Genomic DNA, 40,477 nt, shown 5'->3' with positions numbered 1-40,477 from the left:
CGGCGAGGTCGACGTCCCCGACGTCCTCGAACGCCTGCGCCGAACGTACCCCGAGTGCTACCGGTTCCTCGTCCGGCCGACCGACGCGGCCGGCTTCTTCGGCGCGCCGCCAGAACGCCTCGTCCACCTCGACGGACGGGAGGTCCGGACCGAGGCGCTCGCGGGGTCGGCCGCCCGCGGGGACACCCCCGAGGAGGACGCCGACCTCGCGGCCGACCTCGTCGACAGCGAGAAGATCCAGCACGAACAGGGGCTCGTCGTCGACGCCATCCGAGAACAGCTCGCGCCGCTCGGCGAGGTTCGAGTGGGTGACCAACACGTCCACCGGTTGGCGACCATCCAGCACCTCCGGACGCCCATCGAGGCGACGCTGGACGCCGAGGGCCACGTCCTCGACATCGTCGAGGCGCTCCACCCGACGCCGGCCGTCGGCGGCCTCCCGCCGCGCGTCGCCCAGCGCGTCATCCGCGAGACGGAGTCGTTCGACCGGGGGTGGTACGCCTCGCCCGTCGGCTGGTTCGACGCCGCCGGCGACGGCGAGTTCGCGGTCGCCATCCGCTCGGGCGTCGCCGGCGGTCGGCAGGCGACCCTGTTCGCGGGCAACGGCATCGTCGGCGACTCCGACCCCGCCGCCGAGTGGGACGAGGTCCGCCTGAAGTACCGGCCCATCCTCGACGAACTGCGCCGGGACGGGGCAGCGGGTGCGACGGACGACGACACCGACCACACCGCCCCCACTGGCGACACCGGGACCCCCTCCGGCGAATGAGCGTCCCCAACCGTAACACGCTGTGGGGGCGCGTCGTCGCCGACGAACTCGCGAAGGCGGGCGTCGACACGGCCGTCCTCGCACCGGGCAGTCGAAGCACGCCGCTGACCGTCGCGGTCGCCGAACACGACGGTATCGAGGCCGTCTCGCTGCTCGACGAGCGCTCGGCGGCGTTCTTCGCGCTCGGGCGGGCGAGACGGACGGGACGACCCGTCCCGCTCGTCTCCACCTCGGGGACCGCGCTGGCGAACTTCCACCCCGCCGTCGTCGAGGCCAACCAGGCCAGAGTCCCGATGTTGCTCCTGACGGCCGACCGACCGCGCGTCCTCCAGGACAGCGGCGCGAACCAGACCATCGACCAGGAGAAGCTGTTCGGGGACGCCGTCAGGCAGTACCGGACGCTCCCCGAACCCGCCGCCGACGGCCGAAAGCTGCGTGCGCTGCGGACGGCGCTGTCGCGGGCCGTCGGCACCGCGACCGGGACGGACCCGGGACCGGTCCACCTGAACTGCCCGTTCGAGAAGCCGCTCGAACCGACCACCGTCGACGGCGACGTCACCGACGAGTTCCTCGACGACCACCGTGAGGTGGTCGAGGGCCGCGACGGACCGTGGGTCGAGGTGACTCCCGGGCGGATGGCGCTACCGGACGACCAGCGCGACCGCCTCGCGCGGGCCATCGCGGACGCCGACCGCGGCCTGCTCGTCGCCGGCCCCGACAGCGACCTCGACACCGACGCGCTGTCCGACCTCGCACGAGCGACCGGGTTCCCGGTGCTCGCCGACCCGCTCTCGGGCGTCCGGTTCGGCGACCACGTCGAGACCGACGACGTTCTCGTCGCGGGAGGGTACGATTCCTGGCTCGGTGCGCTCGACCCGACCGCCCCCGCCGACGTCCCCGACCTCGTGCTCCGCTTCGGCGCGTCGCCGACCTCGAAACCGCTCCGCCACTACCTCCGGGACTCGGGAGCGCGACAGGTCGTCGTCGACCCGGCGGGGGAGTGGCGCGAGGCGACGTTCACCGCGACCGACCTCGTCACCGCCGACCCGACCCGCCTCGCGTGGGCGCTCGCCGACCGCGTCGGGAGTGGGCGCGGGAACGGACGCGGGCGAGGGGCGTGGCACGACCGTCTCGCTACACTCGAAGCCGACTACTGGAGCCTCGTCGCCGCCGACGAGACGTGGTTCGAGGGCGCGGTGCTCCGCGAGACCGTGTCGAACCTGCCCGACCCGGCGACGCTGTTCGTCTCGAACTCGATGCCGGTGCGCGACCTCGACCGCTTCGCCCGACCGCGGGGGGCGGGCGTCACCGCCCTCGGGAACCGCGGCGCGTCGGGCATCGACGGCATCACCTCGACGGCGCTGGGCGCGGGCCACGCCACCGACGACCCGCTGGTGCTCGTCACCGGCGACCTGGCGTTCTACCACGACCTGACCGGGCTACTCGCGTGTAGCCGAGCGGACGTCGACGCCACCGTCGTCCTCGTCAACAACGACGGCGGCGGCATCTTCCGCGTCCTCCCCATCGAGCGGTTCGACCCGCCGTTCACCGGCTACTTCCGGACGCCCCACGGCCTCGACTTCTCGCCGGTCGCCGACCTCTACGGCCTGGAGTTCGTCACCACCGACACGCGCGAGGGCTTCCGAGACGCCTACCGCGCCTCGCTCGACAGTCCGGGCACGCAGGTCGTCGAGGTTCGCACCGACAGCGAGGCGAGCCACCGCCACCGGGAGGCGCTGAACGAGCGCGTCCACGAGACGCTGGGCTGAGCGGGTCGTCTCCGGCAGAGCGAGCGAGAACCGACGCCGCCGACACCAACCGTTATTGTCGACAGTCGTGAACGTACCGTATGGCTTCCGACCACCGGTCCCCCTTCGAGTCGATGAATCCGCTGCCACGCCTGCTCTGGGCCGCTCTCGCCCTGTTCGCCCTGGCCGTGCTGTCGTTCACGGTGCTCATCGAGGGAGTGCCCGTCCTCGGGGTCGCCGTCGTCTCCGTCGCCGTCGTCTGGGTGGGACTGAGTTGGCTGGGGTTCGCCTACGCGAGCGAACGAGGGCTGGCGGTCGTCCGCTGGCCCGTCGCCGGTGCGGTGGCGGTGTCGCTCGTCGTCCTCCTCTACGCGCTGCTCGTCGAAGGAGCGGTCCTGGTCGGCCTCGTCGCAGCGGGAATGACCGTAGCTGCCGGCGTCGTCGTCGGCGCACTGCTGACGCTGGAGACGGCCTGAATCAGTCCGAGAGGGCGAGGCCGGTCGCATCGAGGCGGGCGGCCGTCGTCTCGATTCGCTCGCCGGGCGCGGCCACCCGCTCTTCGGCGTCGAACTCGACGAACCCGGCGCTGTCGAGTTTCGGGAGGTGGTTGTGGTAGAGACCGACGGCGATGGAGTCCGTGGCGGACGCGTCCGCCGCCTCCTCGCGACGGACGACGTGTGCGGCGAGCGCCGAGAGGTCGAGGCTGCCGTAGGTGTCGAGCGCGTCGACGACCCACCGCCGGTGGAGGTGGGCCATCGCGTCGTGCAGCGCGGTTCGCTCGTCGGTCGACGCCGAGCCGGGGGTGGAGCATCCGGGGGACATCGTACCACAGACTTCGCGAACACCCGGATGGTCGTGTCGGCGGAGTCTGCCGGTGACTCAAGAGGGGGCGAACGACGTACTCGAAATCCGAAACGACCGGTGGCGCTCGAACGTCGACACGGACACTACTACTCGGTCGACCGCCCCCGACGCTAACACGGACGCCGACACCCCAACACCCCGACACCTAACGCCACACGACGCGCCTGTGGCAACCTTTTTCGAGCGGCCACACGCAGCCCTCGTATGGTTTCGGACATCTTCGACCCCGACCGCTGGGACCCCGTCGAGGGCTTCGACTTCGAGGACGTGACCTACCACCGCGCCCGCGAGCAGGGGACGGTGCGTATCGCGTTCGACCGCCCCGACGTGCGCAACGCGTTCCGACCACGAACGGTCGACGAACTCCACACCGCGCTCGACCACGCCAAACGCCAGACGGACGTGGGCTGTGTGCTCGTCACCGGCAACGGCCCCTCCTCGAAGGACGGCGGCTGGGCGTTCTCGTCGGGCGGCGACCAGCGCATCCGCGGCGGCGACGGCTACCAGTACGAGGGCGACGAGGAGGGTGCCTCCGAGACGGGTCGCCTCCACATCCTCGAAGTCCAGCGGGCCATCCGGTTCATGCCCAAACCCGTCGTCGCCGTCGTGCCCGGCTGGGCGGTCGGCGGCGGTCACTCGCTGCACGTCGTCTGTGACCTCACGCTCGCGAGCGCGGAGCACGCGAAGTTCCTCCAGACCGACCCCGACGTGGCGAGCTTCGACGCCGGGTTCGGCTCGGCGTACCTCGCCCAACAGGTCGGGCAGAAGAAAGCCCGCGAGGTGTTCTTCCTCGGCAAGACCTACTCCGCCGAGGAGGCCGCCGACATGGGCATGGTCAACGAAGCCGTCCCTCACGACGACCTGGAGGAGACCGCACTGGAGTGGGGCGCAGAGATCAACTCCAAATCGCCCACCGCCATGCGGATGCTGAAGTACGCGTTCAACCTCGACTCGGACGGACTCGTTGGCCAGCAGGTGTTCGCGGGCGAGGCGACGCGACTGGGGTACATGACCGACGAGGCCGCCGAGGGCCGCGACGCGTTCGTCGAAGGCCGTGACCCGGACTTCGACGACTACCCCTGGCACTACTGAACCCACCTTTTATCCACGACCGGGGGTCTCCGGCTCCCGGGGGTGAAAGCTGGACCATCACCGAAAGTCGGCGGCTTTCGGTTAGCAGCCAGAAATCTCCGAATTCTGGCGGCAAAAGGATTCCCTCACTCCCTCCGGGGGTTCAGTCACTCCGCTCGGCGCTCGCGTTGCGGCTACGCCGTTCACGAGACGTGGCGCGTCTCGTGAGCGCACGTGAACGACGTTCACGTGAACGCTACGGCATGCGGTTTCGGGCCGACGGCCCGAAACCCGCGCCTCGCGGCAAACCGCACTCGCTTCGCACGTGCGGACGCTGTGTCGAGGTCGTTTTCAGTAATCATCGGCCTGAATCGACCGTCGGACAGTGAGCGTGGGTCGTTCACTCGAGCCTCGCCGTCTACGGAACCACTCTGCGTTGGAATGAGCGCGCTCCATCACGTTTGAACAGAAGAGGCCATCGGACAGCGTCGATGGGCTGTCAGAGGCACTACGTCGGCTACCCGATGGCCGGACACACTGCAGGACGTGCCGGAACTCTTCCACCTTCACAGTGTCCTTTACATTCGAAGTGAGTGCGTCCACCAAGTGGTCCTCTCGTGAGAAGTATAAGTCTACTGGTCATTCTTACAAATAAATGATTGTCTGACAAGTGTTGAATTACCAACAATCTAGAGATAGACCAGATACACACTCGGCACGGGTCTATCGAAGCCGGCCGGCTGTGTGGTGCGAGTGCTACTCGTAGATTGAACCGCGAGCGAACGCAGTGAGTGGGCGGCCTTTTCGTACGAACGCTTTTCGAGGAGTGGTGCCCGCAGCGGACGCGCAGCGTCTGCGAGGACACCCGACGAAGAAAATAGTTCTAACCGATGAGCCGTTCCTCGTCCTCCCAGTAGTCCTGCCTGAGCTGGTACTTCTGGACCTTCCCGGTGGCCGTCTCGGGGAGGTCCTCGACGAACTCGATACGGCGTGGAATCTTGTAGCCAGCCATGTGCTCACGCGAGAACTCCTCGATGTCCTCGGCGGTGAGGTCCGCGCCCTCCTTGGGGACGACGAGGGCGGTCACCGTCTCGCCCCACTCGTCGCTCGGGGTGGGGATGACGGCGACCTTGAGGATGTCCGGGTGGTCGTAGAGGGTGTCCTCGACCTCGATGGAGGAGACGTTCTCGCCGCCGGAGATGATGATGTCCTTCTTGCGGTCCTGGATGGCGATCATCCCGTCTTCGTCCATCGTCGCGAGGTCGCCGGTGTGGAAGTACCCCGGGAGGCGGGCGTTGAACGCCTCGTGGGTCTCCTCTTCCTTGTTGAGGTAGCGGTCGAGCACCTGGTTGCCCTTGACGACGATCTCGCCCATCGAGCGGTTGTCGCGGGGGACGTCGTTGCCGTCCTCGTCGACCACGCGAACGTCGGTACAGAGCGTCTCGCTGCCCTGGAACGACTTCAGTCCCGACCCGCGTTCGGCGAGGCGACGCGGGGAGTTCGAGGTGGTGATGATGGGCGCGGTCTCGGTCAGGCCGTAGATGTGGATGATGCGCCAGCCGACGTCGTTCTCGACGGTGTCGATGGTGGCTTTCGGCGGGGCGCTCCCGGCGGTCGCGATGCGGAGTTCGCGGTCGCCCGTCGTCGCCACGTCGGGGTGCTCCTCGTGGTACTGGACGACGCGGTTGAGGACGGTCGGCGCGCCGCACATGAACGTCACGTCGTAGTCGCGGATGCGTCGCAGGGTGCCCTCGGCCTCGAACGTCCGCTGACAGATGTGGGTCCCACCCGTCCCGGTGATGGCGTAGGTGTGGCCCCAGCCGTTGCAGTGGAACATCGGGAGCGTCCAGAGGTAGGTGTCGTCGTCCCGAATCTCCATGTGCTGGTTGAGCACCAGCGCGTGCCAGTGCTCGGTGCGGTGGGTCCGGACCACACCTTTCGGGTCGCCCGTGGTCCCCGAGGTGTAGTTGATGGAGGCGTCGTCGTCCTCGGAGATGTCGGGCCGGTCGGGAGCCTCGGGCGAGGCGTCGGCGAGCAGACGTTCGTAGTCCGTCCAGTCGCCTTCGATGTCGTCGGCGCGGTAGCCGATGAACGTCTCGGCGGGCACCGCGTCGCGCACTTTCTCGACCTCGTGGGCGTAGTCGTAGTCCGCGATGACCGTGTTCGCGCCACAGTCCTCGAGGATGTACTGGAACTCCTCGCCGACGAGGCGGTAGTTCATCGGGACGAACACCGCCCCGAGCTGGTTCGTCGCGTACAGCGTCTCCAGGAAGTAGTGGGTGTTCGGCGCGAGCAACGCGACCCTGTCGCCTTGGGAGACGCCGTGGTCGGCCAGCACGTTCGACAGTCGGTTCACCCGCTCCCCGAACTCGGCGTAGGTGTACTCGGTGCCGTCGTGGGCGACGACGCCGACGACGTCCGAGTACAGGTCGAGCGCCCGGTCGAGGAAGTCCGTGGTCCGCATCTCAACCTTCATGAACTATCGGACGGTTGTTTCGGGGGAGACGGCTAATCCCTTTCCCCGTTTTCGGGCGACTGCGCGACGATATCTGATACGGAACCGTCAGGAGTTCGGTACCGTCGAGGGACAGCTTCGACACGGGGGGTCGGCCGCCGGCAGGGGGCTCGACCGACCTCCTCGCCGAGTCACTCCAGCGCGCTCGCGGCGCGGACGATGGCGTGTTCGCCGAACGCCGGGCCGACGAACTGCATCCCGACGGGCAGGCCGTCGGTCTCGCCCGCCGGAACGGAGATGGCCGGGAGGTTCGCGAGGTTCACGGGGACGGTGTTGGCGTCCGAGAGGTAGAGCTGGAGCGGGTCGTCGAGGCTCTCGCCCATCTCGAACGGCGGGACGGGCATCGTCGGCGAGGCCAGCACGTCGGCCTCGGCGAACGCCTCGTCGAAGTCCTGCTGAATCCACGCGCGGGCGTCCTGGGCCTTCGCGTAGTACTTGTCGTGGTAGCCCGCCGACAGCGCGTACGTGCCGAGCAGGACGCGGCGTTTGACCTCCTCGCCGAAGCCCTCCTCGCGGCCCTCGGCGAACGACTCGTTCCAGTCGCCCTCGTAGCCACCGGAGACGCCGTAGCGCACGCCGTCGTAGCGTGCGAGGTTCGAGGAGGCTTCGGACATCGCGATGACGTAGTACGCCTGCACGGCGGTCTCGACGGACGGCAACGACACCTCGACGGTCTCGACGCCCTGCGCTCGGAGGTCGTCCAGCGCGGCCTCGAACGTCTCGCGGACGCCCTCGTCCGCGCCCTCGACGAGTTCGGTGGGGACGCCGACGGTCATGCCCTCGACGTCACCGTCGGCGGCCGCGGCGTAGTCGGCGTCGGCACCCTCCTGTCGGGTCGTCGCGTCGTGGTCGTCCGGGCCGGCGACGACGTCGAGCAGGGCGGCGGCCTCCTCGACGGTCGGCGCGAGCGGGCCGACCTGTTCGAGCGAGTTCGCGTAGGCGACGAGGCCGTACCGCGAGACCAGCCCGTAGGTCGGTTTGATGCCGACGACGCCACAGAACGCCGCGGGGTTGCGGATGGAGCCACCGGTGTCGGTGCCGAGTGCGAGGTCCGCGAGGCCGCCGGCGACGGCGGCCGCAGAGCCACCCGAGGAGCCGCCGGGGACGCGACCGGGGGCGGCGGGGTTCTCGGTCGGGCCGTACGCCGAGGTCTCGGTCGTCGAGCCCATGCCGAACTCGTCCATGTTGGCCTTCCCGACGATGGTCGCACCGGCCTCTTTCAGTCGCTGGACGACCGTCGCGTCGTAGGGGGGAACGTAGTCGGCGAGCATCGCCGAGCCACAGGTCGTGCGGACGCCCTCGGTGGAGATGTTGTCCTTGACGGCGACGGTCTTGCCGGCGAGCGGACCGTCGTCGGCCCCCTCGATGGTCGTCTCGGTGACGAAGGCGTTGTACTCCGAGTCGCCCATCTACGACACCCGTGGGCCCTTGAAGTAGCCGTCGACGGTCTCGGGGGCGTTCCGCAGCGCCTCCTCCTGGGAGAGACCCTCGCGGGTGTCGTCGGCCCGCATGACGTTCGTGAGGTCGGCGTCGCGCTCGACGGCCGGGACCTCGTCCAGTGCATCGAAGTACGCGAGGATGTCGCCGAACTGCTCGGCGAACCGGGTCGCCTCCTCGTCGTTGAGGGCGACCCGGGCGAGGTCCGCGACGTGACGGACCTCCTCGGGGTCGACGGGTTCGCTCATGTCCGGACCTGTCTCGGCGATACACTAAGGGTTTCGATAGCCGGAATCGGTAGACAGCGGCGTCCTCTGCCGGTTCCTCGTTCAACAGATTTAAGTCCTGCGAGACACAACTAATTGGTAGCCAGCACAGGTTTTCGGGCGTCGGCTACCCCAATCCAAATGACAGACACCAGCATCCGCCAACGGACGAGCGAGGAGGAACGGGCCGAGGAGGAAGAGAGCAGCGAGTCCACCACCACCTGTCCGGAGTGTGGCGGGCGGTTAGAGTCCGATTCGGAGCACGGCGAGACGGTCTGCCAGGACTGCGGCCTCGTCGTCGAGGAGGACGCCGTCGACCGCGGCCCCGAGTGGCGCGCGTTCGACTCCGCGGAGAAAGACCAGAAGTCCCGCGTCGGTGCCCCCACCACCAACATGATGCACGACAAGGGGCTGTCGACGAACATCGGCTGGCAGGACAAGGACGCCTACGGGAACACCCTGTCCAGCCGCCAGCGCGAGAAGATGCAGCGCCTGCGCACGTGGAACGAGCGGTTCCGCACCCGCGACTCGAAGGAGCGCAACCTGAAGCAGGCGCTCGGAGAGATCGACCGGATGGCCAGTGCGCTCGGCCTGCCCGAGAACGTTCGGGAGACCGCGAGCGTCATCTACCGCCGCGCGCTGAGCGAGGACCTCCTGCCGGGCCGCTCCATCGAGGGCGTCGCCACGAGTGCGCTGTACGCTGCCGCCCGCCAGGCGGGAACCCCCCGAAGTCTCGACGAGATCACAGACGTGAGCCGCGTCGAGAAGGACGAGATCGCCCGCACCTACCGCTACGTCGTCCGAGAACTGAGTCTGGAGATTCAGCCGGCGGACCCCGAGAGCTACGTCCCGCGGTTCGCCAGCGACCTCGACCTCTCCGACGAGTCAGAGCGTCGCGCTCGCGAACTGCTTCGCAACGCCAAGGAGGCCGGCATCCACTCCGGGAAGTCGCCCGTCGGCCTCGCCGCCGCCTCCGTCTACGCCGCCTCGCTGCTCACCAACGAGAAGGTGACCCAGAGCGAGGTCTCGGACGTGGCGAACATCTCGGAGGTCACCATCCGGAATCGCTACCACGAACTGCTCGAAGCCGAGAGCGGCGCGCCGTCGCTCTGATGGGTCGGGAACACACCTACGTCTGTCCGACCTGCGGGGCACGCATCACGCGGTCGTTCAGGGCACCGTCGGTGATGCGGTCGTGCGAGAACGGCTGTTCGTTCGGTCACTTCCTGCGCGCCGACGTCCTGGAGCGCGTCGACTCGGTGCCCGTCGCCGCCCGCCCGGACGACTGGGCCGAGTTGGAGGTCGAAGAACGACTGCTCGTCGCGATGCGCGAGGGCGTCGTCTCGTTGCCGGACCTCCGCTGACGGAGCGCGTCTGTCTCGACGCTCGTTTCTCGTTCGCGACGAACGCCCTGTCTCTGCCGCAGAACGCCGGCTCAGAACACCGAGAACGCCGCCATCCGGGCACGTCGTTTCACGCCGCCACCGAACTGGCGTACGCTGACGCGCCACGGCGTCCTGTTGCCGACGACCGTCGTCCGGCCGTCCGCGACGGCGTCGAGGATGCCGTCGACCGACCGCTCGTCGGTCGCGACCTGTGTCACCGCCTGGCCGACCATCTCGGCGATGTGAGCGTCGCTCCCGGCGGTCATCGGGAGGTTGCGCCGTTCGGCGAACCGTTCGGCGCGGCGGTTCGACCGGCCGGTGAACAGCCGGGAGTTGTACACCTCGATGGCGTCCGCCGAGGCGAGTTCGTCGTTCGAGATGTGTGGCGCGACGCCGTGGCGCGACCGCTGGAACGGGTGGGGGACGACGGCGATTCCACCCTGTTCGCGGATTCGCTCGACGGTCTCGGTGAACGACAGACCGGCGGGGACGCGCTCTTCGATACCGAACCCGAGGACGTGACCCGCCGCGGACGTGACCTCCATCCCGGTGATGCCGACCAGTCCGTACTCCGGGGCCAACTCGGCCATCCGGAGCGAGGCGTCTATCTCGTCGTGGTCGGTGACGGCCAGCGCGTCCAGTCCGACCGCTGCCGCCTGTTCGAGGAGGAGTTCGACGGGGTCGCGCCCGTCGTACGAGAGGTCGGAGTGACAGTGTAGCTCGACCGACAGCACAGTCAGGGATTCGGCGGGGAGTCGCAAAAGCCAACCGGTCCCGGAGGCGCGGGTGCACGAACGTGCATATGGAAACGCTCTAATCCCGCCTCGCCCAGCAGGAAAGTGAATGAGTCTCGCCGAGGCGGACCGGGAACTCGTCGTCGCGGAGCTGGGTCGCGACCCCACCCCAACCGAGGAGGCACTGTTCGAGAACCTCTGGAGCGAGCACTGCGCGTATCGCTCCTCGCGGCCCCTGCTGTCGGCGTTCGACTCCGCGGGCGACCAGGTCGTCGTCGGACCGGGCGACGACGCCGCCGTCGTCGCGCTCCCCGACGCCGCCGGCGAGGGCTACTCCGAGGAGTGGTACGTCACGCTCGGCATCGAGAGCCACAACCACCCGTCGTACGTCGACCCGTTCGACGGCGCGGCCACCGGCGTCGGCGGCATCGTCCGGGACACGCTGTCGATGGGGGCGTACCCCATCGCGCTCGCCGACTCGCTGTACTTCGGTCCGTTCGAGCGCGAGCACTCCCGGTACCTGATGGACGGCGTCGTCGAGGGCATCGGCCACTACGGCAACTGCATCGGCGTCCCGACCGTCACGGGGAGCGTCGCGTTCCACGAGGACTACGTCGGCAACCCGCTCGTCAACGTCGCGTGTGTCGGCCTACTGAACGACGACCGTCTCGTCACCGCCGTCGCACAGGAGCCGGGCAACGCGCTCGTCCTCCTCGGCAACGGCACCGGACGAGACGGTCTCGGCGGCGCGTCGTTCGCGAGCGAGGACCTCGCCGAAGACGCCGAGACCGAGGATAGACCGGCAGTGCAGGTCGGCGACCCGTACGCCGAGAAACGCCTCGTCGAGTGCAACGAGGCGCTGCTCGACGAGGACCTCGTCCGGTCGGCCCGCGACCTCGGTGCTGCGGGTCTGGGCGGCGCGTCCTCGGAACTCGTCGCGAAAGGCGGTCTCGGTGCGGCCATCGAACTCGAACGCGTCCACCAGCGCGAACCCGACATGCACCCCCTCGAAATCCTCCTCGCGGAGTCCCAGGAGCGGATGGTGTACGAGGTTCGCCCCGAGGACGTCGACCGCGTCGCGGAACTCGCCGACCGGTTCCACCTCGGCTGTTCGGTCATCGGCGAGGTCACGGACGGGAACTACACCTGCACGTTCACGGACGAGGCAGGCGAGACCGAGACGGTCGTCGACGTCTCCGCCGAGTACCTCGCCGACGGCGCACCGATGAACGACCTCGACCACGTCGACCCCGAACCGCAGGAGCGAGACCTCCCCGACGTCGACCTCGCCGCGGCGTTCGAGGCGGTCGTCGGCGCACCCTCCACCGCGAGCAAGGCGTGGGTGTACCGCCAGTACGACCACGAGGTCGGCACCCGGACCGCCGTCGGCCCGGGCGGTGACGCCGCGCTCGTCGCGATTCGGGAGGCCGACACCGGCCTCGCGTTCTCCTCGGGGGCGGAGCCGAACTGGACGACGGCCAACCCCTACGAGGGCGCGCGCGCCGTCGCTCTGGAGAACGCGACGAACGTCGCCGCGACGGGGGCGCGACCGCTCGCCGCCGTCGACTGTCTCAACGGTGGCAACCCCGAGAAGCCCGACGTCTACGGCGGGTTCCGGGCCATCGTCGACGGCCTCGCCGACATGTGTGGGGACCTCTCGGTGCCCGTCGTCGGCGGGAACGTCTCGCTGTACAACGACTCCGCCTCCGGCCCCATCCCCCCGACGCCGACGCTGGCGATGGTGGGAGCGAAGGCCGGGTACGAAGCCCCGTCCAGTGCGTTCACCGGCGAGGGGACGCTGCTCGTCGTCGGTGACGGTGCGCTCGCAGGCGAGGACGCCGGCCTCGGCGGTTCGGAACTGCTCGCGCAGGTCGGCGGGACCGACCGGTTCCCGACGCTGCCCGAAGCCCCCGCCGAACTGGTCGACGCGCTCGCGGACGTGGCGGCCGACGGCGCGACGCTCGCGGTCCACGACGCCAGTCACGGTGGCCTCGCGGTGACGCTCGCCGAGATGGTCACCGACGACGCGGGCGCGACGGTCACTCTCGACGCCGACGCCAGCGCCGCGGAACTCCTGTTCCACGAACAGGCCGGTCGTGCAGTGGTCGAGACGAGCGACCCCGACGCGGTGCGCGAGGCGTTCGACGACGTCGCACCGGTCGCCGAGGTGGGCGAGACGGACGGCTCGGGGGCGCTCTCGCTGACCGTCGCCGGGGAGACGCTCGACTACGACGCGGCGACGATTCGCGACCTGCGCTCGGTCGTCGAACGGGAACTGGAGTAGCGTCGAGACACGACCGAGAGACGTGCGGGGGTTTTTCACGGCGACGGTCGACCACCGACCGATGGACTCGGAGAAGGCGAAGATGCTCGCCGGGGAGCTGTACGACCCCACCGACCCGGAGCTCGTCGCGGCACACCGCGAGGCACGAGAACTGACGGCGCGGTTCGACCGGACCGACGCCGACGAGAGCGACGAGCGTACACGACTCCTCGACGACCTGTTCGGGTCGGTCGGTGAGGACGTCACGGTCAGGCCGCCGTTCCAGTGTGACTACGGGTTCAACGTCCACGTCGGCGACCGGTTCTTCGCGAACTTCGACTGCGTGTTCCTCGACGTCTGCCGGGTCGAGTTCGGCGACGACTGCATGCTCGGGCCGGGCGTCCACGTCTACACCGCGACCCACCCGCTCGACCCCGACGAACGGGCGGCGGGACTGGAGTACGGCAAGCCGGTGACGGTGGGCGACGACGTGTGGGTCGGCGGGCGAGCGGTGCTCAACCCCGGCGTCTCCGTCGGTGACGGCGCGATGATCGCCTCGGGAGCGGTCGTCACCGAGGACGTGCCAGAACGAGTCGTCGTGCAGGGGAATCCGGCGCAGGTGGTCCGGGAGATCGAGTGAGAGACGAGGAGAACGGCAGAAGAGCGCGAGTGGTGGTGTGGTGTCGCCTCAGAGCGTGAGCAGGACGGGGAGACCGAAGACGACGAGGATGCCGACCAGAGCGACGACCATCCCGATGCCGACCATCCGGTTCGTGTAGGGGCCTTGTGGGGCGGTCTGGCGGTGGTCCGGGCGCGGTTCGGGGTGGTCACTGCCGCTGACGTCCTGATGTTCCTGGTGGTCCGCGTGGTCGCTCATACCGAGTTCTCTTCGGGGTGCGTACTTTGACCTGTCGGAGTGCCGCGAGCGGGCGGGTCGGTGGGTCGGTGGGTCGGTGGGTCGGTGGGTGCTGTGAGACGAACACTCTTCACACATCGTGGAGTAGTGAGTCGCGTGAGTCTCACGACAGTCGACACGACGATTCCGCTGCAGGAAGGCGGTGGCGGACTGCTGGTCTTCTGGCTCGTCATGCTTGCCATCGCGCTGGTCAGCGTCGCCGGGATGTGGAAGGCGTTCGAGAAGGCCGGAAAGCCGGGATGGGGGGCGATCATCCCGTTCTACAACACCTACCTGATGATAAAGATCGGTGAGAACTCGGGGTGGTGGCTCCTGGGCCTGCTCGTCCCGGTCGTGAACTTCTTCGTCGCGCTGAAGCTGATGGTCGACGTCGCCGACCGGTTCGGCCAGGGACTCGGCTTCGGCATCGGTCTGACCCTCCTCTCGTTCGTGTTCTGGCCGTTGCTCGGGTTCGGCGAGTACACCTATCGACCCACCGAGACCGCGGCGGCCGGTGGGGACTGGCGGTGACGAACGCCGACTCGGGGTGACCTGTCCGAACACCGACGCGAGAAACGACTATTGCTATCACGCGTCAAGAGCGACCATGTCGATTCCCGGCTACGACCCGGCGGACCTGGACCGGATGCTCCTCTCTCGGCTCGAGGAGGACGACCTCGGGACGGTGCTGGACACCGACCAACTGCGGCGCTACGAGGCGGGCGAGGACCTCGTCGACGTGTTGAGCGAGGAGGAGATCCGCGACATCCTCGGCGCGCGGTCGAAATCGTGAACACCTCTGGTCGGTAACGGACGGCTGTGCTGACCAAACGCATCATCCCGTGTATCGACGTGGACGTGGACGAGGACGGCGAGCCGGCGGTCTACACCGGCGTCCACTTCGAGGACCTCCAGTACACGGGTGACCCGGTCGAACTCGCCCGCGAGTACAACGCGGCCGGGGCCGACGAGTTCGTCTTCCTCGACATCACCGCGAGCGCCGAGGGGCGCGAGACGATGCTGGACGTCGTCGGCCAGGTCGCCGACGAGTGTTTCATCCCGCTGACCGTCGGCGGGGGCATCCGGACCCGCGACGACATCAAGGAGACGCTCCGGGCCGGCGCGGACAAGGTCTCCATCACGACCGGCGCGCTCGAACGACCCGAACTCATCACCGAAGGGGCACGCGCGTTCGGCAACCAGTGTATCGTCATCAGCGTCGACGCCCGGCGGCGCTACGACGAAGCCGGCGACCACTACGAGCAGGTCGACGGCGAGTCGTGCTGGTTCGAGTGTACGAAGAAGGGCGGCCGCGAGGGGACGGGCGTCGACGTCGTCTCGTGGGCGAGCGAGGCCGAAGAGCGCGGTGCGGGCGAACTGTTCGTCAACTCCATCGACTCCGACGGGACGAAAGACGGCTACGACCTCCCCCTCACCGGCGCTGTGTGTGACGCCGTCTCGACGCCCGTCATCGCCTCCTCCGGGGCGGGCAGCCCCGAGCACATGCGCGAAGCGTTCGAGGCGGGCGCGGACGCCGCGCTCGCGGCCTCCATCTTCCACTTCGGGGAGTACACCATCGACGAGACGAAGGCGTACCTCGACGACCACGGCGTCCCGGTCCGGCGCTGAGAACGCGACCGTCGGTATCGTCACTGATACTGGTCGGGGAAGCGATAAGTTCTAGATGTCGGAAGTGTCGGTATGCAGTATCTGGACGTCGACGAGGACAACAATCGAATCGTCATCACGATGGAAGGGATGTTCGACGTGGACGAGGCCGACCGGTCGACGCGCGACGCGGTCGAGACGTTCGAGAGTATGAACCCCGGCTTCGACGTCGTCGTCGACGCCAAGGCGATGAAGGCGAGCGACCAGGAGGCCGCCGAGTACCTCCAGCGGTCGAAGGGGGCGCTCTCGCGACTCGACGTCGGAACGGTCGTGCTCGTGAAGAGCGAGTCCGTCGCCTCCCGCATGCAGATGAACCGCGTCGGCGAGCGAGACTACGACCTGCGCGAAGCCGACTCGGTGGACGCCGCCCACGCGATGCTCGACGCCTGAGCGACCCGAACCCGCTCTCTTGGACGCGTCGGCGTCGACACACCGGAACGTTCATCAGTGTCGACACATCAACTCCGAAAGATGAAGTGGCGCTGCCCGCAGTGCGGTCGCCCCCACGCCGCCAACGACCCGCCGTGCGACGACTGTGGCTACCAACGGCTCGAACGCGCCGTCGTCCCGGCCGGCGTCGAACGCGACGCTCCAGGGTTCCAGTGGGTCTGTCCGGACTGCGGGAAGTCCCAGCCGAAGAACTCGCCACCGTGTTCGCGCTGTGGCAGCATGTCGTTCGAACGCCGGAGTCTCGACTACGAAGAGGAGTTCGACACCGGCCAGCCAGGGCGGTTCGACGGTCTCCTCCCGGTCGCAGGCGTGCTCGCCGTCGTCGTCGTCGGGTTCGTCCTCCTGGGGACGGGCGTCGTCTCGTTGCCGGGGCAGGGCCCCCCGACGGTGGACGACCCCCCGGGGTTCGCGGACGCCGCCGGAGGCGTCGGGTTCGACACCGCCGAGGAACGGATGCTCGCGGCGTTCAACGAGGAGCGTGACGCGGCCGGCGAACCGTCGTTGCGGAGCGACGACACGCTCACCGCGATGGCGACGTTCTGGAACCAGCGAGCCGTGACGGACGACTACGAGGACCGGGAGGTCGCGGGGTCGCTCGGTGAGTTCGATGCCACGTGTGCCGAAGGACCGACCATCTACTCGCCGTACACGAGCGAGCGGACGACCGGAACGGTCGCGGACTACGACTCCGCAGAGGAACTCGCGGCCGCCCTCGCGTCGCCGCTTCGTTCGAGCCCCGAGGGGCGCGAGATGCTCCTCGACGCCGACGGTCGGGTCGGTATCGACATCCACGCCGGTCCGGACGGCGTGGTCTACGTCACCACCGTCGTCTGTTGAGCGCTCGGACGCTCGGACGCTCGGTGAAACTGTTCAGAGGCCCGCCGAGACCACCGAGAACCCGCCTCCGTACGTTCAGGAAGTTCTACTTTCACCGAGCTAGCCGCCCCCTTTTGCCCGTCGCGGTCCTCCGTTCGACCGTCTCCCACCAGTCGGCAGGGAGTGGACGTGCGTCCTGCCGGGAGACGCGACTGACGAGTGTTTCGGCGGTGCGCGAAAACGCGCCGGGTGTTCCAGCACCCGAACGCCGAGTTCAGAGAGCGAACTCATGGCAACGAACTCACTACAGCGAGATGAACGTGCGGGTTCCGGCGCGCCGGACGGCGAGCGGCCGCCACCGCGGTCGGTGACCGGTCCCCACCCGGGCTACGACCGCTACGGCCGCCTCGACCACTACTACTACCGGTGTGAGCGCTGCGGTCTCGAATCGACCGACGCCGCGCTGACCGAGCGCTGCTGGCGGTGTGATGACGACGAGGAGGAGTCGTGACCGACGACCGTCGCTCGCCCAGTGGCGGGTGGCGCGAGGTGTACGCCGAGATGGGCGTCTCGACGGCTCACGAACCCGACTCGCTGGGCTGTCCGGACTGCGGCGACGACTGCCCCCGCCTCAGGACCGCGACCTACTGGTGTCCCACTCACGGCACGTGGCGCGTCGCTGCCGGGTAGGACGGCGAGGAGCGAGACGAATCCGGACGACCGTCTAACCAGTGGTCAGCCCGCGAGCGACCGGTCGGTCGCCGTCGCGTTGCCGCTGGCGTTGCCCTCCGTCCCGGTCCCCCCGCGAGGACGGATGACGACGGTGTCGTTCGCGCCGACCGTCACCCGCTGTGTGGTGCCGTCCTGCCGCTCGACGACGATGACGAGCCCGTCGCCGGGGCCGTTCGGCCCACTCTCGCCGCCCGTCGATTCGTTCCCTCCACCCTCGACCGACTCACCGCCGATGAACGCCTTCGCGGCGCTCCCGGTCCGGACCGTGTAGGTGTCCTGCGTCGACGCGTCGACGAACGCGATGTACGACAGCCCCGCCGAGGAGTTCGGCACGATGTGGACCTGCCAGTAGAGGCGACCGTCCCGGACGACGGGGATGGGTTCGGCCGGCGAGACGTCGTTGAGTCTGGATATCTCGGGCTGTTGCATCGCGACGTCCGTCGCTCGCGAGGGGCCGAGCAGGGCGTCGGTGCGGGGGAACGTCAGTCGCTCGGGCGCGCCGGTCCGCCCGTCGACGGTCCACAACTGGTAGACGCCGGCGGCGTCACCCCACGGTTCGGCCGCGAGGACGTACGAGGGGCCGTCCTCGGTGAACACGGTGAACGGCTGGTCGTTCTCGCCGGGGACGGGCGCGAGTTCGAGTTGGTCCTCGTGGGCGAACCACGTGTTGAGGATGCCGTTCTGGTAGGCGCGCGAGGCGACCTCGTGGCGCGCGAGTTCGTACGGGTAGACGTTCTGCCCCGCGAGCACCTCGCTCTCGACGGCCTCCTCCGGCGAGAAGTCGGTTATCGAGCCGTCGGGGGCGATGACCGAGACGCCGCCGAACTCGGGGACCGAGTGCATCTGGGGGAGCGGGGTCGCCCGGAACTCCCAGTCGTGCGTGACGTAGGGCACCGCGAGGTACAGGTCGCCGTCGTGGGGGACGACGAACGGGTCGCGGTAGTCCCGCCAGTAGGCGTGTTTCGACAGCGCCCACTCGTAGTCGTCGGTGACGGCCATCCCCTGCCCGACGGTGAACTCGCCCTCGCGGATGTCGAGGGACTTGCCGGTCGTCGTCATGTCGACGAACGCCGCCCCGCGCTGTTTCAGGCGCACGGAGTTGAGGCCGCCGTCGGGGGCGAGCGCGTACGACCAGTGTGGTGTCCCGTCGACGACGGTGATGTCACCACCGGCGAGACGATAGCGAGGATACTGGAGGGAGTTCTCGGCGTACTGCCGGGCGACCGTCTGGGGGAGCACCCGTGCGGTCTCCGAGTTCGTCTCGGGCAACGACTCGACGTCGGTGACGGTCGCACCGACGCGCTCGGAGGTCGCCTCCGCCTCGTACAGACCACCGACGCCGCCACCGACGACGAGGGCGAGGACGACCAGGAAGCCGAACGCCACGACGACGACCGGCACCTGCCCGGCGTCGGTCTGGACGTGGGTGTCGGTGCCGACCCAGCCGTTGCGCGTGCCGTAGAGGGCGTACGCGACGAGGAGCAGTGCGACGACGCCGAGCCACTGGAGGACGCCGGGGGACTCGACGAACAGGCGATAGGCGAGCGGTTGGAACCACGGGCGGACGAACCAGACGAACGCGAGTGCGGCCAGCGAGAGGAGGACGACCGGCACCGCGCGACGGGGGACCGAGACCATGTGTCGAGACTCCAGAACGTACGGGCATAAAGACGGTGGAGTGTTCTCGCGGGGAGAGAGCGGTCGCTACACAGCGGGGTGTGGAGAGTCGGAAGAGAACTGATGTGTCGTGGCCGACTCAGAGCGCGGCTTCGAACGTCTCGCGGAACGACGTCGACTTCGCCTTGACGTTGCCCGCGGCGTCGGCGAGTGCGTCCAGCGCGTCGCGACCCTCCTCGGTCTTGATGGTGAGGACGGGGTCGGTCTGGCCACCGGACTGCTCGGGGTTCACGTCGTACGTCGCCGCCGTAACACCCTCGGTCTCCAGCAGTGCTCCCTTCAGCACGTTCATGAACGTGTGGTCCTCGCCGGCGATCTCTATCGACAGCTCCGACGGCTCGTTCTCGATGACCCGGAGTTCCATGTCCCAACGCAAGCGCATCGGCCGTTTCAACGTTTCGAAGGGACGGGCACGAGCGGCGGTAGAACTACGTCCCCCGTTACCGTGGCACGATTATGCACCCCACGATAGCCGACACGTTGGAACTGAGCGCACGCCGGTACCCCGACCGCGACGCACTCGTCTACCCCCGGAAGGGCCAGCGCTGGACGTTCGCCGAGTTCGACGAACGAGTGAACCGACTGGCGAACGCCCTCGCCGAGTCCGGTGTCGGACACGGCGACCGGGTCTCGACGCTGCTGTTCAACGGTACCGAAATCGTCCTCACCGTCTACGCCTGTGCGAAACTCGGCGCGGTGTTCAACCCGCTGAACTACCGGCTCAAAGCCGGCGAGGTCGAGTACATCCTGAACGACGCCGAATCCTCCGTGGTCGTCTTCGAGGACGCGACTCGCGGAGCTATCGAAGGGGCACGCGACTCGCTGGAGACGGTCGAGACGTTCCTCACCGTCGACGGTCCCGCCTCGACGGGCGACGTCTCGGGGGACCTGCCCGAGTACGCCGCGGACTTCTACGCGACCGTCGAGGACGCCAGCGCCGACCGCCCGGACACCACGGTCGTCGAGGACGACGTCTACGCGTTCATCTACACCTCCGGGACGACGGGTCGGCCGAAGGGCGTCGTCCACGAACACCGCTCGATGGTCGAGCACAGCATCATCTGTCTCGCCGAGAGCGGTATCGACAAGAGCGACGTCGGCCTGTCGTGTCTCCCGCTGTACCACTGCGCGGAACTCCACGCCAACATGTTCCCGCGGGTCCACGTCGGCGCGACGAGCGTCGTCCACCACGAGTTCGACCCGGTCGCGGTCCTCCAGGCCATCGACGAGTACGAGGTCACGCAGATGTTCGCCGCGCCGACCGCCTGGAACGCGCTCGCGCAGGTCGCCCCGGACCTCGACGCCGACGTCTCCTCGCTCGCCATCGGCTTCTACGGTGCGTCGCCGATGCCCAGACGCGTCCTCGACGCCTGCCGCGAGCAGTTCACCGAGAACTACCTCCAGGCGTACGGCATGACCGAGATCGGCCCCTGTGGCACCTTCCAGCACCCCGACGAACAGGTCCCCAAGCAGGGCTCTGCGGGACTGGCCGCGCTCAACCACGACCTCCGGGTCGTCACGCCCGACGGCCACCCCACCGACACCGTCGAGCAGGGTGCCATCGGCGAGGTGCTGTTCGCCGGACCCTGTACGATGCGCGAGTACTGGAACCGCCCGGAGGCGACCGAGCGCTCGCTACGCGAAGCCGACGGCAGGACGTGGTACTACTCGGGAGACCTCGGCTACCAGGACGAGGACGGCTACCTCTACGTCGTCGACAGGAAGGACGACATGATAATCTCCGGAGGCGAGAACATCTACCCGACCGAGGTCGAGGACGTGCTGTTCGCCCACGACGCCGTCGTCGAGGCGGCCGTCGTCGGTCAACCCGACGAGGAGTGGGGCGAACTCGTCACCGCCTACGTCGTCGCCGACGGCGACGTGACCGCCGCGGACCTCGAAGCGTACTGCAAGCGCAGCGACGACCTCGCGGACTTCAAGCGACCGCGGGCGTACGAGTTCGTCGACGAGTTGCCGAAGAACCCGAGCGGGAAGGTTCAGAAGTTCAAGCTTCGAGATGGTGAGTGAGCGGAGCGAGAGCGACCGAGCGAGTTGCGAGACGCGAACGAGCGTAGCGAGTGAGGGTCTCGGGAAACGTGAGCGGAGAGCGGTAGGGACCCGCGAGTTGCGAGTCGGCGAGTGAACGGAGCAGGACTCTCAACGTAGTGGCCGTGTCCCGTGGAGGGCCGAAGGCGGGGGTTAGCTCGTCAGTGCCTCGAACGAGCGGGGGTCCTCCCACAGTTCCCCGAGGGTGGCGGCGGCGAGAAAGCGCGTCGGACCGACGACCCACTCGGTCGTCACCTCCGAGTCGACGGCGGGGGCGTGGGCGTCGAACCACCACGCGACGTACCGGCCGTCACGGAGTTTCGCAGTGGGGTAGAGCTGCTCACCGACGGCGACGTCGATTCTCGAAGCGGCTTCGACGTCCGGCCGGTCCTCCGTGTCGTCGGCGACGAGCACCTCGATGTCGACGCGACGCGGCCCCCGCTCCGAGGCCGCGGACGTGCTGGTAGAACCGTCGGTCATACCCTACCGTTCAGCTCTGAATACATAAGCGTCCGTCAGGCGAGTGTCAGACACACGTTTTCGTTCGGGACAGTGTGACACCGAGATATCGGCGCAGTTCTCACCGACGGCGGTGGAACTAAGCCGCCGGCGGATGCTCTGCGTGCATGGACATCGATGACATAAGTCACGTCACGGTGCTCGGTGCCGGGAGCATGGGCCACGGCATCGCCGAAGTCACCGCCCTCGCGGGGTACGACGTCGTGATGCGCGACATCGAGGAGGATATCGTCCAGGACGGCTACGACAGCATCCGCTGGAGCCTGGAGAAACTCTCCGAGAAGGGCCTCGTCGACCAGGACCCCGACGAGGTCATGGGTCGCATCTCGACGGCGGTGGACCTGGCGGAGGCAGTCGCCGACGCCGACCTGGTCATCGAGGCCGCCCCAGAGCAGATGAGCATCAAGAAGGACGTGTTCGGCGATCTCGCCGAGCACGCCCCCGCCGACGCCATCCTCGCGTCGAACACCTCCTCGCTCTCGATCACCGAGATCGCGAGCGTCACCGACGACCCCTCGCGCGTCGTCGGGATGCACTACTTCAACCCGCCCGTGAAGATGGACCTCGTCGAGGTCATCTACGGCGACGAGACGAGCGACGAGACCGCGGAGGCCGCCTACGCGTTCGTCGAGTCCTGCGGAAAGACGCCCATCTACGTCCGCAAGGACGTCAACGGCTTCGTCGTCAACAGCGTGCTCGGACCGTTCGGCGACGAGGCGGCGTGGATGGTCTCGGAGGGCGTCGCGACCGTCGAACAGGCCGACGCCGCGATGGTCCACCAGCGGGGCTACCCTATGGGACCGTTCGAACTCTCCGACATGACCGGTATCGACATCGGCTACCACGTCAGGAAGGAGGCGGGCAAACCCATACCGCCGGTCGTCCAGGAGAAGGTCGACGCCGAGGAACTCGGCCAGAAGACCGGGAAGGGGTACTACGACTACGAGGACGGCGACGGGACGACGTACGAACCGGGCGACGGCGAGGGGTTCGACACGCTCCGCGTCGAGGCGCGTATCGTCAACGAGGCGGCGAAACTCGTCGGCGACGACGTGGCGACCCCCGACGCCATCGACACGGGGATGCGCCTCGGGACGGGGTTCCCCGAGGGGCCGTGTCGCCGCGCGGACAAGATGGGGCTCGACACCGTCCTCGACAAACTCCGGACGCTCCACGAGGAGACCGGCGAGAATCGCTACGAACCCGCCGACTACCTCGTCGAACTCGTCGAGGCCGGGAAAACCGGCGAGGACGCCGGTGAGGGGTTCTACTCCTACGGCGGCGGTGACGGCGAGCGCACCTACCACACCATCGAGCACTCGCTGAGCGACGAGGGACTCCTCGAGATCACGCTCGACCGCCCCGAGCGCCTGAACGCACTCAACGGCGACCTGATGGACGAGGTGATGCACCTCCTCGATTCGACGCCACAGGACGACGTCCGCGCCGTCACCTTCGAAGGGACGGGTGGGAAGGCGTTCTCGGCGGGTGCGGACATCACCGGGTTCTCGGGCATCGAACCCCACGAGAAGGGCGTCACCGAGTTCTTCGAGGCCGTCGCGAACTACCCGCGACCGACGCTCGCGAAGATCGACGGCTACTGTCTCGGCGGCGGAAACGAACTCGCGCTCGCCTGTGACCTGCGTATCGCCACCGAGGACTCGGAGTTCGGGTTCCCGGAGATCAACCTGGGGCTCATCCCCGGTGGCGGCGGGACGCAGCGTGCGATTCGGATGCTCAGCGACGCCCGCGCGAAGGAACTCGTCTTCCGGGGCCACCGCATCGACGCCGAACTCGCCGAGGAGTGGGGCCTCATCAACCGCGCCGTCGACGACGACGAGTTCGACGACGTGGTCGCCGAGTACGTCGACGACCTCGTTTCGGGACCACCCATCGCGCTCCAGAAGGCCAAGCAGGTGATGAACGCCGGTCGCGACCAGGACCTCTCGGCCGGCCTCGAACTCGAAGCGCAGGCGTTCGGCCTGCTCCTGGGAACCGAGGACATGCAGGAGGGCGCGGCCGCGTTCATGGAGAAGCGCGACGCGGAGTTCGAGGGCAAGTAGATGGGCGAGGACGCTGGGCCGCGGGCGACGGGCGACCTCTCGACCGCAGAAGCGGACGCCGTCGAGGAGGAACTCCGTGGCGAGGCCGAGAGCCACGGCCTGTTCGGACTGCTCGGCGTCGAACTCGTCACCGCTCGCGAGGGGCACGCGGTGCTCACCCTCCCGTTCGACGACCGATTCACCAACCTCGCGAACGTCTCGATGCACGGCGGACTGACGGCGACGCTCGTCGACACCGCCAGCGGGTTCGCGCTGCGCTCGGTGCTCGGCCCCGACGCCCGCCTCACGACGACGGACATGAACGTCCGGTATCTCCGCCCGGCGACGAACGACCTGCGCGTCGAGGCCGACGTGGTGCGCGCCGGCCGCTCGATGGGCGTCACCGAGGCACGGGTCACGAACGAACACGACGGCGAGGAGAAGACCGTCGCCACCGGCGGCACCTCCTACCGCCTGTTCCGAGGTGAGGAGGCGTGACGGACGACCCCGAGGACGTCGACCCCGAGAGCGTCTTCGAGCAGACGGAGGTCGGCAGCCGAATCACCACGCAGGGGCGGACCGTCACCGGCGCGGACGTCGTCAACTTCGCGGGCGTCAGCGGCGACTTCAACCACCTCCACACCGACGCCGAACGGATGGCCGACTCCGGGTTCGGCGAGCGCATCGCCCACGGCGCGTTCGTGTTCTCGGCGATGACGGGCTTGCTCTGGCAGAACCGCTCGGTCGCAGAACGCGAGGCCGTCGTCGCGTTCTACGGCGTCGACCGCCTCCGGTTCCGTGCGCCGACGTTCGTCGGGGACACCATCCACGTCGAACTCGAAGTCACGGAGAAGGAACCGAAAGACCACCCGGAGGGCAACGGCGTGTTGACCTACGACGCCGAGGTGCTGAATCAGGACGACACCGTGGTGCTGTCCTGTCAGTTGCGGTCGCTCGTCGTCTGAGAACGCCGTGTGCTGGCGGGGCAGTGCTCGGCGGACCTCCCCGCTCTCCCTTCTATCTGGACGGTGCTGTACGGCTCCTGCCACGCTCCGAGCGAGATACGTGGTGCAGCACAGACGTGTTCTTCGTCGATGGACTCCGCGGTGAGGTGGACCCGCCGAACGTCCATGGTCTCGTCCTCGCGGACGGTGTATGTCAACTCGTACACCGCCGGCGTCTCCGGCCACGTCGCCTCGACGACGGTCAGTCCGCCGACCCGTCCAGTCGGTGGGTCGACCGTGTGGACGCCCTCGTAGATGGGGCCGTCGTCGCCGTCGCGTTCGAGTTCGACGCGGACGGTCTGTGGGTCGTCGTAGAAGTTACTGATGAGGACGTCACCGAGAACGACGCCACCGGAACTGCTGTCGAGAGCGCTACAGCCAGCCAGCGGGAGGGAGAGCGCGGCGGCACCGGTGGCTTTCAGAAACGACCGACGTGAGTGGGGAGGGTTCATGCGAGTGTGAGGGTGGTGTTCGTAGACGGGGCCGGACGTCTCGACCGCTCAGGGGCGGTTCCGCGGGTCGTGGTCGTCACCCAGGAACACGCTGTCTTTCTGCGGGTCGAAGTAGACGTCGAGCGCTCTGAGCACTCCTGCGTACACTGCGGACGCGACGATGACGAACGAAATCAGCGCCGGGACGACGAGTTCGAGGACCATAGTTCAGCGAACGACTCGGACCTGATAAACGAACCGACCGCGACGGTCGGTCACACCTTCTCGTCGCGCAACCCCCCGAACACCTCGTCTGCGGTGTCGGGCGTGTCGAAGTCGTGGTAGTGGTCGCCCTTCTCCTTCGTGAGGACGTTGAGGGCGGCGGACGCGCCGTCGCCCGCGGAGATGACCGCCTGCCACTCCTCGGCGCGGACCATCGCACCGGTCGCGTAACAGTCCTCGACGCTCGTCTCCATCGTCACGTCGACGTCGACGACGCCGTCGTCGGTCGTCTCACAGCCCAGTTCTTCGGCGAGGTCACGGTTCGCACCGGTCGCGAGGACGAGGTAGTCGGCGTCGTACTCGCCGTCGTCGGTGCTGACGGTGAACCCGTCGTCTGTCGAGGAGACGCCGGTGACCGCCTCGCCCTGGTGGCGCTCGGCCCCGAAGTCCTCGGCCTGCTGGCGGGCGGTCCGCAGGAACGCGTCGCCGTTGACGGAGCCGACGCCGAGGTAGTTGAACAGGTGGGCGCTGTGGAGCCACGTTCCGTCTGTGTCGAACAGACGGACGTCGAGCCCGTTCTTCGCGGCGAACAGCGCGGCGCTGAGGCCGGCGGGTCCCCCGCCGACGACGATGACTGATGTCATACGAACGACAAGGGTGGGCACGCCGATAAGTCCGATGCAGGTCTGTGGCGCGCTCCAGACCGCTCAGAACAGCGCGGCGAGGACGCCCGAGGAGTTGTTCGCGGCGGCCTGGAGTTCGTCGCCGTACACCAGCGTGACGTACAGCAGACTGAACAACAGCGCGTCGTACGCGCCGTGGATGAGCGCCGGGACGACGAGGTTGTCGGTCTTCTCGTAGGTGTACCCCAGGACGAGCGAGACGGCGGTCAACCCGCCGATGGGGATGAGCACGGAGGCGATGCTCCCCGCGGTGGCGGCGAACGCGGTCAGGTGGGCGAACCCGAAGATGGTCGACGCGATGAGGATGCCCGCGAGGGGGCCGAACACCTCGCGTAGACGCCCCTGGATGATACCCCGGAACAGCAGTTCCTCGGACGGGCCGATGATGAGGAAGGCCGCCGGGATGAGGAGGAACAGCACCGTCGGGTCCTCGCTGGCGGTCTGGACGATGCTGTTCTCGGCGGTCTCGACGCCGAGCGCCGAGGAGATGGCCTGCAGGACGGAGGCGGCGGCGAGCAACACCGCGACCATCGCGACGAACCCGCCGACGGTCCAGGCGACGTCCCGGAGCGTCGGGAACCGGAAGCCGACGAACGAGAGGCCGTAACCGCTGTACCGGAGGTAGAGGACGCCGACGACCGCGAGACCGACACCCTGCAACGAGACCAGCGAGAGGCCGACGCTCAACAGCGGACTGTCGAGGACGTCGACGCCGGCGGCGATGAGGACCAACAGGAGCGCGATCTGCGTGACGATGCCGACCGCGAGACCGAGAAAGCCCAGACCGAGCATCTTCCCGACCGTCAGCAGTCGGTCCTCGGTAGAGGGGGTGCGAGAGACTGGTTCCATGTCCGACCGTTCGACGGGCGAGACTAAAAAGCTCGACCGGTAGTGCTCCCGCGAATGCGTCGGGGGCGGGCGTGGCCGTCAGCGGTGACGGGCGGTCAGTCGCGAAGCGTCTCGAACATCTCGGGGTCGGTCCGGAACTTCAGGAGGTTGTGGACGACGCTGTTGCGGATGTTGTGGACCGCCTGACCGTGCTCCTTGTAGAAGTCGTGGATCCACTTCGACTCCGAGAACCGGTCGGGGAACATCATGATGGACTTCCACTGGTACTCGCCGTCGGAGACGAACATGAACAGCGTGTTCGGCGAGTCGCGGATGGTCTCGATAGCCTCGCGGTAGTGGTCGGCGAAGTGCTCGGGGTTGAGTTTGAACTCGAACATCCCGAAGATGAAGTACTCCTCGTGGGGGACGATGGCCTCGCGGAACACGCCCGCCTCGCGCATGCCGCGGATGGACTCGCTGACGGTGACGTGACTCACGTCGATGTCGTAGTCGGCTTCGAGGATGCGCGCGAGTTCCCGCGAGGAGAGCTGTGGGTCGTCCGACAGCTCTTTGAGGATGTAGGTGTCTCGCTCCTTGAACTGCCAGTCGGGGGCGTCTTCAGGGTGGCTCATACCCCGACTCGTCGCGCCTGATACCTTGGTGTTTCGATTAGCGCAAACGGAAGCTGGTGACCGAACGTTCAGAGGATGCGGTCGGCGATGATGTTCTTCTGAATCTCGCTGGTGCCCTCGTATATCTTCGTGATTCGCGCGTCACGGTAGTACCGCTCTGCGGGGTGGTCGGTGACGTAGCCCGCGCCGCCGAACACCTGGAGCGCCTCGTCGGCGACCTCGACGGCGTTCTCGGAGGCGAACAGCTTCGCCATGCTGGCGTACTTCATCGCGAGGTCACGGTCGCCCGCCTCGGCGTAGCCCGCCGCGCGGTAGGTCATCGAGCGGGCGGCCTCGACGGTCGTCGCCATGTCGGCGAGCTTGTGCCGGATGGCCTGGAACTCGCCGATGGTCCGGTCGAACTGCTCGCGCTCGCCGGCGTAGTCGATAGCGGCGTCGAGTGCGCCCTGTGCGGCACCCACCGCTTGGGAAGCGACGCTCGCTCGCCCGCCAGCGAAGAAGTTCATCAGCTGGTAGAACCCCTCGTCCTCCTCGCCGATGAGGTTCTCCTGGGGGACGCGCACGCCGTCGAGGACGATTTCGGCGAGGTCCGAAGCACGGATGCCGAGTTTGTTGTCGATCTTCGACGGTTCGAACCCGTCGGCGTCGGTCGGGACGAGGATAGCAGAGATGCCCTTCCGGCCCGCGTCGGGCGTCGTCTTCGCCATCACGACGGCGATGTCGGCGACGGTACCGTTCGTGATCCACATCTTGATCCCGTCGACGACGTAGTCGTCGCCGTCTTTCTCGGCGGTCGTCTCGATGCCCGCGACGTTCGAGCCGTGGGCGGGTTCGGAGATGCACGAACAGGAGACGGCGTCGCCGGCGGCGACCGCGGGCAGCCACTCCTCTTTCATCCACTCGTCGCCGAACTTGCGGATCATCGACGTGCCGAAGCCGGCCGACCCGACCGCAGAACCGATACCGGGGTCCGCTCGCCACAGCTCCTCGGTGACGACACACGACTCGAGGAGGTCCATCCCCGCCCCGCCGTACTCCTCGGGGATGCCCGGTGCGACGAGGTCGTACTTCGCGGCCTTCTTGCGGAGTGACTCGGGGTACTCCTTGTTCTCGTCGTGTTCCCGGGCGACGGGTGCGATTTCGTTCTCACCGAACTCGCGGACGGCGTCACGAATCGCTTCCTGTTCTGCACTCAGGCGGAACTGGGATGCCATAGCATAGCCTCGGGTGGAGGCACCAAGTAGCCTTTCACCGTGACACCTGCCGACGGGCGGTTCGACCGGCGAACCGCCGGTCGCTATCGGTCAGTCACCCTCCAGACTCGTCAACTGTTCGACGTCCGGGATGGCCTCGGAGGCGACGGTTATCTGCTTCATCCGCTGGGTGTGTTTGCCCGCGGCGTAGCTCCTGAGTTCGTCGGGACTCGCTGCCGGGCCCTCCTCCTCCAGCCCGTCGGTCGTGATGCTGTCGACCAGCGGGAGCAGTTCACCGACGGTGTCGTGGAGCAACTGCGGGTCGACCCCCTCGGTGACGAGTTCCTTGAGCATCGTCATCCCGAACCCGACGTGACGGCCTTCGTCGCGCCGAATGTAGTTCAGTCCCTCGACCAGCCCCGGGAGGTGGGGTAGCTCCTCGTTGTCCGGGCCGTAGGCCCGCTGGAGACCGTAGTAGCCCGTCTGTGCGAGGATACCCTCGACGGTGAGGTGGTAGTGACAGAACGCCTCGGCGCGGTTCTCGGGTGTGTCGTCGGTCAACAGGCGCTGCATCGCCGCGTCGTTGCGCTCGAACAGGTCGTCGTACCCTTCGTTGAACCACCGTGGGTCCATTGGGGAGGTGTGCTCGACGCCGAGGTCCTCCTCGGCGGCGTGAATCACCTCGCGCCAGTAGCGGTCGAAGAAGTCGGCGTGTTTCGCCTCTTCGTACAGCTGGGTCGTGACGAACATCTGGGCCTCGGGGTCGTCGAGCACGACCGCGAGCGGTGCGAGGTCCTCGGTGACGGCCTGCTCGCCGGCCCCGAACTTCGCGACGGCCGCGCGGAACTGGTCGAGGTACTCGGGGTCCTCCTCGGCCATCGCGAGGACGCCGGCGACGTCCTCGCTCAGGTCGATGTCGTCCGGGTCCCAGTGGCGTTCGACGGCGTTGCGATAGTATCGGAACGAGCGAGCGCCCCGGTCGAACTGGAGGGCGCGCTCCGAATCTCGATGCATGACACCGAGTATCAGCCGTCAGTCAGTATGAAGGTTGCGCGGCGTGCACCGGAGGCATGGACGGAGCGGTCACTCGGTGAGCGACCTCGCCGACGACCCGGCCGAGTTCTGGAACCGCCGACACGACCTTCCGGTCGAGCCGACGACCGACGAAGAGGTCGCCGCACGCTCGGGCGACGACCACCTCGTCGTGCTGTTCGACCTCTCGGACCGGACGAGCGAGGCGTTCGGTTCGATGCTCGACCGTCTGGACGCGTTCGACAGTCTCGCGGTCGCCCCGTCGCGCTACCTCCACGTCACGGTCACCGTCGTCGGGGACGTGACGACGGCCGGCGGGCGCTCCGGGACGGTCGCTCCGACCGACCTGGACGCGCTCGCCGACGACCTCGGCGAGGCGCTGACCGACGTCGCCCCGTTCGACGTTCGCTTCCCGCGACTCAACGTGTTTCCGACCGTCGTCTACGCGGAGGTCGACGACGGGGGTCAGTTCGTGGCGCTCAACGACCGCGCCTGTGCGGTCGACGCGGTCCCGGTCCACGACAGAGACCGGCAGTTCGTCCCGCACGCGGCGCTCGCGGAGTTCCGCGACGAGGACGTCACGGGGGTCGTCGACGCCCTCGAGCGCGACCGGTCCCTCGATGTCGGGCCTGTGCGCGTCGACCGACTCGACCTCGTTCGGGTCGGCCTCGACGACCGGTTCCCACGATTCGAACGCCTGCGTCGATTCGCCCTCGACTGAGAAGCGACGATTCGGTGGGAGGCGGCGACTTCAGGTTCCTTCGACGAGTCGTTCGAGCTGCTCGGGAGGCACCGCTCCGCGGGCGGCGTAGCCGTCGTAGGCGAACGTCGGCACGCCCGTCACGCCAGCCTGTTGTGACGCGGTGAACTGCTCGCGGACCTCCTCTCGGAGCGCCTCGTCGTCGAGCGCCGAGCGGACCTCGCTCTCCTCGACGCCCGCCTCGGTCGCCAACTCGACGAGCAGGTCCTCGTCGCCGATGTCACGCCCCTCGACCCACAGCGCCTCGAAGACGCGCTCGTCGAACGCCAGCCACGTCTCGTAGTCGTGGTGTTCGTCGAGGTAGTACGAGACGACCTGCGCCGGGAGCGAGTCGACGTCGGTGGCGATGTCGAGGTCCATCTCCACGTCGTACTCCTCGGCGAGTCGCCGGACGTTCTGCTTCGCCTGCTCGAAGTACTCCTCGTCCTTCCCGTCGTCGACCGAGTGGTCGATACTCCCGTCCGGGTTGCGCTTCTGGCTGCGCAGGTCGAACGGTCGCCAGTCGATTATCAACTCCTCGTCTCGCTGCGCCTGGTACTGCGCGAGCGACTGTCGTCCGAGGTAACAGAACGGGCAGACGTAGTCCGAGTAGACGGTGATGCGACCGTCGGCGCGCTGGTGGCTCATCGTCCCACGTTCGGGGGCGGGCCGCAAAAACACGGGTGGGAGTGTGAGCGGTCGGTACACGACCGGGCGGTGACGAGGCTACTCGCCCTTGAAGTCGGGGTCGCGCTTGCCCATGAACGCCTCCGCACCCTCCTCGTGGTCGTGGGTCTCGAACACCGCGGCCTGGTGGGCCGCCTCGCGGGTCATCGCCTGGTCGAGCGTGGCGTCGAGGCCCTGGTTGAGCGCGCGTTTCGACGTCTCGAGGGCGACCGTCGGCCCCTGTGCGATCTGGGCGACGAACGCCTCGACCTCCGCCTCGAACTCCTCCGTGTAGACGTGGTTGAACAGCCCCAGTTCGTGGGCCTCCTCGGCGTCGAGCAGTTCGCCCGTGAACACCAGTTCCTTGGCCTTGTTCAGCCCGACGATTCGCGGGAGGAAGTACGAGGTTCCGGTGTCGACGGCGAGACCGACCTGCCGGAACCCGAAGCTCATCCGCGCTTCGGCGCTGGCGAGTTGGATGTCACAGGCGAGCGCGAGGTTCGCGCCCGCACCGAACGCCACGCCGTCTATCTTCGCGACGGTCGGCAGGTGGAACGTCGCGACGCGCTCGATGGCGCGGCTCGTGTCCTGGTGTATGCGTCGGACCGACTCCGCGAGCGTCGCCTGCCCGGACATCCGTGCCATCATCGCGTTGATGTCGCCGCCGGCGGAGAAACTGCCACCCGACCCCGTCACGACGAGCGCACGGGCGTCGGAGTCCTCGACCTCGTCGAGCGCGTCGAGCATCGCGTTCGACACCTCGTGGGTGATGGCGTTGCGCATGTCCGGACGGTTCAACGTCAGCGTCGCGACCTCCGCTTCGATGTCGAGTAAGACTGCGTCCTCGCTCATGACCCCACCACCGAGCGGGATGGCAAATAAGTTCGCACACCACACGGTTACGAGACGGTCTCCGCTCCTCGCCGGCCCCGACGAGGTCCTCGTTCGCTCGCTGTCGCTCGCGGGGGACTTCGTCCCTCGCTCACGGTATCGTGGTTCTCGCTCGTGTTACTCGCTCGAACCACGCAACTCGAACTTCTGGACCTTCCCCGTCGTCGTCCGTGGCAGTTCCTCGACGAACGCCACCTCCCGGGGGTGTTTGTACTCCGCGAGGTTGGTCAGACAGTACTCGCGAATCTCGTCGGGCGTCACGTCGGCGTCGGGCACGGGAACGACGAACGCCTTCACCGTCTCGCCACGGCGTTCGTCGGGGATGCCGACGACGGCAGCGTCCGCGATGGCCTCGTGTTCGAACAGTAGTTCCTCCACCTCACGGGGGTAGACGTTGTACCCCCCAGTGACTATCATGTGTTTCTCGCGGTCGACGACGTAGTAGAAGTCGTCCTCGTCGCGGTAGGCGACGTCGCCGGTGTGGAACCAGCGCGTGCCCTCGCGCTCGGTGAACGCCCCCTCGTTGGCCTCGGGGAGACCGTAGTAGCCCTTCATCACGTTCGGGCCGCTGACGACGAGTTCGCCCGTCACGTCGTCGAGGTCGGTCCCTTCCTCGACGGGGCCGCGTTCGACGGGCGGTACCTCATCGAAGTTCCCGTCGACGACCATCGACTCGACGCCCGGGATGGGCCTACCGATGGAACCGGGTCGACGCGCGTCGGGCCGGTTGGCGTGGGTCACGGGGCTGGTCTCGGTCAGCCCGTACCCCTCGAACAGGTCCACGTCGTAGAGCTCCTCGAACCGGCGCATCACCTCGATGGGGAGACTGCTGCCCCCGGAGTTGGCGAAGCGTACGGAGGAGAGGTCGAACTCCTCGGCGTTCGGCTGGTTGACCAGGTCGTTGTACATCGCGGGCACGCCGTGGACGATGGTGAGGTCCTCGCTGGCGACGAGGTCCGCGGCGGCCTGGGCGTCCCACTCGGGCATCGGGTAGTACGCCGCACCGGCGAACAGCGTCCCGAGCATCGTCACGGTCATCCCGTAGATGTGGAACAGCGGGAGGACGCCGAGCATCTTGTCGTCGGCCTCGAACCCGCCGGGCATCAGGTCGCCCGTCGCCCGCGCGTTCCACGCGAGGTTGTGGTGGGTCAGCATCACGCCCTTCGGCGTTCCCGTCGTCCCGGAGGTGTAGGGCTGGCACGCCAGGTCGTCGTCGGCGCGGTCGACGACGTCGAGTTCGCCGTCGGCGCTCGCGAGGAACTCGGCGTACGGCGTCGCGATGTCGTGGAGTGCGTCTGCGTCCTCCGCACCCACGGCGACGACGTGTTCGACGTCGGTCTCGTCCTGCACTTCGGCGACCATCGGCGCGAGCGCCGCGAGCGTGATAACGACCGTCGCCCCGCTGTCGGCGAGCAGGTGGCCGATCTCTCGGGCCTTGTACTGGGGGTTCATCGGGACGACGACGCCGCCCGCCCGGAGCGTCGCGTGGAAGCCCGTCACGTACTGCGGGAGGTTCGGCAGGTAGAGCGCCACGCGGCCGTCGGCGTCGACGCCGTGGTCGTCGAGCGCCTTCGCGAGCCGACCGGTCTCCCCCCAGAACTCCTCGTACGACCACGTCGCCCCCCGGTACCCGACGGCCGTCGCGTCGGGGTGCTCGGCGGCGGTCGCGGCTACGTCGTCGACCAGATTTGCCATGTGAGAGTAGTTCACCCACGGTAGCGTGTTAGTCGTTCCCCTTCGTGGGGGCGAAACCGCGCGCAGAGACGGGGGCGGGAGGGGTTAGCAGTCGCTCTCGGAAGTGGTTCGTCCGACCCCTCGCCGGCGGGACCGCCGAACACCGCCACCAGTGGCCGAGGGGACGACCTCGCCCGCCGGCGTCTCAGCCCCCGAGGTACGACTCGTGGATGTAGTCGTCCTCGCGGAGTTCCTCGGGCGAGCCGCGGCGCACGACGTCGCCGTTCTCCAGCAGCACGATACGGTCGGCGTGGCGGAGCGCGAACGTCACGTTCTGCTCGGCGAGCAGGATGGTGACGCCGTTGGCCTGTATCTGCTCGATACCCTCGCTGATGTCGTCGAGGATGACGGGCGCGAGGCCGAGCGTCGGTTCGTCGAGGACGAGCAGGTCGGGGTCGCCCATCAGCGCCCGCCCGATGGCGAGCATCTGCTGTTCGCCCCCGCTCATCGTCCGGGCGAGCTGTCCCGTTCGCTCTGCGAGCGCCGGGAACAGGTCGTAGACGAACGCGAGGCGTTCGTCGACGTTCGTGTTCGCGCGGTACGCCCCGAGCGTCAGGTTGTCCTCGACGGACATGTACCCGAACAGGTCGCGGGACTCCGTACAGTGGACGAGTCCCTGCTGGACGAGGTCGCGTGGCGACTGGTCGCTAACCTCCGCGCCGTGATACCGGACGCTCCCGGTGTAGTCGCGAAAGCCCGAGACGGTGTTACACAGCGTCGACTTCCCCGCGCCGTTCGGCCCGATGACCGCGACGAACTCCCCCTCGCCGACGGTGAGGTCGACGCCGCGCAGCGCCGACACCTTCCCGTAGGAGACAGCACAGTCCGCGACGTCGAGCAAGGGGGTTCCCCCCGCCGCTCCCGTGGCGGTTCCGGCCGACTCGTCGGTCCCGTCGGTCTCGTCGCTCGTGTCCGTCGCGTCGGAGTCGTCGCCGGCGTCCGACGCGCTGGCGAGCGCCACCATGCCGGGGATGGACCAGTCCATCAGAGGTCACCCCCGAGGTACGCCCGCTGAACCTCCTCGTTGTTGCGTATCTCCTCGGGCGTCCCTTCGGCGAGTTTCGACCCGAAGTTGATGACGACCGCCCGGTCGATGAGCGACAGCAGGCCGCGCATGTTGTGGTCGACGACCACCAGCGTCAGGCCCTCCTCGCGGAGTTCGCGGATGAGCGTCGAGATGCGTTCGACCTCGCTGCCCGCGAGACCGGCGAACGGTTCGTCGACGAGCAACAGTGTCGGGTCCGTCGCCAGCGCACGGGCGAGTTCCAGTCGGAGCAACCCCGCGTGGGGCAGCTCGTCGGGCAGGCGGTGCAGGTCGTCGGCCAGACCGACGCGCTCACAGAGCTGTGCGGCCCGTTCTTTCGTCCCGCCGCGCAGCCCGCTGAACGAGAACAGGCTGTCCTCGACCAGCGCCAGCGCGACGTTGTCGACGACGCTACGGTCGTGGAGCGGCCGGAAGTGCTGGAACGTGCGGGCGAGACCGGCGTTGACCATCTCGTACGACGGCTTGCCGGTCACCTCCTCGCCCTGGTACCAGACGGTGCCGCCGGTCGGCTCGTAGAAGCCGGTGACGCAGTTGAACGTCGTCGACTTCCCCGCGCCGTTCGGCCCGATGAATCCGAGAATCTCCTGCTCTTCGACCGCGAACGAGAAGTCCTCGACGGCGACGAGGCCGCCGAACTCCTTGCGCAGGTTGTTCGCGACGAGGATGCCGTCGTCGGGGCCGTACGACTCGGTCTGTGGGGTCGCGTCGGTCGCGTCCGGACCGGCGGTCGTCCCCTGCTCCGGTTCGCTACTCATCGTCGTCACCTCGCAGTTGCTCGCGCCAGCGACCGACGACGCGAGTTATCACCCGCTGTGGGCGGCCGCCGTCGGTCGCCACCTCGTCGCCGCGTCGCCAGCCACGGGCACGCTGCCCGCCGTGGATGACCGCCCGGAGGATGCCGCCGGGCAGGACGTACAGCAAGAACAGCGTGATGACGGCGAAGATGAGGAAGTCGATCTCGCTGACGGAGGTCCCGCCGAACACGGGGACGAAGCCAGGAATCTCGACTGCCAACTCGTCGAGCAGTTTCGGGACGAGGCCGACGAAGATGCCGCCGATGGCCGCCCCGACGATGGTGCCCATCCCGCCGAGGACCGCGGCGATGATGACCTCGACGTTGACCGTCGTCGAGAACAGTTCGGAGTACGTCGCCCCACCGCGCGGGGTGTGGACGTACATCGCCCCCGCGAGGCCACCGATGGCCGCGCTGAGGACGAACGCGAATATCTTGAACTTCGCCGGGTTGAGGCCGACGCTCGCGACGGCGTCCTCGTCCTCGCGGATGGCGGTGAACACCCGCCCCGCGTCCGAACGGGTGACGAGCAACAGCACCGCCATGATGAACACGAACAGCGCCAGCGCGACGTAGTACACCATCGACGCCTGCCCGACACCGTACCCGAGGAAGTTCTCGGGACCGGGCGAGAGCCCCAGTTCACCGCCGAAGATGTCGCTCCGGAAGATGAACAGGTTGAGCAGGATGATGGGGGCGACCAGCGTCACCAGCGAGAGGTACGGCCCGCGCAGGCGCAGGGCCGGCACGCCGATGATGATGCCGGCGACGGCGGCGAGCACGACACCAACCGGAATCGAGAGGATGGGGTCGAACCCGTGGCCGAGGTTCAACAGCGCCGACGTGTACGCGCCGACGGCGAAGAACAGGCCGTGTCCGAACGAAATCTGGCCGGTGTACCCCGAGACGGTGTCCCAGCTCATCGCGAACATGCCGAAGTACAGCGCGACGGTCAGGTCGAGCAGGAACAGCTCGTCGATGACGAGCACGAACACGCCCGGCACGCCGAGGCCGAGTTCCATGTCCGCCATCACCGGCAGTGCTGCGAGCACCAGCAGTCCGAGCGCACCGACGATGTACCGGACCGGCACCCCCGGGAACGACCGGTCGCTCTCCTCGGTGATGCGGCCCGAGGCCGTGTCTTCGCTCACGCGAGTCCCCCCGTCGGTGTCGTAGTCGTTCGAATCATGCTTCCACCAGTTCGCGGCCGAACAGTCCCTCCGGTCTGAGCAGCAACACGACGACCAGCACCAACAGCGGCGTCAGTCCCGTGAGGCTCGAATCGACGTACTGGACGGTCAGCACCTCCAGCGTGCCGACGACGAACGCCCCGAGGACGCTGCCGCGAATCGAGCCGATGCCGCCGAGGACGACGATGCTGAACGAGAGCACCAGCGGGGTGCGGCCCATCGCCCACGACGCGCCCTGGCGCGTGGCGAGGAACACGCCGGCGACGCCGGCGAGCGCTCCCGCAGCGACCCAGACGACGAGGTTGATGCGGTCGGCTTCGATGCCGACCAGCGCCGCACCCTTGTGGCTCATGCTCGTCGCCATCAGCGCCTTCCCGTGGCGCGAGTAGTTGACGAACACGAACAGCGCGCCGATGAGCAGCGCCGACAGAGCGAACGCGAACAGCTGCGTGTAGGTCACGGTCGACCCGGCGAGGTTGATGCGCCCGCTGAGCAGGCCGAGCACCTTCGGCTGTGAGCCGTAGACGAAGCGGATGGCCTCCTCGACGGCGACGGCGGTGACGAGCGTGATGATCATCACCATGATGGGCTCGTCCTGGATGCGCTTGATGAGCCCCAGGTAGTAGACCCCGCTCAGGATGCCGGTGACGACGAACGCCGCGGCCAAACCCGCGAACCCGCCCAGCCCCTGCTGGACACCCACCACGTACGCCACGAACGCGCCGATGGTGATGTTCGCGCCGTGGGCGAGGTTCAACACGCCTCCGACGCCGAAGATGAGCGTGAACCCCAGCGCGACCAGCGCGTACAGCGAACTGAGGATGAGTATCTGGACCAGCACCGTCGAGGGTGCGGCCTGTAGCGAGACGGTTGGGTCGACCATCTATATCCACGACGGCTTGGCGTAGTCGGCCGTCGCGAGGTTGTTGGGGTAGATGACCTCCTGGTTGCCGTCTTGCCACTGCATGAACACCGGGTTGACCTTCCCCTCCTCGTAGACGACGTCGTGGGCGAACTCGTCGTCCTTGGGGTAGTACTCGACGGTCCCGACCGTACCCGTGTACGAGGACTGTTCGAGACCCGAGACGACGTCGTCTGCCTCGACGCTGCCGGTCTGCTGGATGACCTGAGCGTACTGTTTGATGGCGTCGAACGTGATGTAGCCGGTGTAGACCGGGTAGCTCCCGAACTCCTCGTTGTACGACTCGGCGAACGGCACCGTCTTGTCGGTCACCTCGCTCTTGGGGGTCGCGGAGTTCTGGGTCACGCCGAAGTTACACGCGCCGCTGGTCGCCTCGTAGTACGACGGCAGTTGCATCGGCACGTGGATGCCGCCGAACTCGAACGGGCGCTGTTCTTTCGCCCACTGGACGACCGCAGGGGTGCCGGTGTGGGCCATCGCGATGAACGCGGCGTCAGCACCGGAGCTCTCGACCTGGTCGTAGATGGGGGTGAAGTTCTCCTGGCCCGAGGCGTAGCGCTCGCGCATCGCGATCTCGACGCCGGAGTCGCTGAGGTTGTCGTCGAGTGCCTGCGAGACGGGTTTCGTCCACTCGTAGTCCTCGACGAGGACGGCGACCGACTCCCAGCCGAGGTCCGACTGCTTCGCCGAGAGGAAGTCGACCATGTTCACACCCAACTGGTAGGCGTTGAGTGGTCCCGTGCGGAAGTGGTACTTGTAGTTCTCGTAGTCCTCGTTGACCCGGGCCGACGCCTCCGGGGTCGCCGCACCCGTCGTCATGTGGACGGTCTGCTGACTGGAGATGTCGTCGAGCACCGCCAACAGCACCTCGCTGGTGAAGATGCCCGTCGTCAGGTCGACCTCCTCGCTCAGTGTGAGCTCCTGGTACTTCGAGCGGCCGACGTCCGGTTTCTCCTTGGTGTCCTTGACGACGACCTCGAACTCCGGACCCGACCCCTCCTCGTTCAACTGCATCGCCGCGAGTTCCGCCCCCTGGGCGATGGACGCGCCGATGGGGTTGGTGCCTGGTTCGGGGGCCAACACGCCGACCTTCACCGAACTCGGGAGGTTCCCGCCGCTGGCGGTCCCCGTCGTCGTCCCGGTGGTGTTGCCGTCGCTCCCGCCACCACCGCCACCGCCGTCGGTGCCGCCGCCACCGCCGTCTCCGCCCTCGTCGCCGCCGTCTCCAGTGTTGACACAGCCCGCGAGCGTGACGCCCGCTACGCCAGCACCCGTCGCTTTCAGAAACGCCCGTCTCCGAACCGGTCCCGTCTGTCGACTTTCCTGCTCTGAGTCCATTCGACTGCAGTGTTATCCTGTAGTGGGATAAATGTTGACAACGTTCACCATACTTGCGGGGTGTCCTACCGCGAACAGTGACACGACAGTAGCTCTCACGTGTGCCGAAAACAGGGGCCACAGTCGTGTCTGGCCTTGGTGCAATGCCGAGTTCACTGGATTAAATTCAACTGTAAACGAGTTGTTCGAGCGAGGACACCGGGTGCGCTCGGAACGGCACGGGGCGGAGGGGGCAGTGGCGAGCGCGACGAGTGGCAGTTCGCCGCCACCCCGACGGTTACGTCTCTCGCGCCCGTCGTCGGGGTATGCTCGTCCACTGGCACCGTGCGGACCTGCGTGCCACCGACAACGTCGGCCTCGCGAAGGCCGCCGACGAAGACGACGTGTTGCCCGTGTTCGTGTTCGACGACGAGGTCCTGGCACACGCCGCGCCCAACCGGGTCGCCTACATGCTCGACGCGCTCGGTGCCCTCCGCAGGTGGTACCGCGAGCGCGACGCCGACCTCTGTCTCCTCCGTGGCGACCCGAGTGCCGTGCTCCCGGACCTCTGTGCGGAACACGGCGCGACCGGCGTGTTCTGGAACCGCGGGTACTCCGGGTTGGCCCAGGAGCGTGACGAGGCGGTGAAGGCCGCCCTCTCCGACGGCGGTGTCGGCTACGCAGACTTCGACGACGCCATCCACCACGACCCCGGGTCCATCACGACCAACGACGGCGACCCCTACTCCGTCTACACCTACTTCTGGAAGAAGTGGCGCGACCGGGAGAAAGAGCCGCGCTACGACGCACCCGACGCGGACAGCCTCGTCGCCGAAGCGGGGGAGTTCGAGGACCTGCCCACTCCCGAGGACCTGGGGTTCGAGGAGTCCGACGCCGACGTCGAACCGGCGGGTTACGAGGCCGCCCGCGACCGTCTCGAGGAGTTCTGTTCGTCGCCTATCTTCGAGTACGCCGAGCGCCGGGACTTCCCGTGGGAAGGCAAGACATCGAAGCTCTCGGCGCACCTCAAGTGGGGGACCATCGGCGTCCGGGAGGTGTACGAGGCGACGGAGGACGCGATGGCCGAGGCCGGCGACGACGAGGCTCGCGAGTCCGTCGAGGAGTTCCAGTCACAACTGGCGTGGCGTGAGTTCTACACCCACGTCCTGCACTTCAACCCCGATGTGGTCACGCGCAACTACAAGGAGTACCAGGAGGGCATCGACTGGCGCGAGGCCGACGACGAACTCCTGGCGTG

Annotated in this window: 44 protein-coding genes and 1 pseudogene (2 of these 45 only partly in view); 21 read left to right on the top strand and 24 right to left on the bottom strand. The window is 67.8% G+C overall.

What is annotated here, in order from left to right; all coding sequences use genetic code 11:
* The 3 genes and pseudogenes from M1L36_RS03745 to M1L36_RS03735 form a co-directional block, all read left to right on the top strand.
* A pseudogene (locus tag M1L36_RS03745) lies at positions 1 to 685 on the top strand (isochorismate synthase) (its annotated part extends 659 nt beyond the left edge of the window); the annotation flags it as partial.
* An 80-nt stretch (positions 686 to 765) separates the two neighbouring features.
* Complete coding sequence (gene menD, locus M1L36_RS03740; RefSeq protein WP_250872369.1) at positions 766 to 2,538, top strand: 2-succinyl-5-enolpyruvyl-6-hydroxy-3-cyclohexene-1-carboxylic-acid synthase; 1,773 nt, start codon at positions 766 to 768, stop codon at positions 2,536 to 2,538.
* Positions 2,539 to 2,618: 80 nt separating this feature from the next.
* Positions 2,619 to 2,993, top strand: coding sequence for a hypothetical protein (locus M1L36_RS03735; RefSeq protein WP_250872368.1), 375 nt, complete (start codon positions 2,619 to 2,621; stop codon positions 2,991 to 2,993).
* A 1-nt stretch (position 2,994) separates the two neighbouring features.
* On the opposite strand, the gene M1L36_RS03730 is transcribed toward M1L36_RS03735, so the two are convergent.
* Positions 2,995 to 3,339: a DUF7344 domain-containing protein gene (locus tag M1L36_RS03730; protein WP_250872367.1), complete on the bottom strand. Its 345-nt coding sequence runs from the start codon at positions 3,337 to 3,339 to the stop codon at positions 2,995 to 2,997.
* A gap of 246 nt (positions 3,340 to 3,585) precedes the next feature.
* Here M1L36_RS03730 and M1L36_RS03725 point away from each other — a divergent pair, with 246 nt between their 5' ends.
* Positions 3,586 to 4,473, top strand: coding sequence for a 1,4-dihydroxy-2-naphthoyl-CoA synthase (locus tag M1L36_RS03725; RefSeq protein WP_250872366.1), 888 nt, complete (start codon positions 3,586 to 3,588; stop codon positions 4,471 to 4,473).
* An 862-nt stretch (positions 4,474 to 5,335) separates the two neighbouring features.
* On the opposite strand, the gene M1L36_RS03720 is transcribed toward M1L36_RS03725, so the two are convergent.
* The 3 genes from M1L36_RS03720 to gatC all read right to left on the bottom strand — a co-directional run bounded on the left by M1L36_RS03720 (position 5,336) and on the right by gatC (position 8,652).
* Positions 5,336 to 6,928: a class I adenylate-forming enzyme family protein gene (locus M1L36_RS03720; RefSeq protein WP_250872365.1), complete on the bottom strand. Its 1,593-nt coding sequence runs from the start codon at positions 6,926 to 6,928 to the stop codon at positions 5,336 to 5,338.
* A 170-nt stretch (positions 6,929 to 7,098) separates the two neighbouring features.
* Positions 7,099 to 8,376, bottom strand: a complete 1,278-nt coding sequence (gene gatA, locus M1L36_RS03715; protein WP_250872364.1) for an Asp-tRNA(Asn)/Glu-tRNA(Gln) amidotransferase subunit GatA — start codon at positions 8,374 to 8,376, stop codon at positions 7,099 to 7,101.
* Complete coding sequence (gatC, locus tag M1L36_RS03710; protein WP_250872363.1) at positions 8,377 to 8,652, bottom strand: Asp-tRNA(Asn)/Glu-tRNA(Gln) amidotransferase subunit GatC; 276 nt, start codon at positions 8,650 to 8,652, stop codon at positions 8,377 to 8,379.
* A 159-nt stretch (positions 8,653 to 8,811) separates the two neighbouring features.
* On the opposite strand from gatC, the gene M1L36_RS03705 reads away from it, so the two are divergent.
* Positions 8,812 to 9,783: a transcription initiation factor IIB gene (locus M1L36_RS03705; protein WP_250872362.1), complete on the top strand. Its 972-nt coding sequence runs from the start codon at positions 8,812 to 8,814 to the stop codon at positions 9,781 to 9,783.
* A complete protein-coding gene (locus M1L36_RS03700; RefSeq protein ID WP_250872361.1) occupies positions 9,783 to 10,034 on the top strand; it encodes a hypothetical protein in 252 nt (83 codons plus the stop codon). Before M1L36_RS03705 ends, M1L36_RS03700 begins: the two co-directional genes overlap by 1 nt.
* Before the next feature lie 71 nt (positions 10,035 to 10,105).
* Here the strand turns inward: M1L36_RS03700 and M1L36_RS03695 are convergent, their stop codons facing one another.
* The gene (locus M1L36_RS03695) at positions 10,106 to 10,789 is read right to left on the bottom strand and encodes a CehA/McbA family metallohydrolase (protein ID WP_250872360.1); all 684 of its coding nucleotides are present in this window, start codon (positions 10,787 to 10,789) and stop codon (positions 10,106 to 10,108) included.
* A 109-nt stretch (positions 10,790 to 10,898) separates the two neighbouring features.
* On the opposite strand from M1L36_RS03695, the gene purL reads away from it, so the two are divergent.
* Together purL and M1L36_RS03685 are read left to right on the top strand one after the other, a co-directional pair.
* Positions 10,899 to 13,073: a phosphoribosylformylglycinamidine synthase subunit PurL gene (gene purL / locus M1L36_RS03690; RefSeq protein WP_250872359.1), complete on the top strand. Its 2,175-nt coding sequence runs from the start codon at positions 10,899 to 10,901 to the stop codon at positions 13,071 to 13,073.
* 61 nt (positions 13,074 to 13,134) lie between these two features.
* Positions 13,135 to 13,692 carry a sugar O-acetyltransferase gene (locus M1L36_RS03685; RefSeq protein ID WP_250872358.1) on the top strand — a complete coding sequence of 186 codons (558 nt, stop codon included), beginning with the start codon at positions 13,135 to 13,137 and terminating at the stop codon, positions 13,690 to 13,692.
* A 48-nt stretch (positions 13,693 to 13,740) separates the two neighbouring features.
* Here the strand turns inward: M1L36_RS03685 and M1L36_RS03680 are convergent, their stop codons facing one another.
* Positions 13,741 to 13,929, bottom strand: a complete 189-nt coding sequence (locus tag M1L36_RS03680) for a DUF7550 family protein (protein ID WP_250872357.1) — start codon at positions 13,927 to 13,929, stop codon at positions 13,741 to 13,743.
* Between the two features lie 135 nt (positions 13,930 to 14,064).
* On the opposite strand from M1L36_RS03680, the gene M1L36_RS03675 reads away from it, so the two are divergent.
* From M1L36_RS03675 to M1L36_RS03645, 7 genes are all read left to right on the top strand, one after another.
* A complete protein-coding gene (locus M1L36_RS03675) occupies positions 14,065 to 14,478 on the top strand; it encodes a DUF5684 domain-containing protein (protein ID WP_250872356.1) in 414 nt (137 codons plus the stop codon).
* 76 nt (positions 14,479 to 14,554) lie between these two features.
* Positions 14,555 to 14,740 carry a DUF8027 family protein gene (locus tag M1L36_RS03670; protein ID WP_250872355.1) on the top strand — a complete coding sequence of 62 codons (186 nt, stop codon included), beginning with the start codon at positions 14,555 to 14,557 and terminating at the stop codon, positions 14,738 to 14,740.
* Between the two features lie 26 nt (positions 14,741 to 14,766).
* A complete protein-coding gene (hisF, locus tag M1L36_RS03665) occupies positions 14,767 to 15,576 on the top strand; it encodes an imidazole glycerol phosphate synthase subunit HisF (RefSeq protein WP_250872354.1) in 810 nt (269 codons plus the stop codon).
* 72 nt (positions 15,577 to 15,648) lie between these two features.
* Positions 15,649 to 16,005, top strand: coding sequence for a hypothetical protein (locus M1L36_RS03660; protein ID WP_250872353.1), 357 nt, complete (start codon positions 15,649 to 15,651; stop codon positions 16,003 to 16,005).
* A gap of 81 nt (positions 16,006 to 16,086) precedes the next feature.
* Positions 16,087 to 16,902, top strand: a complete 816-nt coding sequence (locus M1L36_RS03655; RefSeq protein WP_250872352.1) for a hypothetical protein — start codon at positions 16,087 to 16,089, stop codon at positions 16,900 to 16,902.
* A 268-nt stretch (positions 16,903 to 17,170) separates the two neighbouring features.
* Positions 17,171 to 17,392, top strand: coding sequence for a DUF8118 domain-containing protein (locus M1L36_RS03650; RefSeq protein ID WP_250872351.1), 222 nt, complete (start codon positions 17,171 to 17,173; stop codon positions 17,390 to 17,392).
* Positions 17,389 to 17,571, top strand: a complete 183-nt coding sequence (locus tag M1L36_RS03645) for a hypothetical protein (protein ID WP_250872350.1) — start codon at positions 17,389 to 17,391, stop codon at positions 17,569 to 17,571. Before M1L36_RS03650 ends, M1L36_RS03645 begins: the two co-directional genes overlap by 4 nt.
* Positions 17,572 to 17,616: 45 nt before the next feature.
* Here the strand turns inward: M1L36_RS03645 and M1L36_RS03640 are convergent, their stop codons facing one another.
* Both M1L36_RS03640 and M1L36_RS03635 read right to left on the bottom strand, forming a co-directional pair.
* Complete coding sequence (locus M1L36_RS03640; protein WP_250872349.1) at positions 17,617 to 19,251, bottom strand: hypothetical protein; 1,635 nt, start codon at positions 19,249 to 19,251, stop codon at positions 17,617 to 17,619.
* A 118-nt stretch (positions 19,252 to 19,369) separates the two neighbouring features.
* Entirely contained in the window at positions 19,370 to 19,654 is a 285-nt protein-coding gene (locus tag M1L36_RS03635) for a DNA-directed RNA polymerase subunit L (protein WP_250872348.1), read from the bottom strand.
* 92 nt (positions 19,655 to 19,746) lie between these two features.
* Here M1L36_RS03635 and M1L36_RS03630 point away from each other — a divergent pair, with 92 nt between their 5' ends.
* Positions 19,747 to 21,318: a long-chain-fatty-acid--CoA ligase gene (locus M1L36_RS03630; RefSeq protein ID WP_250872347.1), complete on the top strand. Its 1,572-nt coding sequence runs from the start codon at positions 19,747 to 19,749 to the stop codon at positions 21,316 to 21,318.
* Between the two features lie 171 nt (positions 21,319 to 21,489).
* On the opposite strand, the gene M1L36_RS03625 is transcribed toward M1L36_RS03630, so the two are convergent.
* The gene (locus tag M1L36_RS03625; RefSeq protein ID WP_250872346.1) at positions 21,490 to 21,816 is read right to left on the bottom strand and encodes a hypothetical protein; all 327 of its coding nucleotides are present in this window, start codon (positions 21,814 to 21,816) and stop codon (positions 21,490 to 21,492) included.
* Positions 21,817 to 21,962: 146 nt separating this feature from the next.
* Between M1L36_RS03625 and M1L36_RS03620 the strand changes: the two genes are divergently transcribed.
* From M1L36_RS03620 to M1L36_RS03610, 3 genes are read left to right on the top strand one after another with little or no spacing between them, the layout of a single operon-like run.
* A complete protein-coding gene (locus tag M1L36_RS03620; RefSeq protein ID WP_250872345.1) occupies positions 21,963 to 23,918 on the top strand; it encodes a 3-hydroxyacyl-CoA dehydrogenase/enoyl-CoA hydratase family protein in 1,956 nt (651 codons plus the stop codon).
* On the top strand, positions 23,919 to 24,395 hold the full coding sequence (locus M1L36_RS03615) for a PaaI family thioesterase (RefSeq protein ID WP_250872344.1): 477 nt from the start codon (positions 23,919 to 23,921) through the stop codon (positions 24,393 to 24,395).
* Positions 24,392 to 24,862 (top strand): MaoC/PaaZ C-terminal domain-containing protein, encoded by a 471-nt coding sequence (locus M1L36_RS03610; RefSeq protein ID WP_369694203.1) that lies wholly within the window; start codon positions 24,392 to 24,394, stop codon positions 24,860 to 24,862. Before M1L36_RS03615 ends, M1L36_RS03610 begins: the two co-directional genes overlap by 4 nt.
* Here M1L36_RS03610 and M1L36_RS03605 read toward each other — a convergent pair.
* From M1L36_RS03605 to M1L36_RS03575, 7 genes are all read right to left on the bottom strand, one after another.
* A complete protein-coding gene (locus M1L36_RS03605; RefSeq protein ID WP_250872343.1) occupies positions 24,838 to 25,353 on the bottom strand; it encodes a twin-arginine translocation signal domain-containing protein in 516 nt (171 codons plus the stop codon). The genes M1L36_RS03610 and M1L36_RS03605 overlap by 25 nt on opposite strands.
* Positions 25,354 to 25,401: 48 nt before the next feature.
* Positions 25,402 to 25,557 (bottom strand): hypothetical protein, encoded by a 156-nt coding sequence (locus M1L36_RS03600; protein WP_250872342.1) that lies wholly within the window; start codon positions 25,555 to 25,557, stop codon positions 25,402 to 25,404.
* Between the two features lie 50 nt (positions 25,558 to 25,607).
* Complete coding sequence (locus M1L36_RS03595) at positions 25,608 to 26,198, bottom strand: NAD(P)/FAD-dependent oxidoreductase (protein ID WP_250872341.1); 591 nt, start codon at positions 26,196 to 26,198, stop codon at positions 25,608 to 25,610.
* 63 nt (positions 26,199 to 26,261) lie between these two features.
* Positions 26,262 to 27,086 carry a CPBP family intramembrane glutamic endopeptidase gene (locus M1L36_RS03590; protein ID WP_250872340.1) on the bottom strand — a complete coding sequence of 275 codons (825 nt, stop codon included), beginning with the start codon at positions 27,084 to 27,086 and terminating at the stop codon, positions 26,262 to 26,264.
* Between the two features lie 95 nt (positions 27,087 to 27,181).
* Entirely contained in the window at positions 27,182 to 27,697 is a 516-nt protein-coding gene (locus M1L36_RS03585; RefSeq protein ID WP_250872339.1) for an Lrp/AsnC family transcriptional regulator, read from the bottom strand.
* 68 nt (positions 27,698 to 27,765) lie between these two features.
* Complete coding sequence (locus tag M1L36_RS03580; RefSeq protein WP_250872338.1) at positions 27,766 to 28,911, bottom strand: acyl-CoA dehydrogenase family protein; 1,146 nt, start codon at positions 28,909 to 28,911, stop codon at positions 27,766 to 27,768.
* Between the two features lie 90 nt (positions 28,912 to 29,001).
* On the bottom strand, positions 29,002 to 29,904 hold the full coding sequence (locus M1L36_RS03575; RefSeq protein WP_250872337.1) for a ribonucleotide-diphosphate reductase subunit beta: 903 nt from the start codon (positions 29,902 to 29,904) through the stop codon (positions 29,002 to 29,004).
* A gap of 76 nt (positions 29,905 to 29,980) precedes the next feature.
* On the opposite strand from M1L36_RS03575, the gene M1L36_RS03570 reads away from it, so the two are divergent.
* Positions 29,981 to 30,643, top strand: a complete 663-nt coding sequence (locus M1L36_RS03570) for a 2'-5' RNA ligase family protein (RefSeq protein ID WP_250872336.1) — start codon at positions 29,981 to 29,983, stop codon at positions 30,641 to 30,643.
* A 30-nt stretch (positions 30,644 to 30,673) separates the two neighbouring features.
* Here M1L36_RS03570 and M1L36_RS03565 read toward each other — a convergent pair whose 3' ends face one another.
* The 8 genes from M1L36_RS03565 to M1L36_RS03530 all read right to left on the bottom strand — a co-directional run bounded on the left by M1L36_RS03565 (position 30,674) and on the right by M1L36_RS03530 (position 39,240).
* Positions 30,674 to 31,309, bottom strand: coding sequence for a DsbA family oxidoreductase (locus tag M1L36_RS03565; RefSeq protein ID WP_250872335.1), 636 nt, complete (start codon positions 31,307 to 31,309; stop codon positions 30,674 to 30,676).
* Positions 31,310 to 31,387: 78 nt separating this feature from the next.
* Entirely contained in the window at positions 31,388 to 32,179 is a 792-nt protein-coding gene (locus M1L36_RS03560) for an enoyl-CoA hydratase-related protein (RefSeq protein WP_250872334.1), read from the bottom strand.
* Between the two features lie 156 nt (positions 32,180 to 32,335).
* Positions 32,336 to 33,913, bottom strand: a complete 1,578-nt coding sequence (locus M1L36_RS03555; RefSeq protein WP_250872333.1) for a long-chain-fatty-acid--CoA ligase — start codon at positions 33,911 to 33,913, stop codon at positions 32,336 to 32,338.
* A 184-nt stretch (positions 33,914 to 34,097) separates the two neighbouring features.
* Complete coding sequence (locus M1L36_RS03550; protein ID WP_250872332.1) at positions 34,098 to 34,937, bottom strand: ABC transporter ATP-binding protein; 840 nt, start codon at positions 34,935 to 34,937, stop codon at positions 34,098 to 34,100.
* Positions 34,937 to 35,752 (bottom strand): ABC transporter ATP-binding protein, encoded by an 816-nt coding sequence (locus M1L36_RS03545; protein ID WP_250872331.1) that lies wholly within the window; start codon positions 35,750 to 35,752, stop codon positions 34,937 to 34,939. The genes M1L36_RS03550 and M1L36_RS03545 overlap by 1 nt, the downstream gene beginning before the upstream one ends.
* Positions 35,745 to 36,941, bottom strand: coding sequence for a branched-chain amino acid ABC transporter permease (locus tag M1L36_RS03540; RefSeq protein ID WP_250872330.1), 1,197 nt, complete (start codon positions 36,939 to 36,941; stop codon positions 35,745 to 35,747). The genes M1L36_RS03545 and M1L36_RS03540 overlap by 8 nt, the downstream gene beginning before the upstream one ends.
* 34 nt (positions 36,942 to 36,975) lie before the next feature.
* Positions 36,976 to 37,863: a branched-chain amino acid ABC transporter permease gene (locus M1L36_RS03535; RefSeq protein ID WP_250872329.1), complete on the bottom strand. Its 888-nt coding sequence runs from the start codon at positions 37,861 to 37,863 to the stop codon at positions 36,976 to 36,978.
* Positions 37,864 to 39,240: an ABC transporter substrate-binding protein gene (locus M1L36_RS03530; protein ID WP_250872328.1), complete on the bottom strand. Its 1,377-nt coding sequence runs from the start codon at positions 39,238 to 39,240 to the stop codon at positions 37,864 to 37,866.
* A 305-nt stretch (positions 39,241 to 39,545) separates the two neighbouring features.
* Here M1L36_RS03530 and M1L36_RS03525 point away from each other — a divergent pair, with 305 nt between their 5' ends.
* On the top strand, positions 39,546 to 40,477 hold the 5' portion of the coding sequence (locus M1L36_RS03525) for a cryptochrome/photolyase family protein (protein ID WP_250872327.1). The gene runs 490 nt beyond the window's last position; only the first 932 of its 1,422 coding nucleotides appear in the window; the start codon lies at positions 39,546 to 39,548; the stop codon falls past the right edge of the window.

Source organism: Halomarina rubra, from assembly GCF_023699475.1.
In the GTDB taxonomy this organism is placed as follows: domain Archaea; phylum Halobacteriota; class Halobacteria; order Halobacteriales; family Haloarculaceae; genus Halomarina; species Halomarina rubra.
The sequence above is the reverse complement of the archived record's forward strand: the minus strand, read 5'-3'. Positions and strand labels throughout refer to the sequence as shown.

Coding starts and splice junctions, on each gene's coding strand:
- menD (WP_250872369.1), top strand. CDS start 766: ATGAGCGTCCCCAACCGTAACACGCTGTGGGGGCGCGTCGTCGCCGAC.
- M1L36_RS03735 (WP_250872368.1), top strand. CDS start 2,619: ATGGCTTCCGACCACCGGTCCCCCTTCGAGTCGATGAATCCGCTGCCA.
- M1L36_RS03730 (WP_250872367.1), bottom strand. CDS start 3,339: ATGTCCCCCGGATGCTCCACCCCCGGCTCGGCGTCGACCGACGAGCGA.
- M1L36_RS03725 (WP_250872366.1), top strand. CDS start 3,586: ATGGTTTCGGACATCTTCGACCCCGACCGCTGGGACCCCGTCGAGGGC.
- M1L36_RS03720 (WP_250872365.1), bottom strand. CDS start 6,928: ATGAAGGTTGAGATGCGGACCACGGACTTCCTCGACCGGGCGCTCGAC.
- gatA (WP_250872364.1), bottom strand. CDS start 8,376: ATGGGCGACTCGGAGTACAACGCCTTCGTCACCGAGACGACCATCGAG.
- gatC (WP_250872363.1), bottom strand. CDS start 8,652: ATGAGCGAACCCGTCGACCCCGAGGAGGTCCGTCACGTCGCGGACCTC.
- M1L36_RS03705 (WP_250872362.1), top strand. CDS start 8,812: ATGACAGACACCAGCATCCGCCAACGGACGAGCGAGGAGGAACGGGCC.
- M1L36_RS03700 (WP_250872361.1), top strand. CDS start 9,783: ATGGGTCGGGAACACACCTACGTCTGTCCGACCTGCGGGGCACGCATC.
- purL (WP_250872359.1), top strand. CDS start 10,899: ATGAGTCTCGCCGAGGCGGACCGGGAACTCGTCGTCGCGGAGCTGGGT.
- M1L36_RS03685 (WP_250872358.1), top strand. CDS start 13,135: ATGGACTCGGAGAAGGCGAAGATGCTCGCCGGGGAGCTGTACGACCCC.
- M1L36_RS03680 (WP_250872357.1), bottom strand. CDS start 13,929: ATGAGCGACCACGCGGACCACCAGGAACATCAGGACGTCAGCGGCAGT.
- M1L36_RS03670 (WP_250872355.1), top strand. CDS start 14,555: ATGTCGATTCCCGGCTACGACCCGGCGGACCTGGACCGGATGCTCCTC.
- M1L36_RS03660 (WP_250872353.1), top strand. CDS start 15,649: ATGCAGTATCTGGACGTCGACGAGGACAACAATCGAATCGTCATCACG.
- M1L36_RS03655 (WP_250872352.1), top strand. CDS start 16,087: ATGAAGTGGCGCTGCCCGCAGTGCGGTCGCCCCCACGCCGCCAACGAC.
- M1L36_RS03650 (WP_250872351.1), top strand. CDS start 17,171: ATGGCAACGAACTCACTACAGCGAGATGAACGTGCGGGTTCCGGCGCG.
- M1L36_RS03640 (WP_250872349.1), bottom strand. CDS start 19,251: ATGGTCTCGGTCCCCCGTCGCGCGGTGCCGGTCGTCCTCCTCTCGCTG.
- M1L36_RS03635 (WP_250872348.1), bottom strand. CDS start 19,654: ATGGAACTCCGGGTCATCGAGAACGAGCCGTCGGAGCTGTCGATAGAG.
- M1L36_RS03630 (WP_250872347.1), top strand. CDS start 19,747: ATGCACCCCACGATAGCCGACACGTTGGAACTGAGCGCACGCCGGTAC.
- M1L36_RS03625 (WP_250872346.1), bottom strand. CDS start 21,816: ATGACCGACGGTTCTACCAGCACGTCCGCGGCCTCGGAGCGGGGGCCG.
- M1L36_RS03620 (WP_250872345.1), top strand. CDS start 21,963: ATGGACATCGATGACATAAGTCACGTCACGGTGCTCGGTGCCGGGAGC.
- M1L36_RS03615 (WP_250872344.1), top strand. CDS start 23,919: ATGGGCGAGGACGCTGGGCCGCGGGCGACGGGCGACCTCTCGACCGCA.
- M1L36_RS03605 (WP_250872343.1), bottom strand. CDS start 25,353: ATGAACCCTCCCCACTCACGTCGGTCGTTTCTGAAAGCCACCGGTGCC.
- M1L36_RS03600 (WP_250872342.1), bottom strand. CDS start 25,557: ATGGTCCTCGAACTCGTCGTCCCGGCGCTGATTTCGTTCGTCATCGTC.
- M1L36_RS03595 (WP_250872341.1), bottom strand. CDS start 26,198: ATGACATCAGTCATCGTCGTCGGCGGGGGACCCGCCGGCCTCAGCGCC.
- M1L36_RS03590 (WP_250872340.1), bottom strand. CDS start 27,086: ATGGAACCAGTCTCTCGCACCCCCTCTACCGAGGACCGACTGCTGACG.
- M1L36_RS03585 (WP_250872339.1), bottom strand. CDS start 27,697: ATGAGCCACCCTGAAGACGCCCCCGACTGGCAGTTCAAGGAGCGAGAC.
- M1L36_RS03580 (WP_250872338.1), bottom strand. CDS start 28,911: ATGGCATCCCAGTTCCGCCTGAGTGCAGAACAGGAAGCGATTCGTGAC.
- M1L36_RS03575 (WP_250872337.1), bottom strand. CDS start 29,904: ATGCATCGAGATTCGGAGCGCGCCCTCCAGTTCGACCGGGGCGCTCGC.
- M1L36_RS03565 (WP_250872335.1), bottom strand. CDS start 31,309: ATGAGCCACCAGCGCGCCGACGGTCGCATCACCGTCTACTCGGACTAC.
- M1L36_RS03560 (WP_250872334.1), bottom strand. CDS start 32,179: ATGAGCGAGGACGCAGTCTTACTCGACATCGAAGCGGAGGTCGCGACG.
- M1L36_RS03555 (WP_250872333.1), bottom strand. CDS start 33,913: ATGGCAAATCTGGTCGACGACGTAGCCGCGACCGCCGCCGAGCACCCC.
- M1L36_RS03550 (WP_250872332.1), bottom strand. CDS start 34,937: ATGGACTGGTCCATCCCCGGCATGGTGGCGCTCGCCAGCGCGTCGGAC.
- M1L36_RS03545 (WP_250872331.1), bottom strand. CDS start 35,752: ATGAGTAGCGAACCGGAGCAGGGGACGACCGCCGGTCCGGACGCGACC.
- M1L36_RS03535 (WP_250872329.1), bottom strand. CDS start 37,863: ATGGTCGACCCAACCGTCTCGCTACAGGCCGCACCCTCGACGGTGCTG.
- M1L36_RS03530 (WP_250872328.1), bottom strand. CDS start 39,240: ATGGACTCAGAGCAGGAAAGTCGACAGACGGGACCGGTTCGGAGACGG.